The organism is Arthrobacter sp. NPDC097144 (genome assembly GCF_044762205.1).
In the GTDB taxonomy this organism is placed as follows: Bacteria; Actinomycetota; Actinomycetes; order Actinomycetales; family Micrococcaceae; genus Arthrobacter_B.
Map to the genome: position 1 here is coordinate 590,383 of NZ_JBIWDW010000002.1, position 57,227 is coordinate 647,609.

Annotated in this window: 50 protein-coding genes, 1 tRNA gene and 2 pseudogenes (2 of these 53 only partly in view); 39 read left to right on the forward strand and 14 right to left on the reverse strand. The window is 64.9% G+C overall.

Annotation, left to right across the window (positions count from 1 at the left end; translation table 11 throughout):
• Positions 1-390, reverse strand: the 5' portion of a protein-coding gene (locus ACIQXM_RS06345; RefSeq protein WP_400929185.1) for a TetR/AcrR family transcriptional regulator. The gene continues 297 nt to the left of window position 1, outside the view; only the first 390 of its 687 coding nucleotides appear in the window; it begins with the start codon at positions 388-390; the stop codon falls past the left edge of the window.
• Between the two features lie 75 nt (positions 391-465).
• Here ACIQXM_RS06345 and ACIQXM_RS06350 point away from each other — a divergent pair, with 75 nt between their 5' ends.
• From ACIQXM_RS06350 to mmsB, 7 genes are all read left to right on the forward strand, one after another.
• On the forward strand, positions 466-1,803 hold the full coding sequence (locus tag ACIQXM_RS06350; protein ID WP_400929188.1) for an acetyl-CoA C-acetyltransferase: 1,338 nt from the start codon (positions 466-468) through the stop codon (positions 1,801-1,803).
• A gap of 2 nt (positions 1,804-1,805) precedes the next feature.
• Positions 1,806-3,146, forward strand: a complete 1,341-nt coding sequence (locus tag ACIQXM_RS06355) for a 3-oxoacyl-ACP reductase (protein WP_400929190.1) — start codon at positions 1,806-1,808, stop codon at positions 3,144-3,146.
• A complete protein-coding gene (locus tag ACIQXM_RS06360) occupies positions 3,143-4,048 on the forward strand; it encodes a MaoC/PaaZ C-terminal domain-containing protein (RefSeq protein WP_400929193.1) in 906 nt (301 codons plus the stop codon). Before ACIQXM_RS06355 ends, ACIQXM_RS06360 begins: the two co-directional genes overlap by 4 nt.
• 9 nt (positions 4,049-4,057) lie before the next feature.
• Positions 4,058-5,278, forward strand: coding sequence for a kynureninase (locus ACIQXM_RS06365; protein WP_400929196.1), 1,221 nt, complete (start codon positions 4,058-4,060; stop codon positions 5,276-5,278).
• A 185-nt stretch (positions 5,279-5,463) separates the two neighbouring features.
• Positions 5,464-6,591, forward strand: coding sequence for a multiple monosaccharide ABC transporter substrate-binding protein (gene chvE, locus ACIQXM_RS06370; protein WP_400929198.1), 1,128 nt, complete (start codon positions 5,464-5,466; stop codon positions 6,589-6,591).
• 98 nt (positions 6,592-6,689) lie between these two features.
• On the forward strand, positions 6,690-8,231 hold the full coding sequence (gene mmsA / locus ACIQXM_RS06375) for a multiple monosaccharide ABC transporter ATP-binding protein (RefSeq protein ID WP_400929542.1): 1,542 nt from the start codon (positions 6,690-6,692) through the stop codon (positions 8,229-8,231).
• A gap of 59 nt (positions 8,232-8,290) precedes the next feature.
• Positions 8,291-9,472, forward strand: a complete 1,182-nt coding sequence (gene mmsB / locus ACIQXM_RS06380) for a multiple monosaccharide ABC transporter permease (protein WP_400929545.1) — start codon at positions 8,291-8,293, stop codon at positions 9,470-9,472.
• A gap of 110 nt (positions 9,473-9,582) precedes the next feature.
• Here mmsB and ACIQXM_RS06385 read toward each other — a convergent pair whose 3' ends face one another.
• The 4 genes from ACIQXM_RS06385 to ACIQXM_RS06400 all read right to left on the reverse strand — a co-directional run bounded on the left by ACIQXM_RS06385 (position 9,583) and on the right by ACIQXM_RS06400 (position 13,162).
• Positions 9,583-9,987: a universal stress protein gene (locus tag ACIQXM_RS06385; protein ID WP_400929201.1), complete on the reverse strand. Its 405-nt coding sequence runs from the start codon at positions 9,985-9,987 to the stop codon at positions 9,583-9,585.
• Positions 9,988-10,026: 39 nt separating this feature from the next.
• Complete coding sequence (locus ACIQXM_RS06390) at positions 10,027-11,433, reverse strand: APC family permease (protein WP_400929203.1); 1,407 nt, start codon at positions 11,431-11,433, stop codon at positions 10,027-10,029.
• Between the two features lie 167 nt (positions 11,434-11,600).
• A complete protein-coding gene (locus tag ACIQXM_RS06395; protein ID WP_400929206.1) occupies positions 11,601-12,914 on the reverse strand; it encodes a hemolysin family protein in 1,314 nt (437 codons plus the stop codon).
• Between the two features lie 165 nt (positions 12,915-13,079).
• Positions 13,080-13,162 (reverse strand) — tRNA-Leu (locus tag ACIQXM_RS06400).
• A gap of 146 nt (positions 13,163-13,308) precedes the next feature.
• On the opposite strand from ACIQXM_RS06400, the gene ACIQXM_RS06405 reads away from it, so the two are divergent.
• Both ACIQXM_RS06405 and ACIQXM_RS06410 read left to right on the forward strand, forming a co-directional pair.
• The gene (locus ACIQXM_RS06405) at positions 13,309-14,628 is read left to right on the forward strand and encodes a M20/M25/M40 family metallo-hydrolase (RefSeq protein WP_400929209.1); all 1,320 of its coding nucleotides are present in this window, start codon (positions 13,309-13,311) and stop codon (positions 14,626-14,628) included.
• Between the two features lie 35 nt (positions 14,629-14,663).
• A complete protein-coding gene (locus tag ACIQXM_RS06410; protein ID WP_400929212.1) occupies positions 14,664-15,818 on the forward strand; it encodes an acyl-CoA dehydrogenase family protein in 1,155 nt (384 codons plus the stop codon).
• Between the two features lie 24 nt (positions 15,819-15,842).
• Here ACIQXM_RS06410 and ACIQXM_RS06415 read toward each other — a convergent pair whose 3' ends face one another.
• Positions 15,843-16,076 (reverse strand): DUF5703 family protein, encoded by a 234-nt coding sequence (locus tag ACIQXM_RS06415; protein ID WP_400929214.1) that lies wholly within the window; start codon positions 16,074-16,076, stop codon positions 15,843-15,845.
• 41 nt (positions 16,077-16,117) lie between these two features.
• Here ACIQXM_RS06415 and ACIQXM_RS06420 point away from each other — a divergent pair, with 41 nt between their 5' ends.
• The 3 genes from ACIQXM_RS06420 (at position 16,118) to mshC (ending at position 18,603) form a co-directional block, all read left to right on the forward strand.
• A complete protein-coding gene (locus tag ACIQXM_RS06420) occupies positions 16,118-16,399 on the forward strand; it encodes a hypothetical protein (RefSeq protein ID WP_400929217.1) in 282 nt (93 codons plus the stop codon).
• A gap of 78 nt (positions 16,400-16,477) precedes the next feature.
• Positions 16,478-17,302: an undecaprenyl-diphosphate phosphatase gene (locus ACIQXM_RS06425; protein ID WP_400929219.1), complete on the forward strand. Its 825-nt coding sequence runs from the start codon at positions 16,478-16,480 to the stop codon at positions 17,300-17,302.
• 23 nt (positions 17,303-17,325) lie between these two features.
• The gene (gene mshC, locus ACIQXM_RS06430; protein ID WP_400929222.1) at positions 17,326-18,603 is read left to right on the forward strand and encodes a cysteine--1-D-myo-inosityl 2-amino-2-deoxy-alpha-D-glucopyranoside ligase; all 1,278 of its coding nucleotides are present in this window, start codon (positions 17,326-17,328) and stop codon (positions 18,601-18,603) included.
• 10 nt (positions 18,604-18,613) lie between these two features.
• Here the strand turns inward: mshC and ACIQXM_RS06435 are convergent, their stop codons facing one another.
• Positions 18,614-19,492 carry a PAC2 family protein gene (locus ACIQXM_RS06435; protein WP_400929224.1) on the reverse strand — a complete coding sequence of 293 codons (879 nt, stop codon included), beginning with the start codon at positions 19,490-19,492 and terminating at the stop codon, positions 18,614-18,616.
• Between the two features lie 102 nt (positions 19,493-19,594).
• On the opposite strand from ACIQXM_RS06435, the gene ACIQXM_RS06440 reads away from it, so the two are divergent.
• From ACIQXM_RS06440 to ACIQXM_RS06525, 18 genes and pseudogenes are all read left to right on the forward strand, one after another.
• Positions 19,595-20,323 carry an HAD family hydrolase gene (locus ACIQXM_RS06440; RefSeq protein WP_400929227.1) on the forward strand — a complete coding sequence of 243 codons (729 nt, stop codon included), beginning with the start codon at positions 19,595-19,597 and terminating at the stop codon, positions 20,321-20,323.
• The gene (locus ACIQXM_RS06445) at positions 20,320-21,495 is read left to right on the forward strand and encodes a site-2 protease family protein (RefSeq protein ID WP_400929229.1); all 1,176 of its coding nucleotides are present in this window, start codon (positions 20,320-20,322) and stop codon (positions 21,493-21,495) included. Before ACIQXM_RS06440 ends, ACIQXM_RS06445 begins: the two co-directional genes overlap by 4 nt.
• A gap of 103 nt (positions 21,496-21,598) precedes the next feature.
• Complete coding sequence (locus ACIQXM_RS06450) at positions 21,599-22,666, forward strand: tRNA (adenine-N1)-methyltransferase (protein ID WP_400929232.1); 1,068 nt, start codon at positions 21,599-21,601, stop codon at positions 22,664-22,666.
• Between the two features lie 213 nt (positions 22,667-22,879).
• A pseudogene (gene arc, locus ACIQXM_RS06455) lies at positions 22,880-24,553 on the forward strand (proteasome ATPase); the annotation flags it as partial.
• Positions 24,554-24,567: 14 nt separating this feature from the next.
• A complete protein-coding gene (gene dop, locus ACIQXM_RS06460; protein ID WP_400929548.1) occupies positions 24,568-26,160 on the forward strand; it encodes a depupylase/deamidase Dop in 1,593 nt (530 codons plus the stop codon).
• 73 nt (positions 26,161-26,233) lie between these two features.
• On the forward strand, positions 26,234-26,437 hold the full coding sequence (locus ACIQXM_RS06465) for a ubiquitin-like protein Pup (protein WP_400929235.1): 204 nt from the start codon (positions 26,234-26,236) through the stop codon (positions 26,435-26,437).
• A gap of 3 nt (positions 26,438-26,440) precedes the next feature.
• Positions 26,441-27,265, forward strand: coding sequence for a proteasome subunit beta (gene prcB, locus ACIQXM_RS06470; RefSeq protein ID WP_400929237.1), 825 nt, complete (start codon positions 26,441-26,443; stop codon positions 27,263-27,265).
• A gap of 2 nt (positions 27,266-27,267) precedes the next feature.
• The gene (prcA, locus tag ACIQXM_RS06475) at positions 27,268-28,035 is read left to right on the forward strand and encodes a proteasome subunit alpha (protein ID WP_400929240.1); all 768 of its coding nucleotides are present in this window, start codon (positions 27,268-27,270) and stop codon (positions 28,033-28,035) included.
• Entirely contained in the window at positions 28,035-29,396 is a 1,362-nt protein-coding gene (gene pafA, locus ACIQXM_RS06480; RefSeq protein WP_400929243.1) for a Pup--protein ligase, read from the forward strand. Before prcA ends, pafA begins: the two co-directional genes overlap by 1 nt.
• Positions 29,397-29,558: 162 nt before the next feature.
• Complete coding sequence (locus ACIQXM_RS06485) at positions 29,559-30,449, forward strand: FKBP-type peptidyl-prolyl cis-trans isomerase (protein WP_400929246.1); 891 nt, start codon at positions 29,559-29,561, stop codon at positions 30,447-30,449.
• 36 nt (positions 30,450-30,485) lie between these two features.
• Positions 30,486-30,881, forward strand: a complete 396-nt coding sequence (locus ACIQXM_RS06490) for an FKBP-type peptidyl-prolyl cis-trans isomerase (protein WP_400929249.1) — start codon at positions 30,486-30,488, stop codon at positions 30,879-30,881.
• Positions 30,882-31,036: 155 nt separating this feature from the next.
• Positions 31,037-33,073 (forward strand): helix-turn-helix transcriptional regulator, encoded by a 2,037-nt coding sequence (locus ACIQXM_RS06495; protein ID WP_400929252.1) that lies wholly within the window; start codon positions 31,037-31,039, stop codon positions 33,071-33,073.
• 78 nt (positions 33,074-33,151) lie between these two features.
• On the forward strand, positions 33,152-33,487 hold the full coding sequence (locus ACIQXM_RS06500; protein WP_400929255.1) for a hypothetical protein: 336 nt from the start codon (positions 33,152-33,154) through the stop codon (positions 33,485-33,487).
• 32 nt (positions 33,488-33,519) lie between these two features.
• A pseudogene (gene tatA / locus ACIQXM_RS06505) lies at positions 33,520-33,714 on the forward strand (Sec-independent protein translocase subunit TatA); the annotation flags it as partial.
• 197 nt (positions 33,715-33,911) lie between these two features.
• The gene (tatC, locus tag ACIQXM_RS06510; protein WP_400929258.1) at positions 33,912-34,697 is read left to right on the forward strand and encodes a twin-arginine translocase subunit TatC; all 786 of its coding nucleotides are present in this window, start codon (positions 33,912-33,914) and stop codon (positions 34,695-34,697) included.
• A gap of 85 nt (positions 34,698-34,782) precedes the next feature.
• Positions 34,783-37,638 (forward strand): DEAD/DEAH box helicase, encoded by a 2,856-nt coding sequence (locus ACIQXM_RS06515; RefSeq protein ID WP_400929261.1) that lies wholly within the window; start codon positions 34,783-34,785, stop codon positions 37,636-37,638.
• 142 nt (positions 37,639-37,780) lie between these two features.
• Positions 37,781-39,424, forward strand: a complete 1,644-nt coding sequence (locus tag ACIQXM_RS06520; RefSeq protein WP_400929264.1) for an amidohydrolase — start codon at positions 37,781-37,783, stop codon at positions 39,422-39,424.
• A 406-nt stretch (positions 39,425-39,830) separates the two neighbouring features.
• On the forward strand, positions 39,831-40,559 hold the full coding sequence (locus ACIQXM_RS06525; RefSeq protein WP_400929267.1) for a polyprenol monophosphomannose synthase: 729 nt from the start codon (positions 39,831-39,833) through the stop codon (positions 40,557-40,559).
• A gap of 120 nt (positions 40,560-40,679) precedes the next feature.
• Here ACIQXM_RS06525 and ACIQXM_RS06530 read toward each other — a convergent pair whose 3' ends face one another.
• From ACIQXM_RS06530 to ACIQXM_RS06545, 4 genes are all read right to left on the reverse strand, one after another.
• The gene (locus ACIQXM_RS06530; RefSeq protein WP_104054264.1) at positions 40,680-41,033 is read right to left on the reverse strand and encodes an RNA polymerase-binding protein RbpA; all 354 of its coding nucleotides are present in this window, start codon (positions 41,031-41,033) and stop codon (positions 40,680-40,682) included.
• 312 nt (positions 41,034-41,345) lie between these two features.
• The gene (locus ACIQXM_RS06535) at positions 41,346-42,401 is read right to left on the reverse strand and encodes an SPFH domain-containing protein (protein WP_400929271.1); all 1,056 of its coding nucleotides are present in this window, start codon (positions 42,399-42,401) and stop codon (positions 41,346-41,348) included.
• 121 nt (positions 42,402-42,522) lie between these two features.
• Positions 42,523-43,047 carry an NfeD family protein gene (locus tag ACIQXM_RS06540; protein ID WP_400929274.1) on the reverse strand — a complete coding sequence of 175 codons (525 nt, stop codon included), beginning with the start codon at positions 43,045-43,047 and terminating at the stop codon, positions 42,523-42,525.
• 168 nt (positions 43,048-43,215) lie between these two features.
• Entirely contained in the window at positions 43,216-44,091 is an 876-nt protein-coding gene (locus tag ACIQXM_RS06545) for a methyltransferase domain-containing protein (RefSeq protein ID WP_400929277.1), read from the reverse strand.
• Positions 44,092-44,153: 62 nt separating this feature from the next.
• On the opposite strand from ACIQXM_RS06545, the gene ACIQXM_RS06550 reads away from it, so the two are divergent.
• On the forward strand, positions 44,154-46,277 hold the full coding sequence (locus ACIQXM_RS06550) for a prolyl oligopeptidase family serine peptidase (RefSeq protein ID WP_400929279.1): 2,124 nt from the start codon (positions 44,154-44,156) through the stop codon (positions 46,275-46,277).
• On the opposite strand, the gene ACIQXM_RS06555 is transcribed toward ACIQXM_RS06550, so the two are convergent.
• Positions 46,274-46,927 (reverse strand): peptide deformylase, encoded by a 654-nt coding sequence (locus ACIQXM_RS06555; protein ID WP_400929281.1) that lies wholly within the window; start codon positions 46,925-46,927, stop codon positions 46,274-46,276. The two genes, ACIQXM_RS06550 and ACIQXM_RS06555, sit on opposite strands and share 4 nt — an antisense overlap.
• Before the next feature lie 30 nt (positions 46,928-46,957).
• On the opposite strand from ACIQXM_RS06555, the gene ACIQXM_RS06560 reads away from it, so the two are divergent.
• Complete coding sequence (locus ACIQXM_RS06560) at positions 46,958-47,518, forward strand: SOUL family heme-binding protein (protein WP_400929283.1); 561 nt, start codon at positions 46,958-46,960, stop codon at positions 47,516-47,518.
• Positions 47,519-47,597: 79 nt separating this feature from the next.
• On the opposite strand, the gene ACIQXM_RS06565 is transcribed toward ACIQXM_RS06560, so the two are convergent.
• Positions 47,598-47,903 carry a DUF4193 domain-containing protein gene (locus ACIQXM_RS06565; RefSeq protein ID WP_400929285.1) on the reverse strand — a complete coding sequence of 102 codons (306 nt, stop codon included), beginning with the start codon at positions 47,901-47,903 and terminating at the stop codon, positions 47,598-47,600.
• A gap of 750 nt (positions 47,904-48,653) precedes the next feature.
• On the opposite strand from ACIQXM_RS06565, the gene ACIQXM_RS06570 reads away from it, so the two are divergent.
• The 3 genes from ACIQXM_RS06570 to ACIQXM_RS06580 all read left to right on the forward strand — a co-directional run bounded on the left by ACIQXM_RS06570 (position 48,654) and on the right by ACIQXM_RS06580 (position 50,872).
• On the forward strand, positions 48,654-48,992 hold the full coding sequence (locus ACIQXM_RS06570; RefSeq protein WP_400929288.1) for a DUF6596 domain-containing protein: 339 nt from the start codon (positions 48,654-48,656) through the stop codon (positions 48,990-48,992).
• A gap of 107 nt (positions 48,993-49,099) precedes the next feature.
• Complete coding sequence (locus tag ACIQXM_RS06575) at positions 49,100-50,206, forward strand: AAA family ATPase (protein WP_400929291.1); 1,107 nt, start codon at positions 49,100-49,102, stop codon at positions 50,204-50,206.
• A 213-nt stretch (positions 50,207-50,419) separates the two neighbouring features.
• Positions 50,420-50,872, forward strand: coding sequence for a hypothetical protein (locus ACIQXM_RS06580; RefSeq protein WP_400929293.1), 453 nt, complete (start codon positions 50,420-50,422; stop codon positions 50,870-50,872).
• A 6-nt stretch (positions 50,873-50,878) separates the two neighbouring features.
• Here ACIQXM_RS06580 and ACIQXM_RS06585 read toward each other — a convergent pair whose 3' ends face one another.
• Positions 50,879-51,862, reverse strand: coding sequence for a LacI family DNA-binding transcriptional regulator (locus ACIQXM_RS06585; protein WP_400929551.1), 984 nt, complete (start codon positions 51,860-51,862; stop codon positions 50,879-50,881).
• Positions 51,863-52,007: 145 nt separating this feature from the next.
• Here ACIQXM_RS06585 and ACIQXM_RS06590 point away from each other — a divergent pair, with 145 nt between their 5' ends.
• The 4 genes from ACIQXM_RS06590 to ACIQXM_RS06605 form a co-directional block, all read left to right on the forward strand.
• Positions 52,008-52,934, forward strand: coding sequence for a carbohydrate ABC transporter permease (locus ACIQXM_RS06590; RefSeq protein ID WP_400929296.1), 927 nt, complete (start codon positions 52,008-52,010; stop codon positions 52,932-52,934).
• A gap of 2 nt (positions 52,935-52,936) precedes the next feature.
• A complete protein-coding gene (locus ACIQXM_RS06595) occupies positions 52,937-53,869 on the forward strand; it encodes a carbohydrate ABC transporter permease (RefSeq protein ID WP_400929299.1) in 933 nt (310 codons plus the stop codon).
• Between the two features lie 36 nt (positions 53,870-53,905).
• On the forward strand, positions 53,906-55,255 hold the full coding sequence (locus tag ACIQXM_RS06600) for an ABC transporter substrate-binding protein (RefSeq protein WP_400929302.1): 1,350 nt from the start codon (positions 53,906-53,908) through the stop codon (positions 55,253-55,255).
• Positions 55,256-55,395: 140 nt separating this feature from the next.
• Positions 55,396-57,227: the 5' portion of a beta-galactosidase gene (locus ACIQXM_RS06605; RefSeq protein ID WP_400929304.1), read on the forward strand. Its footprint extends 208 nt past the window's final position; 1,832 of the gene's 2,040 nt are visible here — the first part of the coding sequence; the start codon lies at positions 55,396-55,398; its stop codon lies beyond the right edge, outside the window.

Genomic DNA, 57,227 nt, shown 5'->3' on the forward strand with positions numbered 1-57,227 from the left:
GACCCCGGGAAGGCCGGTGACAAAGCCGTACACGTTGGGGGATGTCTGGGCCATCTGGAGATATGCGGACACCATGGCCTGCAGGCCTGCCCGGGGTGACTCCGCAGTGCGGCCGGCGGCCAGGATCTTATCCTGCATCTGGGACAGGACCACTTCACCCATTGCCTGCTGCAGCCCGGCCTTGTCGCCGAAGTATCGGTAGTAGACGGACTTTGACGTGCCGGACGCTGCCGCAATCTCCTCCATGGAGGCCCCGGCGCCCAGGGAATGGACCGCCCGCCGTGCGGCCTTGATCAAGGCACGACGGCGCTCGGCCCGGTGCGTTTCCCATCTCAGGGAACGTCCGTCGGACGGCGCGGAGGCGGAAGGACCTTCTACGGCAGTGTTCACGATACTCAGCGTATCAGGTACGCTGGGTTGCAGTAACTCCCCTCACACTTGCAGCATCTTCCAAGGAGACAACACATGGCTGTCCAGCCCAAGGCCGAGCCCGCCGCCACCGGCGGCAACACCCCTTCCCCCTCCGTCCGGAAAGCAGTCGTCATTGGCGGCAACCGGATCCCGTTCGCCCGCTCGGGCGGCAAGTACACCTACAGTTCCAACCAGGACATGCTCACCGCGGCCCTTGATGGCCTCGTGGCCCGGTTTGGCCTGCAGGGCGAGCGCATCGGCGAAGTGGCCGGCGGCGCTGTCCTGAAGCACTCCCGTGACTTCAACCTGACCCGCGAAGCGGTGCTGGGTTCGGCGCTGTCGCCGGAAACCCCGGCCTATGACGTGCAGCAGGCCTGCGCCACCGGCCTGGAAACGGTCATCAGCCTGGCCAACAAAATCAAGCTGGGCCAGCTGGACTCCGCGATTGCCGGGGGAGTGGACTCCGCCTCCGATGCGCCCATCGCCGTCAGCGAGGGCCTGCGCCGTGCCCTGTTGGATCTCTCCCGCGCCAAGACCGCCAAGCAGAAGCTGGCTGCCGTCGCGAAGATCCGCCCCAAGGACCTGTCCCCGGATGCCCCCTCCACCGGTGAGCCGCGCACGGGACTGTCCATGGGCGAGCACCAGGCCCTGACCACCGCTCAGTGGAAGATCACCCGCGAAGCCCAGGACGAGCTGGCTTTCAATAGCCACCGCAACATGGCCGCCGCTTATGATCGGGGGTTCTTCGATGACCTCGTGACGCCATACCGCGGCCTGGCCAAGGACGCCAACCTGCGTCCGGACACCTCCATGGAGAAGCTCGCCAAGCTGAAGCCCGCCTTCGGCCGCAGCCTGGGCGATGAAGCCACCATGACCGCCGGCAACTCCACCCCGCTGACCGACGGCGCGTCCGTGGTCCTGCTGGGTTCCGAGGACTTCGCCCGCGAGCACGACCTGCCCATGCTGGCCAACATCGTTGACGCCGAGGCCGGCGCCGTGGACTTTGTGCACGGCAAGGACGGACTGCTGATGGCTCCGGCCTTCGCGGTACCCCGCCTGCTGGCCCGCAACGGCCTCACCCTTGACGACTTTGACTTCTTTGAGATCCACGAAGCCTTTGCCGGCACCGTGCTCTCCACCCTGGCTGCCTGGGAGGACGACGAGTTCTGCCGCACCCGGCTGGGCTTGGAAGGACCGCTGGGAACGGTGGACCGCAGCAAGCTCAACGTCAACGGTTCTTCCCTGGCGGCCGGCCACCCGTTCGCAGCCACCGGCGGACGCATCGTCGCCTCGCTGGCCAAGATGCTGCATGAAAAGGGCTCCGGGCGCGGCCTGATTTCCATCTGCGCCGCCGGCGGCCAGGGCCTCGTGGCGATCCTGGAGGCACGCTGATTATGACTGATACCTACCTGAACCTCGTTAACAACGGCATTACCAAGGAACTGGCCAAAAAGCTGGGGCTTCCCCGGCCGAGCATCCTGCGCCGTTTCGACCCCAGCAAGCCGCTGGTCCCCGGACCTGTCCTGGTCCTGGGCAAGGGTGAGGCGGCCGATGAGCTCGCGCAGCTGCTGCTCGGCTGGGACCTGGACGTACGCCGCCATGCCACACCCAAGGAAAAACTGGGAGCAATCCTGCTGGTGCTGGACACCGCAGCCGTCCCCGAAGACCTGGGCGAGGCCACTCTCGCTGCGGGTGCGGCACTGCGCGACCTGGCCGCCGGCGGACGCGTGGTTACCGTGTCCCGTCCCGCGTCCGAGGCGCAGGAACCCGAGGCCGCAGCTGCCCGGCAGGGCGTTGACGGACTGCTGCGCTCCATTGCCCATGAGCTGCGCGGCGGTGCCACCGCCAACGGCATCGTCCTGGCCAACGGGGTGCCCGCCTCGGCCCCCGGCACCGCAGCAGCCCTGCGGTTCCTGCTGTCCGGCCGCAGCGCCTACGTCAGCGGCCAGTTCATCACCGTCGGGTCCGAAGCCGGCACGCTCCCCGCGGATTGGAACGCCCCGCTGGCCGGCAAGATCGCCGTCGTCACCGGCGCAGCGCGCGGCATCGGTGCGGCGATTGCCCGCACCCTGCACCGCGACGGCGCCACGGTCATTGTGGTGGACGTCCCGGCCGCCGGGGAGCAGCTGGCCAAGGTTGCCAATGACATCTCCGGCACCGCACTGCAGGTGGACATCACCCGCGACGACGCCGGCGAGCGCATCCTGGCCCACGCCGCCGAGCGCTACGGACGCCTGGACATTGTCATCCACAACGCCGGAATTACACGCGACAAGCTGCTGGCCAACATGGATGAATCCCGCTGGCAGTCGGTCATTGCCGTGAACATTGCCTCGCAGCTGAAGATGAACCGCACCCTGCTGGCTTCGGACACCTTCAGCCAGGACGGCCGCATTGTTTCGCTGGCTTCCACCAGCGGCATTGCCGGCAACCGGGGCCAGACCAACTACGCAGCCTCCAAGGGCGGCGTGATCGGCATGGTGCGGGCTACGGCGCCGCTGCTGGCCCCCCGCGGAGGATCGATCAACGCCGTCGCGCCCGGTTTCATTGAGACGGACATGACCGCGGCTATTCCGGCCCTTACCCGGCAGGTGGCGCGCCGGCTGAGCAGCCTGCAGCAGGGCGGCCTGCCGATCGACGTGGCGGAAACCATTGCCTTCCTGGCTTCGGACGCCGCTGCCGGAGTCAACGGCCAGGTTGTCCGGGTCTGCGGCCAGAACATGGTGGGCGCATGACCGACACCGAGCTCACCGAGATCCCGGCCCTGGGGAAGCTCTACGTCGGCGCGGTGGGTTCCGCCGCCAGGGCGCGGCTTTCCTCGTCCGCCGCGCCGCAGACGCTTCCCTCCGACCGGCACACCGTCCGGAGTGCACACGTGGAGCTGGAGCGGCTGGCGGACTTTCAGCGCCTGGTGCTGCACAGCGCCTCCGACTACCTGCCGTCAGGCTATGTGCACACCTTCGCGTTTCCGGTGGCCATGAGCCTGATGGCACGCGATGACTTCCCGCTGCCGCTGCTGGGCATGGTCCATCTCAGCAACAGCGTCCGGCACCTCCGGCCGATCCATTACACCGAGCCGCTCACGGTTACCGCCTGGGCCGAAAACCTGAGGGGACACCGCGCCGGGACACAGGTGGACCTGATCGCCGAGGTCCAGTCCGCGGACTCCGGGGAAACAGTGTGGCACGGACGGTCCACTTATCTGGCCAAGGGCGTGTTCCTGCCCCGGTTCGACCGACCGGATTCCCCTGCGGCCAGGCCGGACTTCGTTCCGCCCCAGCCCACGGCCCAATGGCGGCTCGGCGCGGATGCCGGACGCAATTACGCCGCTGTCTCCGGCGACTTCAACCCCATCCACCTCAGCAGCCTTTCCGCAAAGGCGTTGGGCATGAAGAAGTCGCTGGCGCACGGCATGTATCTGGCCTCGCGGGTGGTGGGGGACATCGTGGCGAGCCGCCCGGAGCCGTACGAGTGGACCATCGACTTTGACTCCCCGGTGTTCCTCCCGGCAACGGTCTCCCTGTCGATCTCGGATACGGACACGGCGGACGGGTATGCCGGCTCCACCTTTGTGGGCTGGAACGGCCGTTCCCGCCGCCGGCACTTTGCCGGTACGGTGCAGCCCCTGGCCTGCTAGTGTGCCCTCATGACTGAACCGGAGCTGCTCGTTGCCGCCAAGGACCTGGATGCGGCGGATCCGCTGGCTGACTTCCAGGACCTTTTCCTGGAAGCCGAGGGCGTGTTGTCCTATCTGGACGGCAACTCGCTGGGGCGGCCGCTGCGGGCCACTGCGGAACACCTCCAGGAATTTGTCCGGGAGCAGTGGGGCAGCCGCCTCATCCGCGGCTGGGACGAATCCTGGCTGGAACTGCCCCAGCGCATCGGCGATGCGCTGGGTGCCGCGGCACTGGGCGCCGCGGCAGGCCAGTGCATAGTCGCTGACTCCACCACCGTCCTGCTCTACAAGCTCGCCCGCGCCGCTGTTGCCGCGCGGCCGGAACGCACGGAGATTGTCCTGGACGCGGACAACTTCCCCACGGACCGGTATGTCATGGAGGGCATCGCGCGGGAATGCGGGCTCACCCTGCGCTGGGTTCCCGCGCAGTACGACGGCGGCGTCACGGCAGAGGCGGTAGCCGACGCCGTGGGGCCGCAGACGGCCCTGGCGGTCTTCAGCCACGTCGCTTACCGGTCGGGGTATCTTGCGGACGCGGAAGCCGTCACAAGGGTGGTCCACGCCGCCGGCGGGCTGGTCCTGTGGGATCTGTGCCATTCGGCGGGGGCCGTCCCCGCACAGCTGGATGCCTGGAACGTGGACTATGCCGTGGGCTGCAGCTACAAGTACCTCAACGGCGGTCCGGGCGCTCCGGCATGGGCCTACGTGGCATCCCGGCACCAACAGGATTTCGCCCAGCCCATCCAGGGCTGGCTCGGCAGCGCGGACCCGTTTGGCATGGCACAGGGCTACAGCCCGGCCCCCGGCATCCGCCGGGTGGTCTCCGGCACACCTCCGGTGCTGGGCATGCTGCCCATGCAGGACATGATCAGCCTGATCGCCGAGGCGGGAATCGACGCCGTGCGGACAAAATCGGTGGCTTTGACGGAGTACGCGCTCACCGCCGCGGATGCCCTGCTGGCACCGTACGGCGTCGTCGTCGCCTCTCCGCGGGACCCGGCCCGGCGCGGCAGCCACATCACCATTGACCACCCGTCCTTCAGGGCGGTCACGGCGGCCCTGTGGGAGCAGGGCATCATTCCGGACTACCGCAATCCCTCGGGAATCCGGCTTGGCCTTTCGCCGCTGTCCACGTCGTTTGAAGAAACGTTCAGGGGAATCGACGCCATCCTGACGCAGCTCCGAAGCTAGATTTTTCGCCCCCCGGGGACCCAAATTGACAATGGTGCCCCGCCGGGAGCCATAATGTTAGCGCTCACACAGATTTGTGATCCACTTCTCATTCGGCCAGATGGGTCCGCGCAGAGAAGCTATTGCCGCTTCGAAGATCCGGCAACTCCCCGTTAGACAGAGACGTCCATCGAAAGGGCTCCCTCGTGAAAAACCGTAAACTCCTCCTCAGCCTGACGGCAGGAATCCTCGCCGTCTCAGTAGCAGGCTGCGGCGGTTCCGGCCGTGGCGGCGCTGATGCCGGTGCCGAGGATTCCGGCGACAATGCCGGTTCCCTCGTGGGCATCGCCATGCCCACCAAGACTTCCGAACGCTGGATCAAGGACGGCGACGCCATCAAGGCCTCGCTCGAAGACCTCGGCTACGAAACGACGCTTGAATACGCCGACGACGACATCCCCACCCAGGTGCAGCAGGTTTCCAACATGATCACCAAGGGCGCCAAGGTCCTGGTGGTTGCTGCCATCGACGGCACCGCCCTGAGCGACCAGCTGGACAACGCAGCAGCCGCCGGCATCGAGGTCATTGCCTACGACCGCCTGATCACGGGCAACGAGAACGTGGATTACTACACCACGTTCGACAATTACACCGTGGGCGTTCAGCAGGCCACCTCGCTGCTGACCGGCCTGGGAATCCTCGATGCCGAGGGCAAGGACACCGGAGCTGCAGAGCCGAAGAACATTGAACTGTTCGCCGGCAGCCCGGATGACAACAACGCCAACTTCTTCTACGACGGCGCCATGGACACCCTGAAGCCGTACATCGACAAGGGCACCCTGGTGGTCAAGAGCGGCCAGACCGGCTTCACGCAGATTGCAACCCTGCGCTGGGATCCGGCCACCGCCCAGAAGCGCATGCAGGACCTCATCGCCAGCACCTACTCCGGCGGCGAAAAGATTGACGGCGTGCTCTCCCCGTACGACGGCATCTCGCTGGGCATCATCTCGGCCCTGACCGGATCCGGCTACGCGGCCGATGCCCTGCCCGTCATCACCGGCCAGGACGCTGAAGAAGCTTCGGTGAAGTCGATTATGGGAAACCAGCAGTACTCCACCATCTTCAAGGACACCCGCAAGCTCGGCGAGCGCGCCGTGTCCATGGTCGATGACATCCTCAATGACAAGGATCCGGAGGTCAACGACACGGAGACCTACGACAACAAGGTCAAGATTGTTCCGACCTACCTGCTGGATCCGGTAGTGGTCACCAAGGACAACTACGAGGAAGTCCTCGTTGAAAGCGGCTACTACGAAGCCGCAGACCTGAAGTAACTCCGACCACCGCGGTGTGTTCCGGGGCGGCAGCCAGTGCTGCTGCCCCGGGACACACCGCCGGTAAGGACACGAACGTGAACGAAAATATTCTTTCCATGCGGGGAATCACCAAGACGTTCCCCGGGGTCAAGGCGCTTCAGGATGTCTCCCTGGACGTCCAGCAGGGGCATGTGCATGCCATCTGCGGCGAAAACGGTGCCGGCAAATCAACGCTGATGAAGGTCCTCTCCGGGGTCTACCCCGCAGGAAGCTATGAAGGCGAAATCCTGCTGGAGGGTGAACTGCAGGAATACCGGGACATCAAGGATTCCGAATCCGCCGGCGTGGTGATCATTCACCAGGAACTTGCGCTGAGTCCTTACCTGTCCATCGCGGAAAACATCTACCTTGGCAACGAACAGTCCAAGGGCGGTTTCATCGACTGGCACCGCACCAATCTGGAAGCCGCCAAGCTCCTGGAACGGGTAGGTCTTCCCGAGAACCCTGCAACCCGTATCCAGGACATCGGAGTGGGCAAGCAGCAGCTGGTGGAGATTGCCAAGGCGCTCTCCAAGCGCGTGAAGCTCCTGATCCTGGATGAGCCCACCGCGGCGTTGAACGACGAGGACTCCGAGCACCTGCTGGGCCTGATCAAGGACCTGCGCCGGGACGGAATCACCTGCATCATCATCAGCCACAAGCTCAACGAGATTAAGGCCATCGCAGACGCCGTCACGATCATCCGTGACGGCCGCACCATCGAAACACTCGACATGCACGCCGACGAGGTGTCCGAAGAGCGCATCATTCGCGGCATGGTTGGCCGGGACCTGGACAGCAGGTACCCCGAGCACACCTCCGTGATCGGCGAGGAGGTCCTGCGGATCGAGGACTGGACCGTGCACCACCCGCTGGACCGCTCCCGCCGGGTCGTCTCGGAGGCAAACCTCTACGTCCGGGCCGGGGAAATCGTTGGCATCGCCGGGCTGATGGGCGCCGGGCGCACCGAGCTGGCCATGAGCGTTTTCGGCCGCAGCTACGGCCACGACATCAGCGGGCGCGTGTACAAAAACGGCCGCGAAGTCACCATGAACAACGTAGGCCAGGCCATCCAGCACGGATTGGCCTACGCCACGGAAGACCGCAAGCGGTACGGACTGAACCTGATTGAGGACATCAAGCGCAATATCTCGATGTCCGGGCTCGGCAAGCTGTCCGTCCGCGGCTGGGTGGATCCCTACCGGGAGCACATCACCGCTGAGAAGTACCGCACCAGCATGAACATCAAGGCACCTTCGGTAACCGCGCTGACCGGGAAGCTCTCGGGCGGAAACCAGCAAAAGGTGGTGCTCTCCAAATGGATCCACACCAATCCGGACGTCCTGATCCTCGATGAGCCCACCCGCGGCATCGATGTAGGCGCCAAGTACGAAATTTATACGATCATCAACGAGCTGGCAGACCAGGGCAAGGCGGTCATCGTCATTTCCTCGGAGCTGCCCGAACTGCTCGGAATCTGCGACCGCATCTACACCCTCGCGGAGGGACGCATCACTGCCGATGTCCCGCGTGAAATGGCGAGCGCCGAATACCTGATGCAGTACATGACCCGCGATGCCAGGACTCCTGCCTCCGCGACAGACAAGGAAAGCCAATGAGCACTCTCACCGACCAGGGATCGTCCACGGGCGCTCCCGCGCCGAACCGCCCGCAAGGGATGCTGGGCTCGGCCCTGAACTACCTGACCGGGCAGCTTCGCCAGGTGGGGCTGTTTATCGCGCTCATCGCGATCATCATCTTCTTCCAGATCACCACCCACGGGATCACCCTGGCCCCGATCAACGTCTCCAACCTGATCATCCAGAACAGCTACATCCTGATCCTCGCCGTGGGCATGGTGCTCGTCATTATCGCCGGCCACATTGACCTCTCCGTGGGCTCGGTGGTCGCTTTCACCGGAGCCGCTGCGGGCGTGATGATTACCCAGTGGGGCCTGCCCTGGTGGCTGGCAGCCGTCCTGTGCCTGGTGCTCGGCGCCATTGTGGGGGCCTGGCAGGGCTTCTGGGTCGCGTACTTCGGCATCCCGGCGTTCATCGTGACGCTGGCCGGCATGCTCACCTTCCGCGGCCTGACGCAGATTGTCCTGCAGAACAAGCAGATCTCCCCGTTCCCGGAGCAGTTCCGGGACCTGGGCAGCGGGTTCCTGCCCGACCTGGGCGGCGGAACAAGCTTCCTGGAACCGCTGACAGTCATCATCGGGGTGCTCTCGGCCGCCGCACTGGTGGGCTCGGGCATCCGCCAGCGGATGATCCGCCGACGCCACCAGCTGGTTGATGAGCCGATGCCCTGGTTTGCCGTCAAGCTGGTCCTGACCGCTGCACTGGTTCTGTACATCACCTACCTGCTGGCCAGCTACCGCGGCATGCCCATTGTGCTGGTCATCCTGGGGCTGCTGACGGTGGGCTACTCGGCCGTCATGAACCGCAGCGTCTGGGGCCGCCACATCTATGCGATGGGTGGCAACCTGCACGCAGCGGAGCTCTCCGGCATCAACACCAAGCGGACCACGTTCACCGTGTTCATCAACATGGGTGTTCTCGCCGCACTGGCCGGCCTGGTCTTCACTGCCCAGCTGAACCTTGCCAGCCCCAAGGCGGGCGAAGGGTTCGAGCTGGATGCCATCGCCGCCGTCTTCATCGGCGGTGCGGCTGTCACCGGCGGTATCGGCCGTGTCACCGGCGCCATCATCGGTGGCCTGATCATCGGCATCCTGAACAACGGCATGTCCATCATGGGTGTTGGCACCGAGTACCAGCAGCTCATCAAGGGCATGGTGCTTTTGGCTGCCGTCGCCTTTGACGTCTTCAACAAGCGCCGCGGATCCACTTCCATTACGTAAGCGCTGCACCCCTGACATGACTGTGGCCGGCACCCGATGCTTCGGGTGCCGGCCACAGTCATATGCGAAGGAGTTCCCGGCGGAGCTTGATCCGCGCGGGGCGACGAAAACTAGGAGTTGGCCTTTACGGCCAGGACCGGGCAGTCAGCCTGCAGCAGCACCCGCTGCGCTGTGCTGCCCAGCAGCATTTTGCCCACGGGGGTGCGGCGGCGCAGCCCGAGGACAATCAGCTGGACCCGGGGGTCCTGCGAGGCGGCAAGGATTTCTTCTGCGGGATCATAATCGCCCTCCGGGTGGACCAGCCGGTAATCGGTACCGGACGCCTGCAGCTCCATTTCGAGAGCCTGCAGGGCGGCGTTGTTTGCTTCCTCCTGCTCCTGGTGGTGCAGCCCGTGGTGCGTGGAGGCCACATTGACGATGACCAGTGAAGTGGACAGTACGGCTGCCTCCCGGCGTGCGGCCGCCAGGGCGGCGCTGCCCTCCGGAGTGGGCAGAAAACCAACGACGATGCTCATGATGCTCCTGACATGGGAAAGGGAAACGGGAGGAAGGGGTTAGCCCCGGAGCTCTTCGGCATCCGAGAACCGGGTCCGCTTGGCGCGGACGGCGCGGTTCCAGAACCAGGTCAGGGCCCACAGCAGCAGGCCGAGGACCAGGAGCAGGCCGGCAATCTGGTATTCGATCGGGTCCTGCGCCCAGGGTCCCAGGAGGAAAGCACAGCTGAACACGCCAACGTAGGGAAGGAATCCGGGTGACCGGAAGTACTTGCCCTTGTGCGGAGTACGGCGCAGGACCAGGCAGGCTATGTTCACCACGGTAAACACAGCCAGCAGCAGCAGGGCAGTGGTGCCGCCAAGCGCCGTGACGGTTTCCTTGCCCATGAAGTTGGTGACGAGCGTAATCAGTCCCAGTGCAATCACGGTGGTGAACAGGATGGAGGCCCACGGGGTGCGGCGGCCGGGAAGCACCTTGGACAGGGAGCGGGGGAGCACATCCTGCTTGGCCATGCCGTAGAGCAGGCGGCTCGCCATCAGCATGTTGATGAGCGCCGTGTTGGCCACGGCAAAGATTGACAGGAACGGGTAGATGACATCCACGGGGAGGTTGGGAGCGCCGGCGCGGACAACTTCCAGCAGTGGGGTTGCGCTTGCGGAGAGCTGGCCCACCGGGACGATTGCCACGGCGGCGATGGAAACCAGCAGGTACACGAGCAGGGTGATGCTCAGCCCGGTCAGCATTACCTTGGGGAAAATCTTCGCGGGATCCCGGGTTTCCTCCGCCATATTGACCGAGTCCTCAAAACCGACCATGGAAAAGAACGCCAGGGACGTGGTTGCGGTCAGTGCGAGGAAGATGCTCTTATTGCCCTCGGTCTCGAAGACCATGACGCGGGAGAAATCAACGTTTCCCTGGCCCATGGCCCAAAAGCCGATCAGGATAACGATCAAAAGACCGGTGAGTTCGATAATCGTCAGCACCACGTTGAACTTGATGCTTTCCCCGACCCCGCGCAAATTGATCACAGCCAGGATGAGCATGAAGATCACAGCCACCCAGGTAACCCCGGTCTGGCCCCATTCCAGGTTAAACCCAACAATGAAGTTCTCGGCGAGGAACTTGGCAGCCGTCGACGCGGACGTGATGCCCGAGCACAGCACGGCAAAGGTCACGAGGAAGGTGACGAAGTGGATTCCAAAGGCTTTGTGGGCATAAAGCGCGGCGCCCGCGGCCTGAGGGAACTTCGTGACGAGTTCCAGGTAGGACAGTGCGGTGATGGTGGCGACGACGAACGCCAGGAGGATGGGTGCCCAGGCGGCGCCGCCAATCTCGCCGGCCACCTGACCGGTAAGGGCATAGACACCGGTTCCCAGAATGTCGCCGACAATGAAAAGCAACAGGAGCTTGGTCCCCATCACCCGCTTGAGTTCTGGCTCTTCCGAGCTGGTCTTCGTCTCGCTCATGGCGGCTTTCCTGCTTTCTGGTATCCACAAAGGCGGCATGGTCCGGGTTCCGTGAACAAGGGTTCCGCTCCGTGCCCGGTATTGTCTTCTCTGCCCAACGGCAAATCAATGGTACGGGATCTGTGGCTTTGACGGTCCTGCGAATGCCGCCGCTGCCTTGGGCCGGCTCAGTGCGGTTCCCCGGTTCCGCGTATTACCCGTACCGAAACAATGCGGCGGCGCTGCACGGTGAGTACTTCCAGCCGGCAGCCTGGAGCCTGGACAATATCACCGGGCCGGGCAATCCGGCCCAGTCTTTCCATAATGTATCCGCCCACCGTTTCGTATTGTCCTTCCGGAAGGGCAGTACCGGTCAACCGCGCAAACTCCTGCAGGATCAGCGCCCCGTCAACCACCAGGTCTCCGCTTACGCGGCGGTGCCGGTCTTCGGGGTCCCTCGCGGTGTCGTACTCGTCATAAATCTCTCCGACAAGTTCCTCCACCAGGTCCTCCAACGTGACTATGCCGTCCGTTCCGCCGTATTCATCGGCAACCACCGCAATGTGGCTGCCGTCCCGGCGCATGCGGGACAGCGAGGGAACCACCGCGGCCGTGCCCGGCAGAAAGAGAATGGGGCGGGCAATGTCGCCGAGGGTCCGTGCCCGTCCGCCACGGCCGCCGTCGTCATTCCGCTCCCGCAGCAGGTCCCGGACATGGACAAAACCGACGACGTCGTCGGGGGAGTCTCCGATCACCGGATACCGGGAGTACGGAAGCAGGTGCACTGCTGTCCGGGCCTGTGCCACGGTCAGGTCCGCGCTAAGGAACTGCACCTCCGGCCGTGGGCGCATTACTTCCTGCAGCAGGCGGCTGCCCGCACCGAAAACGTCGGAAAGGATCCGGCGGCTGTCTTCGGCCAGGACCGGGCTGGCCGCGACCATGTCCCAGAGCTCCTGGGAAGTCACCGGCGGCGTTTTGACCGACGGGTCTCCGCCCAGCAGCCGCACCACGGCATCCGTGGAGGCGGACAGCAGTTTGATCACCGGCCGCATGACGACGGCGAAGGCATTCAGCGACGGCGCGAGGAGGCGGGTGAAGCGTTCGGCGTTCTGCATGGCCAGCCGCTTGGGCACCAACTCACCCAGGACAAGGGAAAGGTAAGCCACGGCAAGGGTCAGGAAGATAAACGCCGTGGCATCAGCGGCGGCTGGGGACAGACCGAGGCCGCGCAGCAGGGGAGCCACTGCCGGTGCCAGGGCGGAGGCGCCGTACGCGGCGGAGAAAAACCCTGAAAGCGTCACTCCTATTTGAATGGACGAAAGGAACAGGTTGGGGTTCCTGGCCAGGGCCGCAATCTTCGCTCCGCCGGTGCCGGACGCCTCGATGGAGCTGATCTGGCTCTCCCGCAGTGAAACCAGGGCCATTTCCGTCCCGGCAAACACTCCGCCCAGCAAAACAAAGAACACGACAAGCAACACATTAAAGAGCGTTCCGCCGTCCATAGGCCGAGGGTACCGGCGCAGCGCCTGCTCTGACAGAGAGGGGAAGGCCGCGAGAAGGAGGCGGCCGAATTTACTGTAAGCAAGGTCACATATTTCCTTCGCTTCCGCGGCGGCGACCGGGACAACAAAAAACCCCGGAATCCAATGGATTCCGGGGTTTCATTGTGCGCGGAGGGGGACTTGAACCCCCACCCTCGTTAGAGGACTAGCACCTCAAGCTAGCGCGTCTGCCATTCCGCCACCCGCGCTTGGGTGTTTGCCGCAAGCTCTTCAGTCGTTCAAAAGCTGCGGAAGCAACGGGAAAAACTCTAACACGGTTTTGGCTGCAACCGTAAATCGGCGCTGGTCAGCCCTCCGGTGGCTAGGCTGTCAGCAATAACTTCGAAGGAGAAACATGTCGGATTCCACTGCCCGCACGGTAACTGCCGAAGATGAAGTCACCCGGATCTGCCAGGAGCTCATCCGCTTTGACACCTCCAACTTCGGGGACGGCTCCGGTCCGGGGGAGCGGGCTGCCGCGGAGTACACGGCAGGACTGATCGAGGAAGCCGGCCTGCAGGCGGACCTCTTCGAGTCCGCCCCGGGCCGCGCGTCGGTGGTGACCCGGATGGAAGGCAGCGATTCCTCCCTGCCCGCACTCGTGGTCCACGGCCATTTGGACGTGGTCCCTGCCCAGAAGCAGGACTGGTCCGTTGATCCGTTCAGCGGAGAAGAACGCGACGGCCTGATTTGGGGTCGCGGCGCCGTGGACATGAAGGACATGGACGCCATGATCCTGTCGGTCATGCGGGACATGGCCCGCTCGGGCGCCAAACCCCGCCGCGACCTCATTTTTGCCTTCTTTGCCGATGAGGAGGCAGGCGGCGAGTACGGTGCAAGCTGGGCGGTGGAGAACCGCCGTGAGCTGTTCGACGGCGCCACGGAGGCGATCTCGGAGGTGGGCGGCTTCTCCGCCACCATCGGAGGACAACGCACGTACCTGCTGCAGACCGCTGAAAAGGGCATCTCCTGGCTGCGTCTCGTGGCCCACGGCCGCGCCGGCCACGGCTCGCAGATCAATACCGACAACGCCGTCACCCGGCTTGCCCGCGCCGTCGCCACCATCGGCGAACACCCGTGGCCCATTGAACTCACCGACACCACCCGGGCCTTCCTGGACGGCGTCACGGAGCTCACCGGTGTGGAGTTTGATCCGCAGAACCCCGAGCGGCTGCTGGCGGAACTGGGGACGGTGGCCCGTTTTGTGGGCGCCACGCTGCAGAACACCTCCAATCCTTCGTTGCTCAAGGCCGGCTACAAGCACAACGTCATCCCCGGCACCGCCGAGGCGCTGATTGACGTCCGGACCCTTCCGGGGCAGGAAGAGCAGGTGCTGGCCATGATCCAGAAGCTGGCCGGGCCGAGCATCGATGTCAGCTACGAGCACAAGGACGTGTCCCTGGAGGTTCCCTTCAAGGGCAACCTGGTGGATTCCATGGTCGGCGCGCTGCAGGCCGAGGACCCCGGTGCTCCGGTCCTGCCCTACACGCTCTCCGGCGGCACTGACAACAAGTCCCTGAGCCGCCTGGGCATCACCGGATACGGCTTTGCACCGCTGCGGCTTCCCGAGGACCTGGACTTCACCGGCATGTTCCACGGTGTGGATGAGCGGGTGCCGGTGGATTCCCTGAAGTTCGGAACCCGGGTCCTCTCCAGGCTGCTGACCGGTTACTGAGCCACCAACCTCCCGAGCCCGGAAAGGCACCCCGCATGAATGTTTCCGATGTCCTGACCCCCGCCCTGCTGGAGCGCCTGCGCAGCCGGGCGGCCGGCTACGACCGGGACAACAGGTTCTTTGCCGAAGACCTTGAGGACCTGCGCAGTGCCGGTTACCTGGCGCTGTTCACCCCGGCGGATGCGGGCGGGGCCGGATTTACCATCCCGCAGGTGGTCCGGAGCCAGCGCCTGCTGGCCACCGCCGCGCCGGCCACCGCTCTGGCCATCAACATGCACCAGGTGTGGTGCGGGGTGGCTCACCTGCTGGCGCTGCGCGGTGACCACAGCCTGGATTTCATCCTCGACGACGCAGCCGGGGGCGAGCTGTATGCCTTCGGAATTTCCGAGCCCGGCAATTCCGCCGTCCTCTTCGATTCCAACACCACGGCGCAGCCGCTGGGGAACGGCTCGTACGCTTTCACCGGGACCAAAATCTTCACCAGCCTCTCCCCGGCGTGGACCAGGCTGGGGATCTTCGGCCGCGACGACTCCGCTCCGGAGGAGCCGCGCCTGATCTTTGGCTTCGCTCCGCGCGGAACCGCGGGTATCACTGTCAGCGATGACTGGAACACCATGGGCATGCGGGCCAGCCAGTCCTGCACCACCGTCCTGGACCATGCGGTCCTCGAGGCCGGCCAGCTGGTCCGCAGCACTCCGGTGGGGCCGCACGGCGATGCCTTTGTGTTCGGCATCTTCGCACTCTTCGAAACCCTGCTCTCGGCCGTGTACACCGGAATTGGGGACCGCGCCGTCGAACTCGCCGTGGAGGCGGCGCAGCAGCGGACGACGGCGGCCGGCAGCGGCGGGGCGCAGGATCCCCACACCCGGTGGAAGGTGGCGGACGCGGCTATCCGGATGGACGGGATCCATCCCCAGCTCGAAGCTATGGCCCGTGATCTGGAAGAGGGCGCCGACCACGGAAACCTGTGGTTCCCCCGCCTGTCCTCGCTGAAGTACCGGGCCACTGAAACCGCGCGTTCAGTGGTGGAAACTGCGGTCCGCGTGGCCGGGGGCAGGAGCTACTCACGCGGTGCGGAGCTGGAACGCCTCTACCGCGATGTCCTTGCCGGAATGTTCCATCCCTCCAGCGAAGACTCGGTGCACGCTTCTGTGGCCAACGCGTGGCTGGGGCCGGTGACGGACGGCTAGGCCGGGCCGGCGGGGTCCGCCCGGCTAGACGGTGCGGTGCACCCGCATGATCCGCCTGCGCAGCCAGAAACGCCGGGCGCCGCCGCGGTAGAGGCGGCTGCGGTGCAGCTCCCACTTTCCGTATTCAGCATGTTCCCTGATGATCCTGCGGGCCTCGGCGACCGGATCTCCGGGGTTCACGGACACCACCAGGTACTCGTAGTCCCGGGTGTTATCGTCTGGCCGACGTATGCCCGGCCGAAGAATTTGTTCGCGCATGTCCCTCCAATTTTGCTCACTTTACCGCTAACGTCTAGGGCATGAGCATAGATCCGCATGTGGCGCTCCAATCCCTGATGGCTGCGCTCGAAGAGCACCTGACGGCAGCGGCGCAACGCCGCGGGGATAAGGATCCGGCGGTGGAAGCGGCCTATCTGGCCGTCGCGGACGCCTTTGAGGTCTATGAAGAGGTCCTGTACGACGCCTACGGCGAAGTCACGCCGCTGGAAATCTACGAGGACGACGACGAGTTCGACGACGGGTTCGAGGGGCCGGCACAGGGTGCAGGGGAGCGCTCCTCCGAAGTGCAGCCCGGGCAGTAGCGGCAAACGCTGATTCCCTGCCTCCGCCCCTGCGGCGGTGCACGATGAGTCTTGGCCCGTGGCCTAGAGTATTTCCTTGTGAATTGGTTTGAAGCACTTTTCCTCGGCCTTATTCAGGGTCTGACCGAATTTCTCCCTATCTCCTCCAGCGCCCATCTGCGTATTGTCGGTGAGCTGCTGCCCGGTGCCCAGGACCCGGGAGCGGCCTTTACTGCCATAACGCAGCTCGGCACCGAAACGGCTGTGGCCGTCTATTTCTGGAAGGACATAGTCCGAATCATCAAGGCGTGGTTTGCGTCCCTGGCCGGCCGGATTCCGCGCAATGATCCTGATGCCCGCATGGGCTGGCTGATCATTATCGGCACCCTGCCGATCGTCATTCTCGGCCTGCTCTTCCAGGACCAGATTGAGAGCACGCTGCGCAGCCTCTGGATTGTGGCGACCATGCTGATCGTCTTCGGCATCATCCTCGCTGTTGCAGACAGGATCGGCAAACAGCAGCGCAGCCTGGACCAGCTCACCTACAAACACGGCATCCTGTACGGCTTCGCCCAGGCGCTGGCGCTGATCCCCGGTGTCAGCCGCTCCGGCGGAACAATCACCGCCGGCCTGTTCATGGGGTACACCCGCGAGGCCGCGGCCCGCTACGCCTTCCTGCTGGCCATCCCTGCCGTCTTCGGCAGCGGCCTGTTCCAGCTGGTGAAGTCGCTGGATGAGCCGATGGTTTACGGCGGCCTGGAAACCGCCGGCGCCACCCTGGTCGCCTTTATTGTGGGATTCATCATCATCGGATGGTTCCTGCGTTACGTCTCCAGCCGCAGCTACAGCCTGTTTGTTTGGTACCGCATCCTTCTCGGCGTCGTGATTTACGTGCTGCTGGGCATGGGCGTGCTGGAAGCCTAGGAACGGAAAGTAGAGTTGAACCTGTGATTGCGTGGAAAAACTCCCCCCTGCCCGTCCTGCCCGGAGAATCTCCGGAACTGGTCCTCTTCGACACGGCGCTGCAGAGCACCGTTCCGGTTCGCCCCGGCGGGGAGGCGAGCCTCTACGTCTGCGGCATCACCCCATACGACGCCACCCACATGGGGCACGCGGCCACCTACGTGGCCTTTGACCTGCTGAACCGTCAGTGGCGGGACTCCGGCAACACTGTTCGCTACGTGCAGAATGTGACGGACATCGACGACCCGCTGCTGGAACGCGCCAACGCCCGGGGACTGGACTGGCGGGCCCTGGCCCTGGAGCAGACCCAGCTGTTCCGCGATGACATGGAAGCCCTCAACGTCCTCGCCCCGGACAACTACGTCGGTGCCGTGGAAGCCATCGAATGGATTGTTCCCGTGGTGGAGGACCTGCTGCGCCGCGGGCTGGCGTACCGCGTCCCCGGCGAGGGAGCAGAGCCCGACGGCGACGTCTACTTCTCCGTGGATGCCGCCTACCGGCTGGACCCGGAAGACCCCCACGCCTGGCGCCTGGGCAGCGTCTCCGGCCTAACCGCCGACCAGATGCTTCCCGTCTTCGCCGAACGTGGCGGCGACCCCCGGCGCCCCGGCAAGCGCAACGCCCTGGACCCGCTGCTGTGGCGCGTGCAGCGCGCCGGCGAGCCTTTTTGGGACGGCGCCTCGCTGGGGGCAGGCCGCCCGGGATGGCATATCGAATGTTCAGTGATTGCCCAGCGCTTCCTGCCCGCACCCTTCACCGTGCAGGCCGGTGGTTCCGACCTCGTCTTCCCGCACCACGAAATGAGCGCCGGACACGCCTACGCCTGCTCCGGAAGCCCGCTGGCACGGCACTATGCACACGCCGGCATGGTGGGCCTGGACGGCGAGAAGATGAGCAAGTCGCTGGGCAACCTTGTCCTGGTGTCCGAACTCCGCAGCCGGGGCACTGATCCCGCAGCCGTCCGCGCCGTCCTGCTCAGCCACCACTACCGCACCGACTGGTTCTGGACCGCCGAGCAGCTGACCGCCGCCGAAGAGCGTCTCGCGCGCTGGCGCCGGGCACTTCCCCTGACCAGCCGGGCGCAGGCCGAGCAGCTGCTCGCTGCCGCCCGGACGGCCCTGGCCAATGACCTCGACGCACCGGCCGCCCTGGCCGCAGCAGATGCCTGGGCGCTCTCAGCTGCTGAACAGCGGGGCGAAGACGCCGACGGCGGCGACCTGGCTGCAGCTGCACTGGATGCCCTGCTGGGCATCAGGCTCTAGCCGCGAGGCTCTAGTCGCGCCGGCGGCGTTTCAAGTAACGCTCAAACTCACGGGCAATTGATTCGCCGCTGGCCTCGGGCAGCTCCGCTGTGTCCTTGGCTTCTTCAAGCTGGCGCACATAGGCTGCGATCTCCGGATCTTCCGTGGCCAGCTCATCGACGCCGCGCTCCCACGCATCGGCTTCATCAGTGAGCAGCGCGGTGTCCAGCGGAGCCTGCAGCAGCTCCTCAATCCGGTGGAGCAGGGACAACTGCGCCTTGGGCGAGGGGGAGTGGCCCACATAGTGCGGCACGGCTGCCCACAGGGAGACCGAAGGAATGTCGGCCAGGCTGGCCATCTCGGCCAGCACTCCCACAATCCCGATCGGCCCCTCATAGGTTGAGGACTCCACCCTCAGTTCCTCCCGCAGGTCGCTGTCCTCACAGGTAACCGTCACGGGAATGGGGCGGGTGTGCGGAACATCCGCAAGCAGGGCCCCGGCCAGGACAATGCAATCCACGTCCAGCTCCTTGGCCAGAGCAATCAGCTCCGCGGTGTAGGCGCGCCACTTATAGGACGGTTCCACTCCGGACACGAAGATCACGTCCAAGTTGCTGTTGGGGACCTCCGCCCGGGAGATCCGGGTGGTGGGCCACTTGATCCTTTTTTCCCCCGTGGCCAGCCGCTCAATGACGGGCCGGGTGAACTGGAAATCGTAATACTCGTCGGCGTTGAGGCTGGCGATTTTTTCGCTTTCCCAGAACAGATCCAGGAATTTGACGGCATCGCTGGCCGCCTCACCGGCGTCGTTCCAGCCTTCAAAGGCCGCCAGCATGACAGTTGTGCGCTCCGTTGAGCCGCCAAAATAATCCTGGAGGCCCACGGGCGGGGTTTCGTCGGAATCGCTCACATCCTCACCCTATGTCCAGCACGCGGCGTTGTCAGGACCGAGCAGAGCCCTTCGCCAAGAGCAAAACAAACCCGGCCGCCGCCGCCCAGTAGACTGAGAGGCATGTCTTCTTCTGTCCCCAGTGCCCTGCAGGTCCCTTCCGCATCCGGCCCGCTCCAAGCCGTCCTGTGGGATATGGACGGAACCATCGTGGACACGGAACCCTATTGGATCCAGGCGGAGAAGGACCTGGTCCACAGCTACGGGGGTTCCTGGACCGATTCGGATGCTGAGGCCATGGTGGGCCAGGCGCTGGCCTTTGGCGCCGGCCTGCTGCAGAACGCAGGCGTACCACTGACTGTCCGGGAAATTATTGACCGCCTTATCGGTGAAGTAACAGTGAAGGTCAGGAAGCAGGTGCCCTGGCGGCCCGGTGCACGCGAACTGCTGTCCGAACTCAAGGAGGAGGGCATTCCCTGCGTCATGGTCACCATGTCCGAGCCCATCCTCGCCAACGAAGTCTGCAGCCAGCTTCCCGCCGGAACGTTCTCCTTTGTTGTTACCGGGGACATGGTCAGCCGGGGCAAGCCCCACCCCGAACCCTATGAGCTGGCCTTCGACCGGCTCTCCGGACTGGTACCGGATCTGTCCAAAGAGCGGGTCGTCGCCATTGAGGACTCCCTGCCCGGAGTCACTTCGGCCCGTGCCGCCGGGCTGGTTACCCTCGGCGTTCCGCACTTCCTCCCGCTGCCTCCGGATGACGGCCGGCATGAGTGGGACACGCTGGGCGGACGGACCGCGGCAGATTTGGCGTCCCTGGTTTCCGGGGCGACAGCCGGAGCCTCGCGTTGAGCGGTGGACCGGGCGCCGGGGCACCGGCACCGGCACCGGCCCGTGACGGGATTCCCCTGGGACGGATCGCCGGAGTACCCATTTACCTGGCGTACTCGTGGTTCATCATTGCCGCCTTCATCATTGTGGTTTTCGGGCCGCTGGTACGCCGCAGCTTCCCCTACCTTGGTGCAGGTGCCTATGGCGTCGCCCTGGGCTACGCGCTCCTGCTCCTGGTCTCCGTCCTGGTGCACGAGCTGGCCCACGCCCTGCTGGCCAGGGCATACCGCTGGCCCACGGCAAAAATCGTCCTGACGCTCTGGGGCGGCCACACGCAGTTCGGCAACGTCCGTTCCACTCCCGGCCGGTCCCTGCTGGTGGCACTGGCCGGACCGGCAGCAAACTTTTTGCTCGCCGGAGCGGGCTGGCTTTTCCTGACCGCCCTGCCGTTGAGCCCGGTGGCCACACTGCTGGCGGAAATCTTTGTCTGGGCCAACCTGCTGGTGGCAATCTTCAACGTCCTGCCCGGGCTGCCGCTTGACGGCGGCCGAATCGTGGAATCCGCCGTCTGGAAAGCCACCGGCTCCCAGGACCGCGGCACCGTAGCCGCCGGATACGCCGGACGCATCATCGCCGTCGGCCTCGCAGCCGCCGTCCTGGTGCCCCCGTACCTCAGGGGAGATTCCCCTGACCTGCAGACGGTACTGCTGACCGCCGTGATCTCCGGATTCCTGTGGATGGGAGCCGGGGCGAGCATCCAAAATGCCCGCCTCCGCCTCCGGCTCCCGGAGGTTAAGGCCGGTACCCTCATGCGGCCGGCCGTCTCCGTTCCCTCCGGCTCACCGGTGTCCCGCGCACGGGAGCAAGTGGGGACGCACGCGGACGCAGCCCTCGTCATCACCGCACCCACCGGCCAGCCGTGGGCCATAGCGGACGCAGGTGCCCTGGCGCTGGTCCCGGACCACCTTGCCGATACCACCGCAGTGGACGCCGCAGCCCGCGCGCTGGCGCCCGGAGCCTACGTTCCGGCCGAAGCTGCGGGTTCAGAATTGGTGGAGTACCTCGCTAAACTTCAGGGCAGTGAGTACGCCGTGATTGACCGTAACGGTGCCGTGGTGGGAATCCTGACCCGGGATGCTGTCCTGAACGCCATCTCCGCCCGGCCGGCCCGGCGCCGGCCAACCGCTCCGTGACCCGCCCCTGACCCTTTCCTTTCCCCACGCGCCGCGGACACCGCAGTCCGGGCGCCGGCTTCATCCACTCCAGACCAGCACCACACGATCCAAAGGAATACCCATGAACTCGGAGACTCCGGGCCAGACTGCAGCTCCCGCTCCCCACGGAGCCGAACACCGCCGCGGGCCGCTGCGCCCGGGGGAGCGCGTGCAGCTCACTGACGAAAAAGGCCGCCGCAACACCATCACCCTGACCGAAGGCGGCGCCTTCCACACCCACCGCGGATTCCTCCCGCATGAAACCATCATCGGCATGCCCGAGGGCACGATCGTTTCCAACACCACGGGCCACCAGTACCAGGTGCTCCGGCCCCTGCTCTCCGATTTTGTGCTGTCCATGCCCCGCGGTGCGGCCGTCGTCTACCCGAAGGACGCCGGCCAGATTGTCACCATGGCGGACATCTACCCCGGCGCCCGCGTGGTCGAAGCCGGCGTCGGCTCGGGGGCACTGAGCATCTCGCTGCTGCGCGCCGTCGGAGACCAGGGATCCCTGCATTCCTTTGAGCGCCGCGAAGAATTCGCTGACATTGCCCGCGGCAACGTTGAGACGTTCTTTGGCGGTCCGCACCCCGCATGGAACATCAGCATCGGAGACTTCCAGGAAGAAGTGGTCCGCACCGAAGAGCCCGGCAGCGTGGACCGGGTGGTCCTGGACATGCTCGCACCCTGGGAGTGCACCGACGCCGTCGCCACCGTCCTGGCACCGGGAGGCGTGTGGATTTCCTACGTGGCCACCGTCACCCAGCTCTCGCGCACTGCTGAAGCCATCCGTGCCGACGGCCGCTTCACGGAACCGGACGGCTGGGAATCCATGGTCCGCGGCTGGCACCTCGAGGGCCTGGCCGTGCGTCCGGACCACCGCATGGTGGCCCACACCGGATTCCTGCTGACCGCCCGGCGCCTGGCCGAAGGCGCTACCGGACTGGTTCCCAAGCGCCGCGCATCCAAGACCAACTTCAGCGAAGAGGACCTCAACGCCTGGACGCCGGCAGCCGTGGGGGAACGCGAAGTGTCCGCCCACAAGCTCCGCCGGGCCGCCCGCGACGCCAGTTCCAAGGTTCAGCGCGGGGCATTGGAAAACGCTGAAAAGTACAACGCGGACCGGGACGTTACGCCGGAAAACCCCTAGCCGCAATCGGGTTGGTGAATCTTTGCCGGCCGGAGAAAGACAAGAGGTTGCAACCGGTGTGTTGCCTGCGTCGCTGGGTTATCGTCAAACCTAGAGACCCTGCGCAACGTGAAGGTGGTCGCAACCATGTCCGAAGAGAACACCTCCAATTCAGGGGCCGAGGAGACGCACGGATACTTCCGTGACTCCGCTGCCCCGGGTGCGGATTCCCCCCAGGTCAGCGTGCTGCGTGACAAGCTGCGGAACGTGGACCGGCAGCTGGCGGCCCTGACCCATAACAACGCCCGGCTGGTGGCGATGCTGGAGACGGCGAAGGCGGAGATCATCCGCCTGAAAGACGCCCTCGACAAAGAGGGCGCCACGCCCTTCAGCTTCGCCACCGTGATCTCCGTGAACCACCGGGTTCCGGCCAGCAGGGGCAGGACAACAACGGCAGCGGTCCAGGACAGCCTGGACATTATCCAGTCCGGCCGGAAGCTGCGGGTTTCCGTCAGCCCGCTGCTGGACATGCATGAGATTGTCCCCGGCCAGGAAGTGCTCCTGAACGAGTCGCTGGTGGCCGTTGCCTCGCTCGGTTTCGAGCGCAGCGGCGAACTGTTTACTGTCAAGGAGCTCCTGGGCAGCGACCGCTGCCTGGTGATCGGACGGGCCGACGACGAACGCGTGGTCCGGCTCAACGGTCCGCTGGAGTCGGAGAAGGTCCGGGTGGGCGATGCGCTCACCGTGGACACGCGCATCGGCTACGCGCTGGAAAAGATTCCGCGCAGCGAAGTGGAAAACCTCGTCCTCGAGGAAGTTCCGGACATCGCCTACTCGGACATCGGCGGCCTCGGCCCCCAGATCGAACAGATCCGGGATGCCGTGGAACTGCCCTTCCTGCACCCGGACCTGTACCGGGAACACGGGCTCAAGGCGCCCAAGGGAATCCTGCTGTACGGCCCTCCCGGCTGCGGCAAGACGCTCATTGCCAAGGCGGTGGCCCACTCGCTGGCGGCCCGCGTCATGGAGCAGACCGGATCCCTGGGCACCCGCAGCTACTTCCTGAACATCAAGGGACCCGAGCTGCTGGACAAGTACGTGGGGGAGACGGAGCGGCATATCCGGCTGATCTTCGCCCGCGCCCGGGAGAAGGCCTCGGGCGGCAGCCCCGTGGTGGTGTTCTTCGACGAGATGGATTCCCTCTTCCGCACCCGCGGCACGGGCATCTCCTCCGATGTGGAAACCACCATTGTTCCGCAGCTGCTTTCCGAGATCGACGGCGTCGAAAAGCTGGAAAACGTGATCGTCATCGGTGCTTCCAACCGTGAGGACATGATTGACCCGGCAATCCTGCGGCCGGGCCGGCTGGACGTGAAAATCAAGATCCTGCGCCCGGACGCCGAGGGGGCGGCGGAGATCTTCGCCAAGTACCTCACCCCGGACCTGCCCCTGCACCGGGACGACCTCGCCGAGAACGGTTATGACCCGCACACGACGGTTCGGGAAATGATCCGCCGGACGGTGGAGAAGATGTACGCCGAGGACAAGTCCAACGAGTACCTGGAGGTCACCTATGCCAACGGTGACACGGAGATGCTCTATTTCAAGGACTTCAACTCCGGCGCCGTCATCCAGAACGTGGTGGACCGGGCCAAGAAGTACGCCATCAAGGATCTGCTCACGCTGCAGCAGCGGGGCCTGCGGATTGACCACCTGATGCGTGCGGTGGTGGATGAATTCCGCGAGCACGAGGACATGCCCAACACCACCAACCCGGATGACTGGGCACGCATTTCCGGAAAGAAAGGCGAGCGCATCACCTACATCCGCACCATCGTCCAGGGCAAAGCCGGGCAGGAACCCGGACGCACCATCGAAACAGCCGCCAACCCCGGGCAGTATCTGTGAGCGTGCGCCGTGTCATGGGCACGGAGACCGAATACGGAGTCCTCGCGCCCGGCCTGCCCGCAGCCAACGCAACCGTCCTGTCCAGCCAAATCGTCAATGCCTATGCCGCCTCGAGGAGAAGCGGCATGGGCAACTTCGGCGGCACCAGGTGGGACTACACGGACGAAGCCCCGCTGAATGACGCCCGGGGCTTCGCCGTGCCGCGCACGGCAGCCGATCCGACCCAGCTGACTGATGCGCCGCCGGTGCTGGATGCGGAACAGATTGCCATGGAGGGGGGAGGACCTGCCGCCCTCTACGGCGAACAGACCTCGGACAATCCCGTGCTGATGAACATGGTGCTTGCCAACGGCGCCCGGCTCTACGTGGACCACGCCCATCCTGAGTACTCATCCCCGGAAGTGACTACGCCGCGCGATGCCGTGCTGTGGGACAAAGCCGGGGACGCCGTCGTACTGGCCGCGATCCGGCACATTGCTGCGGCACCGGGCTTTTCTCCGGTAAACCTCTACAAGAACAACACCGACAGCAAGGGTTCGTCCTACGGATCCCACGAGAATTACCTGGTGCCCCGCAGCGTCCCGTTCCCGGACCTGGTCCGGGGACTGGTTCCGTTTTTCGTCAGCCGGCAGGTCATTGTGGGCTCCGGGCGGGTGGGGATCGGCACCAACAATCAGCGCCAGGGCTACCAGCTGAGCCAGCGCGCCGACTTCTTTGAAGCTGAAGTGGGGCTGGAAACAACCATCCGCCGTCCCATCGTCAACACTCGCGATGAGCCCCACGCGGTGGCCGAAAAATACCGGAGGCTGCACGTCATCATTGGGGACGCGAACCTCAGCGAGGTGTCGGCCCTGCTGAAGGTGGGCACCACCTCCATTGTGCTGTCCATGATCGAGGAGGGGACGGCCCCAGAGGTGGAGCTGCGGGATCCCGTGGGTTCGCTGCAGGCCATCAGCCACGATCCGAGCCTGCAGCAGCTGGTGGAGCTGAAGGACGGCCGCAGGGTCTCCGGGCTGGACCTGCAGGAGATTTACCTGGAAGCCGCGGCGAAACACTGCCGAAGCCGGGGATCGGACGCGGAAACCGAGGACATCCTCACGCGCTGGACCTCGCTGGTGGGTACGCTCAAGCGCGACCCGCTGGAAGCCGCGGCCTCCGTGGACTGGGTTGCCAAGCTGAAGCTGATGCAGGCGTATCGGGAGCGCGATTCCCTGTCCTGGTCCGACGCCCGGCTTCACCTGGTGGACCTGCAGTATTCGGACATGCGCCCTGAGAAGGGGCTCTACTACCGGCTGGCGGCACGGGGACAAATGGAACGGATATTGACGGACGCGGAAATAGCACGGGCCGTCACCGAACCTCCGGACGACACCCGTGCCTACTTCCGCGGCAAGTGCGTCAGCCGCTTCCCCCACCAGGTGGTGGGGGCGAGCTGGGATTCGATCATCTTTGAACTGCCCTCACGCCGGCGCCTGCAGCGGATTCCCACCCGGGAACCGCTGAAGGGAACCAGGGCACTCACCGAAGAGTTATTCGCTGTATCCGAAGACGCAGAAGACTTTGTCACTCGACTCCTGTCCGGTCCCGAACATAGCGTGGCACCATAGGCACTAGCAGTTCGGGTCATAACGTGTCAGGACCCGTCACAGGGCCGAACGCCGGCCAAGGAAGGCAGACATCATGGCAACCCAGGACCGCAGGAATACCGGAGCCCGCACCGAAGAAGAGGAGCTGGAAGAGACGCCTCCGCCCGAAGCCGATGCCGGTGCGGGTGCTTCTGCCCAGACGGAGGGCGTGGACGACCTCCTGGATGAAATTGACGGCGTCCTGGAAAACAACGCCGAAGAATTTGTCCGGGGCTTTATCCAAAAGGGCGGACAGTAGCGGATGGCCCGTTGGGATCCCGCAGCAGCGGTTAACGGGGCGGCTCCGCCGTCCTTCAGCGACCACCTTGCCCGTCACCATCCAGGGCTTCTGCCCTCAGCCCGGCATCTGGGGACCGCCCCGGCGGGATCCGCGTCCGCCGCGGCACCGCAGGCCACCACCATTGTTGCCCTCACCTACGCGGGCGGCGTCCTCATGGCCGGAGACAGGCGGGCAACCATGGGCAACATGATTGCCAGCCGCCATATCAAGAAGGTGTTCCCGGCGGACACGTATTCCGTGGTGGGCATTGCCGGCACCGCTGGACTGGCCCTGGACATGATCCGGCTGTTCCAGGTGGAGCTGGAGCATTACGACAAGATCGAGGGAACACCCATGAGCCTGGACGGCAAGTCCAACCGGCTTGCCGCCATGGTGCGTTCCAACCTTCCGCTCGCCCTGCAGGGACTGGCCGTGGTGCCGCTCTTTGCCGGGTATGACACCGAACGCCACATTGGCCGCCTCTTTTCCTATGACGTGACCGGAGGCCGCTACGAGGAATACGAACACCACAGTGTGGGGTCCGGATCCGTATTTGCCCGCGGAGCACTCAAGAAGCTCTGGACGCCGGGCCTGGACGAGGAACAGGCAGTGGCCGTTGCCGTGGAGGCGCTCTACGACGCGGCCGACGACGACTCCGCCACCGGGGGCCCGGACCTGGTGCGGCAGCTGTGGCCGGTGGTCTACGTGGTCAACAGCGCCGGCAACCGCGAAATCCCGGAAAGAGAACTGCACACCGTGGCCCAGGAACTGGTTAACCGCCGTTCCGCTGCTGGACTGGAGGGCTGATTATGACGCAGCAGTTCTATGTATCGCCCGAACAGCTGATGAAGGACCGGGCGGATTTTGCCCGGAAAGGCATAGCGCGCGGCCGTTCCGTGGTGGTGCTCACCTGCCGAGAGGGGATCGCGCTGGTAGCGGAAAACCCCTCGCCGTCGCTGCATAAGCTCGGCGAGATCTATGACCGGATTGGCTTCGCAGCGGTGGGCAAGTACAACGAGTTCGAGAGCCTGCGCCAGGCCGGAGTCCGGTATGCCGATGTCCGGGGATATTCATATTCGCGTGAAGACGTCTCGGCCCGGGGACTGGCCAGCGTCTATGCCCAGAGCCTCGGCTCGGTGTTCACCACTGAAGGAAAACCCTTTGAGGTGGAACTGGCCGTGGCCGAGGTGGGTGCGGAACCATACGGCGACCATTTGTACCGGCTCACCTTTGACGGTTCAATCGCCGATGAAAGCAACTACGTGGTGATGGGCGGCCAGGCCGACGTGGTCAATGAAGCCCTGGCCCGGACCTGGAACCAGGACACCGGATTCCCCGACGCCATCCGCACCGCGGTTGCCGCACTCTCCGCCACCCGCACCGCACCTGCGGGCTCCAACGGCTACGGCAATGCCGGCGACGCCGTGGGGGAGGAACCGGAGCGGCTGGGAGCCGGGCTGCTTGAAGTGGCAGTCCTGGACCGCAGCCCGCTGTCATCCCGGGGCACGGTGCGCGCGTTCCGACGAATCAACACGGTGGAGCTGGACCGTTTGCTGTCCGGCCCGGAGGGAGACTGATGGACCGCAGGATCTTCGGTATCGAGACAGAATTTGGAATTGCCTACTCCGGTCCCGATTCACGGCCGCTTTCGCCCGAGGAAGTGGCCCGCTACCTGTTCCGCAAGGTCGTCAGCTGGGGGCGCTCTTCCAACGTCTTCCTGACCAACGGTTCGCGCCTTTACCTTGACGTCGGTTCCCATCCGGAATATGCCACGGCGGAATGCGACGACCTGGCCCAGCTGGTGGCCCATGACCGGGCCGGGGAACTGATCCTTGACGACCTCATCGACGAGGCCGAGGACAGGCTGCGGGCGGAGGGCTTCAACGGCAGCGTGTACCTGTTCAAGAACAACACCGATTCGGCGGGCAACTCCTACGGGAGCCACGAAAACTACCTCATTCCGCGCCGGCTGGAATTCTCCCGCCTGGCGGACATCCTGATCCCGTTCCTCGTCACCCGGCAGCTGCTGGTTGGCGCGGGCAAGGTGCTCAAGACCCAGTCCGGATCCCTGTACGCCTTCTCCCAGCGCGCGGACCACATCTGGGAAGGGGTCTCCTCCGCCACCACGCGTTCCCGCCCCATCATCAACACCCGCGACGAGCCGCACGCCGACGCCGAACACTACCGCCGGCTGCATGTCATTGCCGGGGACTCCAACATGTCCGAGACCACCACCATGCTCAAGGTCGGTTCCGTGGATTTGATGCTCCGCGTCATTGAAGCGGGAGCCATCCTCAGGGATCTGCGGCTGGAGAATCCCATCCGGAGCATCCGTGAGATCTCCCACGACCTCACCGGATCCATGCCGTTGAAACTCGCCAACGGTTCCACCATGACCGCACTCGAGCTGCAGGGCGTGTACCTGGACCGGGTCAAGGCCTTTGTGTCCGCGAACGGCGCCCACAACCGCCACGTCCCACGGGTGCTGGACCTTTGGGAGCGCACGCTCACGGCGATTGAGTCCCAGGACACCTCAGGCATCGACACCGAAATTGACTGGGCCATCAAGAAGAAACTGGTGGACCGCTACGCGGAGAGGAACTCGCTGGACATGGCCTCTCCCCGCCTGGCACAGCTGGATTTGACCTATCACGACATTTCCCGCCGCCGCGGGCTGTTCTATCTGCTCCAGTCCCGCGGGGAAACGGCCCGGCTGGTGGAGGACAGCGACATCAAAGAGGCCGTGGATGTTCCGCCGCAGAGCACACGGGCCAAGCTCAGGGGAGACTTTGTCCGCCGGGCCAAGGCCGCCAACCGCGACTTCACCGTGGACTGGGTGCACCTGAAACTCAATGACCGTGCGCAGCAGACGGTCCTGTGCAAGGATCCCTTTGCGGCAGTGGACGAGCGGGTCGAAGCCCTTTTGGCCACCCTGTAGCGGGACGGCCGGCCGGAAGCCGCTGGCCGCCTTCCCCGCGCCCTGAACTGCGCTAAGGCGGCACACAGGCAGAAACGCTACGCTGGTATGGAACGTCCGCGCCCTAGACGGCTCCGCCGGTGGATAGCGCGGACCCGACTGTCCACCACTGAAAGAAGTAGTGTGCGAAAAGTACTAGCCATAAGTTTGTCCGCCCTGGTTTTCCTGTCGGCCTGCTCCAGCGACGCCGGCAACGACAACAACGGACCTTTGTCCTCGGTCAAGATCGAACGCGGTGAGGAAGGGACTGCCCCCACCATTGGGTTCGATAAGCCCCTGACAGCGGATGAGCCCGAACTGGAGCGAATCAACGACGGCGACGGCGAAGAAGTGGCCGAAGGCCAGACCGCCTCCATCCGCCTCGCCGCAGTGGACCCGGAAAAGGGTGACACCCTCCAGGAGACGTACACCGCCGAGCAGGGCGAAGACCTGGTTGTTGATGAGACCCTCAAGCAGGGCAACGAACAGATGTACAGCGCCCTGCTGGGCGCACCTGTAGGATCCGACTTTGCCTTCTTTGTGCCTGCCAATGAAGAGGCCGGCACCACCGGACAGTTCATTGTCTTCACCGTCACGGACGTGCGGGACGTTCCGACCCGCGCCTGGGGCTCCGATGTAGCCCCCGTTGAAGGCTCACCGTCGGTCACGCTGGATGACGACGGCAAGCCCACCATCACGGTTCCGAAGACGGATGCCCCCACTGAACTGGTGGTCCAGGACCTCAAGAAGGGCGACGGAAAGGTCGTCGAGGCTGATGACAGCGTTACCGTGCAGTATGAGGGCGTTAAGTGGTCAGACGGATCCACCTTCGACTCCAGCTGGAGCCGCGGCACCCCTGCTTCCTTCGGACTGGACCAGGTCATCCCCGCGTGGACTGACGGACTGGCGGGCAAGACTGTCGGTTCCCAGGTGCTGATTGTGGCCCCGCCGGCCACCGCTTACGGCACCACTGACGGCCACGAGCTGCAGAACGAGACGCTCGTCTTTGTCGTCGACATTCTTGACGCAAAGTAAGATTGCATAAAGTAAGTCCACTGATTTAGGAGAACCATGTCATTTGGTAAGCGCGAATATGACCGCCAGAAGCCGGAGATCGACTTTCCGGACCACGAGGCCCCCACTGATCTCCTGATTGAAGACATCGTGGTGGGTGACGGACGCGAGGCCAAGGCCGGGGATACCGTTTCCACACATTACGTCGGAGTTGCCTTCTCCACGGGTGAAGAGTTTGACGCATCCTGGAACCGCGGCACCCCGCTGGACTTCAAGGTGGGAGTCGGTCAGGTCATCCAGGGCTGGGACCAGGGCCTGCTGGGCATGAAGGTCGGCGGCCGCCGCCGGCTCGAGATCCCCGCCCACATGGCGTACGGCGACCGCGGTGCCGGTTCCGCCGTTGCCCCCGGAGAATCCCTCATCTTCGTGGTTGATCTGTTGGGCGTCCGCTAACCCGGATCCGTGACCAAAGGCGGGCCGTTCATCTGCACAGCAGCTGAACGGCCCGCCTTTTCCATGTCCTGTTGGTGCTCCGTTTGAGCGGTCCGGGACAGAAGAGGTGCCGCACCGGCCGGTCGGCAGCGCCCGGGCGCGGTAGATTGGCTTCCGTGCCCGCCAACAGAACCGAACGCCTCCTGAATCTCGTGATTGCGCTGCTGTCCACCCGCAGGGGCTTCACGAAGCACGAACTCTTTGACGAGATTGAGCTGTACGGCGAGGCGCCCTCAACTGCTGCCCGGGAAAAGCTCTTTGACCGGGATAAGGCCTTCCTGCGGGAACAGGGCATCCCCGTGGAGTCCTACAGCGAGGAAACCCTCTACGACCAGGACAACACGGTCCGCCGCTACCGGATCCGGGCGGATCAGTACCGGCTGCCGGCGGTCCGGTTCACGCCGGAAGAGTCCGCCGTCCTGGCACTGGCCGCGAGCATGTGGGAGCAGGCCTCCCTCGGATCCGCAGCTGCGCGGGCACTGCGCAAACTGCAGGCGCGGGGCGTGGCAGCCGAAGACGCCGCCTCCATGCCGCTGCAGCCGCGGATCCGGACCAATGACCCCAACTTTGAGACAGTATGGAAAGCCACGACCACCCGTACACCCATCTCTTTCGGCTACCGTCCGGCAGGCCGTTCATCGGGTAAAGCAGCAGACCCGGGAAAGGCAGCCCCACGGAGGCGCAGCACGGTGCGGCATCTGCAGCCATGGGGGATGGGCAGCAGGTTTGGCCACTGGTACGTCGTCGGCTGGGATGTGGACCGCGGCGCGGAGCGGTTCTTCCGGCTCTCCCGTATGACCACACCCGTCAGCTTGGACGAGGGCAGCTATGAGGTGCCCGCCGGCTTCACCATTGATGCCTCCCTCGCCTCCCTGGACCGGGTCTTCGCCCCGGTAACGGCCGTGGTCCGGGTACAGGAGGGGGCGGCAGCGGAGCTGCGGCTGCGGGCCGACGCAGCGCCGGTACCGTCCGGGCAGCCCGGCTGGGAAGAATTGACACTCACAGTTCCGGATCTGGACGCACTTGCTGCGGACACGGCCGCACTGGGCTCCCGTGCGGAAGCCGTCCACCCGCCCCAATTCCGGGCCGCCGTCGCCGATCTGCTTCGGCTGGCCCTTGCGGCACAGGACAGACCAGTGCCCGCATTCACCCTCGTTCCGCGCGGACCTGCCCCTGCCGCCAGCTCCACCGCAGCCCAGAGCCACCTGACCCGCCTGCTGGACCTGGTGCCGTACGTCCTGGGGAGCCAGGGAGCAGACCTTGAACAGACGGCCCGCCGCTTTGGCGTGACTCCCGCCCAGCTGGCCGATGACCTGAACCTGCTCTTCGTGAGCGGCCCGCGGCACTACCCCAACGGCCTGATGGACGTGAACTTTGAAAACGGCCAAATCTTCATCGACAACGCCGAGGACCTCTCCGAGCCGGTGCGGCTGGGCATGGATGAGGCAGCAGCCCTGATCGTAGGGCTGGAAACCCTCTCATCCCTTCCCGGCGTGGGCACTGCGCCGGGACTGGCCAGCGCCCTGGCGAAGCTCAGCGAAGCGGCAGGAGAATCCGGACGGGTGGGCACCGCCGTCGCCGCCAGGCTCGCGGAACCAGCGGCCGGCGCCGGTGTCCTGGACACGCTGCAGCGTGCCATTGCCGGCCGCCGCCAGCTGAACCTCCGGTACCTGGTGCCGAGCCGCGACGAAGTGACCGACCGCACGGTGGACCCGCGCCGGGTTTTTTCCGTGAACGACCTCTGGTACCTGGAAGCTTGGTGCCACCGGTCCGAAGGCGTGCGCAACTTCCGGGTGGACCGGATCCACAGCGTCGCAGATTCCGGACCCGCTTCGTGGCAGGGCCCCGATCCCGATGCCGCCTTCCCTTCCGGGCTGTTCCGCCCCAGTGATGAGGATCTCCTGGTCACGCTAATCCTTGAGCCCTCCGCCAGCTGGGTGGAAGGAGCGTACGACGCCGTCCGCCGCGCAGATCTGTCACGCGGGCGAAGTGCCGCGGAACTGCGCGTGGGAAATACGCGCTGGATTCCCGGCTTCATTGCCCGGCTGGGCGGCGGCGCCGCCGTCGCCGCACCGCAGGAGCTGCGCCGCGAAACGCAGACCTGGCTGCGGGAAGCACTGGCCAACTATCCTGCCGGGCAGGCGGACCGCTGACTTCCGGCGCGGAATGCCTGTTCCGCCTGCGGGCGGTGCGATGCCGGTCCAAGGTGTCCCCGGCACTATGCTTGGACTATGCCTTGGTGGTCCTGGATTTTGATATGGGCGGCGCTTGTTGTCGCCGCCGCGGCGTTCTACGCCCTGATTGGCTGGCGGATTTTCCGCAAGTTCATGAGTACACTTCGTGAAGCCGAGAGCGCTGTTTCAGCGCTGGCTGTTTCCGTTCCCGCCGCCGCGGCGCCTCCGGCAACGCCGCACCGGGAACTGGGAATCTTCGAGGACCCCATCCTCGAGAGGGCCCGCTACGAAGAAGGCAAAGAGGCCCGAAAGCTCCGTCGCAGGGAGCGCCGGGTGAGCCGGCGCATATCGAATAACCAGCCCCGCGCACTGCGGGACTTCCCAGATCTCTGACATACAATGTCTGCAAACGAAAGGACACCGGCATGAATATTCAAGGCTGGCAAATCGCAATTCTGGTCATTCTGGCCCTCCTGCTCTTCGGCGCACCCAAGCTCCCCGGGCTGGCCCGCAGCGTGGGACAGTCGCTGCGCATCTTTAAGTCAGAGGTCCGCCAGATGCAGGACGAGAACAAGCCGGCAGCTTCTGCCGAAGAGCCGGTGGAAGGACGAATCGTCAATACTCCGCCCGCAGCCGGCACTCCGTCCGCCCCGGTTCCCCCCACTGCCTCCGTTCCGCCCACGGTCCCGGTTCCGCCGGCAGCACCCGGCAATGCAGCCGCTCCCGGCACGGATCAGCGCCCCGCGGGTAACCCGCCCACCAGCCTGTAACGGCCGTGGCGCTGACCCAAGGGCGCAAATCCAACCCTGAAGGGCGGATGGCCCTTAAGGAACACCTGAAAGAAGCCCGCAACCGGCTGTTCAAGGCCGGCATCGCCATGCTGCTTGGCACCGTGGCGGGCTTCTTTCTCTACACGCCTGTTTTTGCCGCGCTGACCCGCCCGGTTATCGACGTCGGGAATGAGGACGGCCGGCTGGCCACCATCAACTTCGAAGGTGTGGCAACACCCTTCGACCAGATGATCCAAGTCTCCATCTTCATTGGGCTCCTGGTGTCCTGCCCGGTGTGGCTCTACCAGCTGTGGGCTTTCATTACCCCCGGACTGAAGACGAAAGAACGCCGCATCGCCCTGGGCTTCCTGGCGGCGTCGGTGCCGCTGTTCCTGGGCGGCGTCACGCTGGCCTGGATCCTGCTGCCCAGCGCCATCAAGGTCCTTACGGGCTTCACGCCCGAGGGCAGCGCCAACGTCATCACGGCCAGTGTCTATCTGGCCTTCGTGCTTCGGCTCATGCTCGCCTTTGGTATTGCCTTCCTGATTCCGGTGGTGCTGGTGGGCTTGAACATGACCGGTATTCTGCCGGGCAAGGTCATCATCAAATACTGGCGGATCACCCTCTTTTTGATCTGTGTGCTTGCTGCCATGGCCGCCCCCGGCGGTGACGCCCTGAGCATGTTCTATATGGCTGCCCCGCTGCTGCTGCTGTTCGGCCTGGCCGTGGCAATCTGTCTCCTCAATGACAAGCGCCGTGCCCGCCGGCGTGCTGAGCGCGAAGCCGAAATCGACGAGAGCGCCAATACGGCCACACCGCTGGAAAACCTGTAAGACTTCCGGGGCCCCGGGTTCAGCCCAAGGCGGAGCAGCACCTTCAAAGGCGCGTTCGGGGCCCGGCAGAGTCTAGGCTGGGAACATGACTTCCCCGTCGGAGCGGTACCTGGCCGCGAAAGAACGAGCCGAGCACTCCAAGACCCACCTGGCCGTCTTTGAGCAGCAACTGGGCTTTGACCTTGATCCCTTCCAAGCGGAGGCCTGCCGTTCGGTCGAATCCGGCCGAGGTGTCCTCGTGGCTGCCCCCACCGGCGCCGGCAAGACGGTGGTGGGGGAGTTCGCCGTCTACATGGCCCTGGAACGCGGCCTCAAGGCGTTCTACACCACCCCCATCAAAGCGCTGAGCAACCAGAAGTACCTTGAGCTTTCGGCCTCCTACGGCTCAGACCGGGTGGGGCTGCTCACCGGAGACACGAGCATCAACCCGGACGCAGACGTCGTCGTCATGACCACCGAAGTCCTGCGCAACATGCTGTATTCCAACTCCTCCACCCTGGATGACCTGGGGTACGTGGTGATGGACGAGGTGCACTACCTGGCCGACCGGTTCCGCGGAGCCGTCTGGGAAGAAGTCATCATCCACCTGCGCTCCGACGTGCAGCTCGTCTCCCTCAGCGCCACCGTCTCCAACGCGGAGGAGTTCGGCGCCTGGCTGGATACGGTGCGCGGCGATACCGACGTCGTAGTGTCCGAACACCGGCCCGTGCCGCTCTGGCAGCACGTCATGGTGGGCCGCGACATCATGGACCTTTTCGAGGCCGACGTCTCCTTCGACGAAGCGGCGGAACCGGCGCAGCAGGCCGGCGTCCAGGAACGCTACCGGGTGAACCCCGAGCTGCTCGAGCTAGCCCGGGCCGAGTCCCGGATCAACCAGCGCGGCCACGGCGGGCATTGGGGCGGCTCCCGCGGATCCTCGCACAGCAGCCGGCGCGACACTTCCCGCCGCGGGTCCTCGGGGGCGCCCATCAGCCGGATCCCCAGGGCATCGCGCCCTGCCGTCATCGCCCAGCTGGACAAACGCGGCCTGCTGCCTGCCATCACCTTCATCTTCTCCCGCAACGGCTGTGAGGGGGCCGTGCGCCAGTGTGTGGACTCGGGCCTATGGCTCACCAGCGAGTCCGAACGCACGGCGATTGCCCGCATGGTGGACGAAGCCAGCCAGGACATTCCCGAAGATGACCTTGAAGTACTGGGCTTCTGGACCTGGCGCGAGGGGCTGATCCGCGGGTTTGCCGCCCACCACGCCGGCATGCTGCCGACCTTCAAGGAAGTGGTGGAACGCCTGTTCACCGCCGGCCTGGTCCGGGCCGTCTTCGCCACCGAAACCCTGGCCCTTGGCATCAACATGCCGGCCCGCACCGTGGTGCTGGAAAAGCTGGATAAGTTCAACGGAGAAGCCCACGTGGACATCACAGCGGGGGAGTACACCCAGCTCACCGGCCGTGCGGGACGGCGCGGCATCGACGTCGAAGGCCACGCCGTGGTCCTCTGGCAGCCAGGTACGGACCCCGCCGCCGTTGCCGGCCTGGCTTCCCGCCGGACCTACCCGCTGAACTCCAGCTTCCGTCCCACCTACAACATGAGCATCAACCTGATGGCCCAGTTTGGCCGCGAGCGGTCACGCGAAATCCTGGAGTCATCCTTTGCCCAGTTCCAGGCGGACCGCTCGGTGGTGGGATTGGCGAAGCAGGTCCGGTCCAGGGAGGAGTCCCTGGCCGGGTACGAAAAGGCCATGACCTGCCATCTGGGAGACTTCACCGAGTACGCCGGGCTGCGGCGCCAGTTGTCGGACTTGGAGGCACAGGCTTCGAAGACCCACGCACGGGACCGCCGCTCCGCCGTCGCCGCCTCTTTGGACGGACTGGTGCAGGGAGACGTGATCCTCATCCCCGGGGGCCGGAATTCCGGCTACGCCGTGGTGCTGCCGCAGGAAGCCCAGCCGGGCCGGGAGGCCCGTACCACGGTGCTGACCGAAGACAAGCAGATCCGCCGCATCACCGCCTCTGAACTGAACGGTCCGGTGGAGATGGTCTCCCATATCCGCGTTCCCAAGTCCTTCAACTCCCGGGCAGCGAAAGACCGCCGTGACCTGGCCTCCTCCGTCCGGAACGCCCTGCATGACCACCGGCCTCCGCGTAAGTCCGGGGCCCGCGGCGGGGATCTGCACGTGGGCGGCAGCAACCGCCAGGAACAGGCAATCGCGGAGCTGCGACGGAAGATGCGGGCCCATCCCTGCCACGGCTGCAGCGACCGGGAAAACCATGCACGCTGGGCGGAGCGGTGGTGGAAACTGCGCCGCGAGACGGACAACCTGGCCGCGCAGATCCGCGGCCGCACCAACACCATTGCCAAGACGTTCGACCGGGTGTGCGACGTGCTGGGCCGCTATGGTTATGTGGCTCCGGACGAGGACGGCCGCGTGGTGGTAACCGCTGCGGGCCAGAAGCTGCGCCGCATTTACGGTGAAAAGGACCTCCTGACCGCCCTGTCACTGCAAAAGGGAGCCTTTAACGACGTCGACGCCGCTGAACTGGCAGCGCTGGCCACTGCCCTGGTTTACCAGGCCAAACGCGAAGAGCGCGGGGTGCGTCCCAAACTGCCCAGCGTGTCCCTTGAAGTGGCCATGGACATCATCATCCGGCAGTGGTCCGAGCTCACCGACCTTGAAGAGTCCGAACGGCTTCCGCAGACCGGTGAGCCCGAGCTGGGACTGGTCTGGCCCATGTACAAGTGGGCGAAGGGCAAGCACCTTCAGCTGGCGCTGAACGGCACCGAATTGGCGGCCGGAGACTTTGTGCGCTGGACCAAGCAGGTCATCGACCTGCTGGACCAGCTGGCCAAGGTTCCCGACCTGCCCGGGGGACTGCGCCGGCGGTGCATCGAGGCCATCGGCCTGATCCGCCGCGGCGTTGTTGCCTATTCCGCCGTGGGTGAGTAGCCCCGGAACCTCGAACACCTTGACCCGCCGGCCTGCGCGGCCGGCAAACCCCGCATGCCCGTGTTTCCCGCCGGCACGCATTTTTTGATCAGTACGACCCAACAGCATTACACCAACAGCACTACAGAAAACAGGTGAGTCCTTGAACGCCAACCCCGCTCCGAGCAGCTCCAAGCTGACGCTCTACCGCAACGGATCCGTGTACAGCGCGGCTGATCCGTTTGCCACGGCAATGCTGGTGGACGGGGACACCATCGCATGGGTTGGCTCCGAGCATGCAGCCACGTCGCTGCAGGATGACCGAATGACTGTTGTTGACCTGCAGGGTGCGCTCATTACCCCCGGGTTCGTGGACTCGCATGCGCACATTACGGAAACCGGCGCTGCACTGTCCTCCCTGGATCTGACCGGTGCTTCCTCCCTCGCCGAACTTCTGGACCTGGTGGCCGAGGCAGCAGCGAAAACAGACGGCCTGATTGCCGGTTACGGATGGGACGAGTCCTCCTGGCCGGAGCGCAGGGTGCCGACTGCTGCCGAGCTGGATGCGGCGTCGGGATCCCGTCCGGTCTACCTGGCACGCACCGACGTGCACTGCGCCGTCGTCTCCGGAACCCTGGCCGCCGGGCTCAAGCTGGCGGAATACGACGGCTGGGACAACGGCTTTGTGGTTCGGGCTGCGCACACCGTGGCGCGGACGGCGTCCCGGTCCCTGGATTTGGCCCAGCGCTCCCGCTACCAGCAGGCGGCCCTCAAGCACGCAGCCGGGCAGGGCATCATCGCGGTCACCGAAATGGCTGCGCCGCACATTTCCCCGGTCGAGGATCTGCGCCAGCTGATGGGCCTGGAAGGCTCCCTGGGCTCAGACCCGCTGCCGGAGGTGCTTCCTTACTGGGGGCAGCTCGCCCAGACCGAGGCGGAACTGGAAGAGATTACGGCGCCGTTTGAGGGCCGCCTGCGCGGACTGGCCGGAGACCTGAACATGGACGGGTCCATCGGTGCCCGGACAGCCGCCCTCAGGGCACCCTACACGGATGCGCCGGAAACCTCTGGGACCCTGTACCTGACCGCCGAGCAGGCCGGACGGCATCTGGAACTGGCCACCCGCGCCGGGCTGCAGGGCGGTTTCCACGTCATCGGCGACGCCGGCCTGGACACTGTTGTGGCGGGCCTCCGGCTCGCCGCCGAGGCCGTGGGCGAGGACCGCATCCGTGCCTCCCACCACCGGCTGGAACATGTCGAGATGGCCGACGACGCCGCCATCGCCGAGCTGGTGCGTTACGGTGCGATCGCCAGCATGCAGCCGGGCTTCGACGCCGCCTGGGGCGGAACCGGTGAACTCTACGAGCAGCGGCTGGGCGAACGCAGCCGCTCAATGAACCGCCTGGCATCCCTGCTTTCCGCCGGCGTCATGGTGGCGATGGGATCCGATTCTCCTGTTTTGCCGCTGGATCCGTGGTCCGCCGTGCGCGCCGCGGTCTCGCTCTCCAACCCCGAGGAGCGCATTTCCGCCCGTGCAGCCTTCATTGGCCACACCCGGGCGGGATGGCGGGCCGCGGGTTCGGGGAACTTCATGCTGGGCCAGCTGGCACCCGGGGCGCCGGCGTCGTATGCAGTATGGGACGTAGAAGAACTTATGGTGCAGACGCCGGATGCCAAAGGTGCCGCCTGGAGCACCGATCCGCGGGCCGGTACTCCGCTGCTTCCTGCGCTGGACACCGCCCATCAGCCGCGCTGCCTGCTGACGGTCCACAACGGAACCGAACTCTACCGATCAGTAGGTCTTTAACGGCGCTGTTTCGGCCATCAGCCCCGCCTGACCTGCACTGACGCGTAAACGTCCTAGTCAGAGGCTTGTTGACACAGCAGAGACAGCACGTAGGCTAGGGGAATCGCGGAGGAGCCCGGCACAATTAGGGCTTTCCGCGGCCGGATAAATCCCGCACTGCTTGACATGTGCACACTAGGGGCGGGTCCCATCGTCAGTAGAAAACAGTTCCGGCGGAAGCTTGTTCTGGCCCGAAGGCGAAGGGACCTGCCCCGATCTGTACCCGGAGATATCCGAGGTGTGACCGGCATGGCACCGGGCGCTGCACGGGGCGGCAGCCAGCTCCCATATACTGGAAAGTCGTGTTGGGGTAACACCCCCACTGGCTGCGTTCCACGCAGCCTGTCCCCAATGAAAGGCAACCTGCGTGCGCGTCCTGACCATCATCCCGACTTACAACGAAATCGAGTCCCTCCCCAAAACGCTCCAGCGGCTGCGGCTGGCGGTACCGGATTCGGACGTGCTGATCGCGGACGATAACAGCCCGGACGGCACCGGTGCCTATGCAGACGAGATCGCTGCCAAGGATCCCCGGGTCCATGTGCTGCACCGCAAGGGAAAAGAAGGACTCGGAGCGGCCTACATTGCCGGTTTCCGCTGGGGCCTGGAACGCGGGTACGACATTCTCGTGGAAATGGACGCAGACGGCTCCCACAAGCCCGAGCAGCTGCCGCTGCTGCTGGAAGCTGCGGAGAAGGGTGCCGACCTGGTCATCGGATCACGCTGGGTCCCGGGCGGCTCCGTGGTCAACTGGCCCCTGCACCGCAAGATCCTCTCCCGCGGCGGAAGCACCTACTCACGCCTCATGCTGGGCATTGGGGTCCGTGACATCACCGCAGGGTTCCGGGCTTTCCGGCGCTCCACCCTGGAAGCGCTGGACCTCAGTGCCGTTGAGTCGGTTGGCTATGGCTTCCAGGTGGACATGACCTTCCGCGTTGCCCGTATGGGCCTGCGCATCCAGGAGGTGCCGATCACTTTTGTTGAGCGGGAATTCGGTGCTTCCAAGATGAGCGGGAACATTGTCTTCGAAGCCATCGCCAACGTGACCAAATGGGGCTTGAGCGCCCGTTGGAACAAGCTGACCCACCGGAGCTAGACTCCCGCCCCCGGACATCGTGGATCCGGGCACATAGAAAGGGAGGGCAGCTGCCGTACGGCAGCCGCCCTCCCTTTCTATGTGCTGTTCGGGCGCGAAGACCCGGACGAAGCTTTTCCGCTACTTCGAGGCTGAAGTGCGCTCTCCGCGGCGCTCACGCAGGATGGTCAGGCGGTCCTGGAGGATCGTCTCCAGCTCCTCGATGCTGCGTCGCTCCAGCAGCATGTCCCAGTGGGTACGGACCGGCTTGTCGTTGCTGGTGTCCGGCTTCTCGCCGTCGACCAGGAGCGCTTCCTTGCCGGTCTTGGATACCCATACCGGAGGAACATCGGCCTCGGCAGCGAACGTCACGAATACCCGTTCGCCGTCCTCGCAGCGGTATTCCACCCGCTGGCGGGGAGCCGGCTCAACGCCGGACTCAGTCTCCATGCTCTGCGCGCCAAGGCGCATACCCCGCAGGCTGCGATCGCTCATCTTTTCTCCCTCTTCAGTCCGAAGGATCCCGGAGGACCCGTCTGTAGTGCTGGTTGGTACCGTTCGGCCCCGGTACCCTCAAGTTTGTGCCGCCCGACCGGACACGCAGTCCGCATCCGATTTACGGTGCCGTCCGGCAAGCGCTCCACAGTCTTCAACGCGGCTTCGGCGCCGAATGTTCCGGCACGGAGCTGCGTTCGGCAGGCGGGCGCCTGGTGACAGACCCCGGCAAACAACCAATTATACCGGGCGGTGGCCGGTCGTGGTAACCGCGGACCGGGGCCCGCGGCTACCAGCACCGGAAGCGGGCCCCTATAGGGCTGCGTCGGGGGAGTCCGCGAGGGTCGGGGAGGCAGGTGCCGAAGCCGCTGCCGCAGCACCGTCAGCAGCGGGCACCGATGCCTTGCCTGACGCCTTGCCCGATGCCTTGCCTGACGGAGCAGGAGACGTACCGTTGGCAGTGCCGTTGGGGGAGAGGGCGTCGGGAACAAAGTTTCCCAGTGCACTGCCCACACCCTTGAGTGCTTCACCAAGCTCGCTGGGAATGATCCACAGCTTGTTCGAGGTGCCCTCCGCCAGCTTGGGCAGCGTCTGCAGATACTGGTAGGCCAGCAGCTTCTGGTCGGGGTTGCCCTTGTGGATGGCCTCGAACACCTTGGCAATTGCCTGGGATTCGCCGTCAGCCCGGAGGATGTCAGCTTTGGCATCACCTTCGGCGGCCAGGATGGCTGCCTGCCGGCGGCCTTCGGCGTTCAGGATCTGCGCCTGCTTGGTACCTTCAGCGGTAAGAATGGTGGCGCGGCGCTCACGCTCGGCACGCATCTGCTTTTCCATGGAATCCTGGATGGACAGGGGCGGTTCGATGGCCTTGAGCTCAACGCGGGAAACACGGATGCCCCAGCGGCCGGTGGCCTCATCCAGCACACCGCGCAGCTGGCCGTTGATGCGGTCACGCGAGGTGAGCGCTTCTTCGAGGTTCAGTCCGCCGACGACGTTGCGCAGCGTTGTGGTGGTCAATTGCTCCACCGCGTGGATGTAGTTGGCAATTTCATAGGTGGCAGCGCGCGGGTCGGTGACCTGAAAGTACACGACCGTGTCGATCGAGACCACCAGGCTGTCTTCGGTAATAACCTGCTGCGGCGGGAAGGAAACGACCTGCTCGCGGAGGTCCAGCAGCGGCAGCAGCCGGTCCACAAACGGAATCAGGATGGTCAGGCCCGGGTTCAGGGTCCGCTGGTACTTGCCCAGGCGTTCGACGACGCCCGCGCGTGCCTGTGGAATGATCTTGACCGATTTCACCAGGATGACCAGGACAAAAATTATCAGGACAGCCAGAATGACGACGAGGCCCGTTGTTCCGGAACTCATATTCCCCCTTCAAGGTTTGGCCGGCCCGTTCCGGGCCCGCCTTTCTGTGTCCGGCGGCGTCTGCCGCCGGGCGGCGCTGCGGGAATCCGCGGCGCCGGTAAAGTTCAGTGCCCGCCGCACCCTACCGCTGGGAGCCGGGGTCTTCGGAAGATTCTCCTTCTGATCCGGCCTCCGCGGCGTGGGCACCGGCCGGAGCGGGCAGGACGACGGCGGTGGCCCCCTCAATCCGCGTTACCAGCACGGGTGCCCCGGCCGTGAGGCTGGAACCGTCCGCCGTCCGCGCCGTCCAGATGTCTCCGCCGATCTTGACGGTTCCTGCGGAAGCGGAAACGGCTTCCAGGGCTACGGCGGATGCGCCGATCAGCCGGTCTATGTTGGAACGCTGGTCCCGCGGTCCGCGTTCAAGGTGTTTCATGGCAACCGGACGGACCAGGAAAATCATCAGCAGCGACACGATGCAGAAAACCACTACCTGGAGGAATACCGGCGCCCCCAGGATTGCTGCCAGCATGGCGCCCAGGGCACCGACGGACAGCATGGCAAAGAAAAGGTCCAGCGTGAGTGTTTCGATGGCGGCCAGCGCCAGGAAAAGCACCAGCCAAACGGCCCAGCCGTAGTCAAGCAGCCATTGGTTTACTTCCTGCATGTCGCTCCCTTCAGCTCCGCCGCGGCTGATCCGCAGCGGTTGGTGTACGGGCGGTGCTGCCCATTCTGCCTCAAACGGGTCCGGTTTAGTCCGGTGACACCGGTGATAGCTATAACGTTTGGGTGGCGCTTTCGGTGTCCGGTGTCATAGTTCTCGGACCGGCGGCGCTCAGGCGGCGCGAAACAGCTGAAGAGTGAAGGAAGCGGTCACCGGGATCGTGTCCGGCAGCCCGGCCAGGTTCTCCTGAAGCGAGTCGCGGTCCAGGTGCCGCGCGGACGGACCCATCAGGGCCACGTTGCGGATGTCCGCGGGGCGCAGGTTCATGAGGTATTCGCAGTGCCGGGTTTCTGCCGGGCGGAAATGCGCCTCCACCGCGGCGGCTACGCGGGTTTCCTTCTCCGCGCCGATGTCCAGCATGCCGGCCAGTGCCCGGATTTCCTGCAGGTGCGCGGGCTGCGGAGTTACCACGGCCAGGACTCCGCCCGGGCGCAGTATGCGGCGGAATTCCGGAACGTTGCGCGGGGCGAAGACGTTGAGCACCGCATCAACGGCGCCGTCGGCCACCGGGAGCGGACGCCAAACATCCCACACCAGGCAGTGCGCTGCCGGCAGCGCCCGGGCGGCACGCCGCAGGGCAAACTTGGAGATGTCCAGGGCCACTGCATCCGCGCCGGGCAGCGCGTGGCTGACCACGCCCAGGTAGTAGCCGGTCCCGGCTCCGGCGTCGAGCACCAGCCGCGCGTCGGGAACCGCGGAGGCCACCAGCCCGGCCAGGTCATCGGCCATGCGGCTGTAATGTCCGGCGGCGAGGAAGTCCACGCGGGCCTGCACCATTTCAGCGGTGTCGGCAGCAAATTTGGTTCCGCTGCCCGTGAGCAGGTTGTAGTACCCCTGGCGCGCGGCGTCGAACCGGTGCCCCCGCGGGCAGACGAGGCTGGGCGTGGGAGCAGTTTCGCCGCTGGGGATTCCCGGCAGGTTTCCGGGAGCCGGGAACGGCTCACGGCAGACAGGGCACAGCAGCAGGGACAGGGGAGCGGAGGGCATCATTCCATCTTAGGCGCGCCGCTGGGGAGGGCGGGAACCACAGCAGTAGTAGGCTCGGGCGGGTGAAACCATGTGACTTGGATCTCCTGAATTCCGTTTCTGAACCTACTATCCATCCCGACGGCACCCGTGCGGTGGTGTCCGTGACACGGCCCGATTTCGCGGCCGATGCCTACGTTGGCCAGCTCTGGTCCGTCCCGCTGCCCGGAAGCAGCGACTCCTCCGGCGGCGGTTCCTTCAATAGCGGCGGTCCGCGGCGGATCACGCTGGGATTCTCCGACTCCCAGCCGCGATTCTCGCCCGACGGCGAAGTCCTCGCCTTTGTGCGGTCCCTGCCCGGCCAAAAACCGCAGCTCTTCGCGGTTCCCGCTGCAGGCGGCGAACCGGTCCAGCTCACCGACTCCGCCCTGGGGGTTGGCTGGTTCCGTTTCTCCCCTAACTCCGCCCAGATAGCGTTCACCTCCCGCGTTCCCGCGCCGGGACGGTACGGGACTGTCGACGGCGTTGGTGCCGGCGCCGAAGATCCCCGCCTGATCAGCAGCTACAAATACCGCGCCAACGGCGCCGGCTACACAGCGGACAAGCGGGTGCAGGCCTTCCTGCTGGATCTGCCGGCCCTCGATGCTGAACCGTGGATTGAGCCGGTGGGCCGGGCCAAGGAGGCCCTGAGCCGTACCTCGGATCAGAATGCCGGCGAATCCGCAGGCGGCGCAGCCGAAACCGGTGCGGGCGCCTTTCCGCCGGTCCGGCAGCTCACCTCCGCCGACGCCGATGCCTCCGCCCCCGTGTTTTCAGCCGACGGCAAGCGCATCCTGTTCACTGCTTCCCTTCATGAGCGGGCCGATGAGGACCTCGTCTCCGATCTCTACTCCCTGGACCTCTCCGGAGGGGAACCCGAGCGCCTGACGAACGCGGAACCCCTGGCCGGCTCACTGCTGGGCGCCGATCTGCCGACTCCCAGCGAGGACGGGGAATGGCTGTTTTTCCTGGCATCCGAACTTTCCGGCTCAGGCACCGACTTCGTGGCCCGCAGCACCTCGCTGTACGTCATGCCCTCAGATGCTTCGGCGCCGCCCCGGCGCCTGACCGATCCTGACACCATTGATCTGGCGGAGGGCGGCATAGTTCCCGCCGGGAACTCCGCGGTCCTGGTGTTTAACCGTTCCCGCGGCACCGTCGAACTGCTGAAGGTGGACGCGGCGGGCGAGAGCGAAGTTCTGGTCTCCGGGCCGCGCGTGGTGCAGGCCGCAGCGGCAGCTGCGGGCGCCGTCGTCGTCAGCTATGCGGACGCCGGAACCATGGGGGACGCCGCGCTGGTGGAGGCGGGCGGATTGCGTCCGCTGACGGACTTTTCCGCGGCACTCCGGCTTCAGGCGGCACCGGCACCGGGCAGCGAGGAGATCCATCCGTCGCGTGACGGCTACCCCGTGCACGGATGGGTGTTCCTGCCTGAGGGACCCGGCCCGCATCCGGTGCTGCTCAATATCCACGGCGGACCTTTTGCGCAGTTCGACTGTGCCTACTTCGATGAGGCGCAGGCCTACGCCGCCGCCGGTTATGCCGTGGTGCAGTGCAATCCCCGCGGCTCTGCCGGGTACGGCCAGGAGCACGGGCGCGCCATCAAGGAGGCCATGGGAACCAAGGACCTTGACGACGTCCTGTCCTTCCTCGAAGGCGTGCTGGGCACCCATCCGGAGCTCGACGGCGAACGTCTGGGTGTGATGGGCGGTTCCTACGGCGGGTACCTGAGCGCGTGGACCATCGCCAACGATCACAGGTTTACGGCCGCGATCGTGGAGCGCGGCTTCCTTGATCCCCTGTCCTTCATTGGATCAGCGGACATTGGCTGGTTCTTCAGCGCCGCGTACACCGGTCAGGACCCGGACAAGGTGCTGGCCCAGAGCCCCATGGCACGGGTGGGTGATGTGCGGACCCCCACCCTGGTGGTGCATTCCGAAGAGGACCTGCGCTGCCCGGTGGAACAGGCGCAGCGCTACTACACGGCGTTGAAGCAGCGCGGGGTTTCCACTGAAATGCTGCTGTTCCCGGGCGAAAACCATGAGCTGTCCCGGGCCGGAACACCCTGGCACCGGCGTCAGCGCTTCGAGCACATCCTGCAGTGGTGGGCCAAATGGCTGCCGACGCCGGTTAACCCGGGAGAGCGTGAGGTCGCGGCAGGCGCCTAGAAGCCCAGTTCCCGCTGGGCCTCGTCGATGGACGGCGAGGCCCAGCGGCGCAGGTATTCGCTGTTGCTGCACAGGGACCGGGTGAGGACCTTGTCCACATAGACGGTGCCGTTGAGGTGGTCTGTTTCGTGCTGGACGATCCTCGCCTGCCAGCCTTCGAAGCTGCGCTGCTGCGAGGCTCCGGCGGGATCGGTGAACTGCAGTGTCACGGAACGGAACCGGGGGACCACGCCCTGATATCCGTTGAAGGAAAGGCAGCCCTCGAAGAACTCTGCCATCTCGGGGCTGGCGGGCCGGTACTCGGGGTTAAGGGCAGCGAAGAACTGCAGGGGATGGCGTTCCCGAATGTCCGTCAGGTCCGGATCTTCGAAATGGTCCTCCAGGACGGCGAGCTGCAGGGGAACGCCCAGCTGGGGAGCTGCCAGGCCAACTCCGGGGGCAGCATGCATGACCCGGCGCATCAGCGCAATGAAGGCAGCCAGCTCGCCGTCGTCCAGCTGTCCGTTATAGGGGAGCGCAGGCTGCCGAAGGGCGGGGTGACCCAATTGGACGATCGGCGGCATGTCCGTTTCCAGCAGTGGAAGGACCAGATCACGGATATAAGCAGTTTCTGAAGGCACGGCCCCATCATAGTTGCCCCTGCTTCTCATGCCCGCGCCGGGGCGTTAGGCTCAGCCGTCATGACAGAGCAACAGCCGTACGAAGTGCTGGCAGTCCTGCCCGGATTTGAGCTGCGGAACTACCCTGCCCATGTGGTGGCCCAGGTAACCGTCCATTCGGATTTCGAGTCGGCGGGAAATACTGCCTTCCGCTACTTGTTCGGCTATATCAGCGGAAACAACAGGGGAGGGCCTGCCCGCCTGAAGGTGTCAGCCGATCAGGGAGAGGTCCGGTTTCCACAGCAGATTCCCATGACGGCGCCGGTGCTGCTGCAGCCTGAGGACTCCGCAGGCGTATTCACCGTGGCCTTTGTCCTGCCCGAGGCATTTTCCGCCGAGACGGCGCCGGATCCTGAGGATCCCGCCGTGTCCATTGTGGCGGTGCCGGAGAGCAGGGCGGCTGCGGCTGCTTTTTCAGGGCGCTGGACAGTGAAGAACTACCTGGATCACGCCGGCGCGCTGGGAGAGACGGTGGAGGCCGCCGGTTTCACGGCACTGGGCCTGCCCCGGTTTGCCCGGTTCGATCCGCCCTACACACCCTGGTTCCTGCGCCGCAATGAGGTCATCCAGACGGTGGAATAGCGACAAAGGGCAAAAAAATAACCGGCTTGGGTGCCACGGACATGCCGTGGGCACCCAAAACCGGGGGAGAGCGGGGGAATTAGCCCTCGCAGTCCATGCAGTACTTGTCGCCGTTCTTTTCCTTGGCGATCTGCGAACGGTGGCGCACCAGGAAGCAGGACATGCAGGTGAACTCGTCAGCCTGAGCCGGGACAACCTTGATGAGCAGCTCTTCGCCGGACAGATCGGCACCGGGAAGTTCGAAACCGTCAATGGCGTCCGTTTCGTCAGCGACGTCCCGAACAGCCGTCATTGCGCCGCCGCGCTGCTGGGCCTTCAGGCCCTCGAGGGAGTCGCTGGGGCGGTCTTCTTCCTTGACGCGGGGAGCATCATAATCAGTAGCCATGTGAAGTGCTTATCTCCTGAAATTTTGGGGGGTTGAGCGTAGATCATATAGCCGGAGACCCCTTTTTTCCCAACTGGAGACGCAAGTGCAAATCTTAGGCCCTGTTCTGCTCTGGGGGAAGTGATCGACGTCCTATTTTTTCGGTCGTTTTTCCGTCTGGAGGGCAGGGTCGAGATCGGCAGAGGACAGCTGCGCGCCGGTTATGTCAGGCCGCTGCGGCTGCAGTTCACTGCCGCTGGGCGTTATGACAAGCTGGCCGACCGCGGCTGTCGGTGTCCGGGCGTTATGACAAGCTGGCACGGATAAGATCCAGAACGGCCCGCTGTTATGACAAGCTGCCTGGATTCGCCGGGGCCCTGGACTGCGGGGCAACACGTTATGTCAATACAATCTGGTTGCCGCCACTCACCCTGCCGCTCGCTGGGGGACGTTATGTCAACTCATCCGGGGGCGGGGCGGAGAGGCGGATGTTTCCGGAATCCGGGAACCTAGGTGAGCATTTCGGGTGGGGCGCCAGCCGCCGGTCCCGGGCTGCCGGAAATCACCGGGCGGAATTCTGCTGAGAGCCGGGGCGCAAGAGCTTGGTGACGGCCGAAAAAACAGGGGATTGACGCATATTGGCAGCTGGTAGGAATCTGGCTTCAAGCCCCTCTCGGATACCACCCTTACAACGCCGATAATCCACATTATGTCAACTAGCGTGGAGAAGGAGTCCCCCGCGGCGGACATGCGGCCCTTTGGGCGGGCCGCATGCGTCGTCGGGTCCTGGCGGGCGAAGCACTGCGGCTGGGCCGGTTCCTGGTGCAGCTGGTGCCGCAGGACCCGGAGTTACATTCACTTGTTGCGCTGATGGAATTCCAGGCCTCCAGGTTTGCTGCCCGCATCCGTAGCGACGGCACGCCGGTCCTGCTGGCAGAACAGGGCTGGACGCTTTGGGGCCGGGGCCAGATTGAACGCGGACACGCAGCGCTGGCACGGGCGGATGCTCTCGCCCGCGGGCGGGGCAGCTATGGACTGCAGGCAGTCATTGCCGAGTCACTGCAGTGCCGGAAAGGCGGAGGATACGGATTGCGGATCGCCTCCTCGTGAACTGCCGGTTCTCCCCTGCCGGCTCCATGGTCAGACTCACCAAACTCACATAAACTCACATCACGATGGAAACTCACAAGACACACAAGCACTCACAGGAGCCCGTGATGGAGAATCCCTTCCGCCCGTCAGCCGGTGCAACACCGCCGCAAATCCTGGGCCGGGCGGGCGTGCTCGATGAGTTCGAGTACGGGCTTCGCCTCGGATCCGGGGCCCCCGGACTGCTGACAATCTTCACCGGCGCCCGCGGGATCGGCAAAACGGTCATGCTGGGCGCCGCCCACGACATCGCCCGGGAAAAAGGCTGGGCAGTCATTTCCGAGACCGCCACGGCAGGCTTCATGGGCCGTATCGGAGAATCCATGCGGGGCATCGCCGAGGAACTGGGACCAGGTCCGGCCAACCGCCGCATCACGGCAATCGCGGCCGCCGGCTTCAGCATCACCACGCAGCTTCCGCCGGAACGCCAGGTGGCCTGGCGGACACTGGGCGAGGAACTCCTCAGGCTCCTGGATGAACGAGGCAACGGGCTCATCATTACAGTCGATGAGATCCATGCCGCGGACCGCAGCGAACTTGCCCAGCTGGCCGCCAGCGTCCAGCACTTCATCCAGGACCGTCTTCCCATCGGTTTGGTCTTCGCCGGCTTGCCGGCGGCAGTTTCCGACCTGCTGAACGAGGGAGTAGCCACCTTCCTTCGGCGGGCGGACAAAATCGATCTCCACGCGGCCGCCATACGCGAAGTTGAAGAGTCGTTTGCGGCCACCTTTTCCACTGCAGGCTTCCGGGTCTCCCCCGACCTCCTGCAGCGGGCAGCCGAAGCCACCGGCGGATATCCCTTCCTCATTCAACTGGTGGGTTATTTCCTTTGGCGTGAGGCTGAAAACAGCAACGGCGACCTCACTCCGGAAACTGTTGACCGCGCCATCGAGGCAGCAAACCGCCGCAATGCACGTACGGTCATCGAAGCAGCGCTTGCCGCTGCCTCCCCCAAAGATGTGGACTTCCTTTCTGCCATGGCCGAAGACGACGGACCCTCCGTAGCCGGCGAAATAGGCCGGCGCATTGGGGCACGGACAAATCTCGTAGCAAATTACCGTTCCAGGCTGCTGGCGGCCGGGCTCATCCAGTCCGCCGGCCACGGCAGGGTCGACTTTGCGATACCCGGCCTGCGGCAGTATCTTCGCAACCGGCCCGGACGCTCGAACCACTGAGACGCTCGAACCACTGAGACGCTCGAACCATTGAAGGGGCTCCGGCCGCGGACAATTACTCGTGCTCTTTGCTGGAAACATGAGAATGTCACCCCCATGAATTCCCATCATTTCGCGGGTCTTTTCGCAGGGGACAAAAACGTCCTGCCCGGATTCATCCGCCCATTCCGACGGGCGGCGGTGCTCGCCTTGACCTGCCTGTTGGCTGGGTCAGTGCCGCTCATGAATGTGAAGGGTCCGCTGATTACCGGTGCGGCCGACGTGTGCACGGTACAGCCTCCGCGCGGCATGGCGGCAATAGGACATATTGTGCACAACACCGGCCCAGCTGCCCTGACCCTCACGGATGTATCGCTCATAGGAGCGGAAAACCTGAATCTCAGGGCTGCTTATGTGCTGCCCATCAGCGACCAGACGTCATACATATTGGGAACGGGAACAAGCGAACCCGAACAGGAGGAAGCCATAGCTGCCTGGGACAGCATGACGGCGGCGGAATCGTTTAACCTGGCCGCCGGAAGCTCGGCAAATATTGTCGTTGTCCTGGACACGGGTCAAGCGCAGGAAGGCACCTCCCGGGGTCTGCGCATTGTCTATGAGCAAAACCGCACTGAGTTTGCGTCAAACGCTTCATCCGCCATGACAGTGGCCGGCAGGTGCTTTTAGCAAACGCTACTTTGGGACTTCGGCCGTGCTGCTGCGCACCACCAGCCGTGTGGGCACCAGCTCGCAGCCCGGCTGGGTGGAGTTTTCCGTCATCTGCTTCAGTACCTTGTCGACGCACCGCCGGCCCAGCTCCGTAAAGTCCTGGTGCACGGTGGTGAGGGGCGGACTGAAGGAACTGCTGTCCGGAATATCGTCGAAACCCACAATGCTCACGTCCTGCGGCACCCGGATCCCCTTTTCGTGGAATGCCCGCAGAACCCCCAGCGCCATCTGGTCGTTGGCGACAAACACCGCGGTGCAGCCGGACGAAGCAAGGGACAACCCGGCCTCATATCCTGAATCCGCGGACCAGTCCCCCCGCAGCAGTGGAGGTTCCGCGCAGCCCCGAGCGGCCAGTGTGGCGCGCCAGGCGCCCACGCGCCGCTCGGAAGCGAAGGAAACAGAGGGTCCGGCAACGTGCCACACCGTGGAGTGCCCCAGGTCCAGGAGATGCTCCACGGCCTTCCGGGTGCCGTCCGCCTGATCCGTGTCGATCACGCTGTAGCCCTCACTGGCCTCGGAATCCACCACGACGGCGTGCGTGCCGGCCGGCAGGGAAACTGTTGAGTAGTCGAGCAGGTGGACTTCCATGATGACGATGACTGCGTCCACCGCGAGCTCATTCAACCGTGAGAAAGCGCCCTGCACGCCGGCCTGGGTTGGCGCAGCTACGGGAATCAGTGTGACGGCGTAGTCCTCTTCCGCAGCCCGTGCCGCGATGGCTTCCAGGGTGCGGACGTTGCCGGTGGTGGCCAGCGTGAAGAGGATGACTCCAATGGTCCGGAAACTCCCCCGCTTCAGCGCCCGCGCGGCACTGTTGGGCCGGTAGCCCAGCTCGCGCATGGCGGCGATGACCTGCTCGCGCGTAGCTTCCACCACACCGGGGCTGCCGTTCGATACCCGGGACACCGTCTGGGCTGATACCCCTGCCAGCCGGGCGACGTCCCGCATGGACACGGGCCGACTTTCCCGGGCGGAATGTTGACTAGATGGAGGAGGCATGTGATTATCCTAACAATAAAAATGTTTACGTAAACATTTGCGTGAGTATCTACCCGTGCGGCCTAGGCCGGTATCAGTTCACAGAGGAACCACCATGACGACGGCGTCACCTCCACCCGCCCTGCTCGGCACACAGCCGATGCCCGCCAGACGCGCCCGGAGACGGTCCTGGTCCGGCTGGCTGTTCATCGGCCCCTTCATGGCTGTCTTCGCGATTGTCTTCATGGCGCCGATCGCCTACTCGATTTGGCTCAGCTTTTTCCGCAACCAGCTCGTAGGCGGCAACAGGTTTGTCGGCCTGGCCAACTACAGCCAAGCCCTGCAGGATTCACAGTTCTGGTCCGCACTGCTGCGGGTGTCGCTGTTCCTGGCCGTGCAGGTGCCGGTCATGCTGCTCATCGCACTCCTGGTGGCCCTGGCGCTGGACAGCGGCAGGCTCTACGGCAAGTCCTTCTTCCGGATCTCCATTTTCCTTCCGTATGCGGTTCCTGCCGTAGTCGCCAGCCTGATGTGGGGCTTCATGTACGGCACCCGGTTCGGGCTGGTCGGCAACATCAACAGTGCCCTGGGCATCAACCTGCCGAATCCGCTCTCCCCCGACCTCATCCTGGCGTCCATCGGGAACATCGTCACGTGGGAATTCATCGGCTACAACATGCTGATTTTTTACTCGGCCCTCAGCGTGATTCCGAAGTCAATCTACGAAGCCGCTGAAATCGACGGCGCCAGCCAGTTCCGGCTCATCACCGCCATCAAGGTTCCCGCCATCCGCGGAGCGCTGGTGGTGGCCACCATTTTCTCGGTAATCGGAAGCTTCCAGCTCTTCAACGAGCCAAGCATCCTGCAGAGCCTCGCACCGAACTCAATCTCCACCTACTTCACTCCGAACCTTTACGCCTACTCGCTGAGCTTCTCCGGCCAGCAGTACAACTACTCCGCCACCGTGGCCATCATCATGGGCGTCATCACCATGGTCATCGCCTATGCAGTGCAGCTGCGCGGAATGCGGAAGGAAAGCTGACCATGAGCGTCGCCGTCGACCCCGTCCGAGCCCGGAACCAGAAATCCCGGAGCGCCAATATCCGCATGAAGAGTACGCGCCGCGGCGTGGACAATCCCAAACGCAACGTGCTGCTGACCGTCCTCACCGGCATCGTCCTCATTTACAGCCTTGTCCCGCTGCTTTGGCTGGTGATCAATTCCTCCAAGACCCAGGCCGATCTCTTCGACTCATTCGGCCTGTGGTTCAGCGGTGATTTTGCCCTGTTCAGCAACGTCGCAGACACCCTCACCTATGACGACGGCATCTTTGTCCGCTGGCTGCTCAACACCGTGCTTTACGTGGTGCTGGGCGCCGGCGGGGCCACCTTCCTCGCGGTCCTCGGCGGATACGCCCTCGCGAAGTTCGCCTTCCCCGGGAAAAAGGCCGTCTTCGCCGTGATTATCGGCGCCGTCGCCGTTCCCGGCACCGCCCTGGCCGTCCCCACCTTCCTGATGTTCAGCGAGATCGGCCTCACCAACACCCCGTGGGCGGTCATCATCCCGTCGCTCATCTCGCCCTTCGGCCTGTACCTGATGTGGACCTTCGCCACCGAGGCCATCCCCACCGAACTGCTGGAATCGGCGCGGATGGACGGCGCCGGAGAGTTCCGCACCTTCTTCCAGATCTGCCTGCCGCTGCTGGGGCCGGGCATCGTCACGGTGCTGCTGTTCACCATGGTGGCCACCTGGAACAACTACTTCCTGCCGCTGATCATGCTCAAGAACCCCGACTGGTATCCGCTGACCCTGGGCCTGAATGCCTGGAACGGCCAGGCCTCCACCGCCGGCGGCGAGGCGATCTTCAACCTCGTCATCACCGGTTCGCTCCTCACCATTCTTCCGCTGATAGCAGCGTTCCTGCTGCTGCAGCGCTACTGGCAGTCCGGCCTCAGCGCCGGCGCCGTCAAAGAATAAACCCCTTCCGGAAACAATGACGTGAAAAGGAACACCATGAAGAGCAAAATCTCCCTGGCAGTGCTGCGCGGCTCCGCAGTTGCCCTTACCGCTGCCCTCGCCCTCACAGCCTGCGGCGGCGGAGACAGTGACAACTCGGGCACTGCAGCTGAAGAAGTCAGCGCCGAGGACGTCCAGGCTGCCCTCGAGGAGGGTGGAGACATCACCATCTGGTCCTGGGAACCCACGCTGGATGAGGTTGTCGAGGACTTCGAAGCAGAACACCCGAACGTCAACGTGGATCTGGTGAATGCCGGCACCGGCAATGACCATTACGTGGCACTGCAAAATGCCATCGCCGCCGGCTCGGGAGTTCCGGACATCGCGCAGCTGGAGTACTTCTCGCTCCCCCAGTTTGCGCTGGCGGATTCCGTCAGGGACCTCAGCGGCTACGGTGCAGCAGACCTGCAGGACACCTACAACCCCGGCCCCTGGAACTCGGTCCAGGCCAACGGAGGCATCTACGGCCTTCCGATGGACTCCGGGCCCATGGCACTGTACTACAACAAGGAAATCTTCGACAAGTACGGTGTGGAGGTTCCCACCACCTGGGATGAGTACGTCGACGCCGCACGTGCCCTGCACAAGGCCGATCCCAGTGTCTACATCGCCAATGACACCGGAGACGCAGGTCTTTCCACCAGCCTCATCTGGCAGGCAGGCGGCCAGCCGTACAAGGTCGACGGGACAGACGTCACCGTGAATTTCTCCGACGAGGGCTCCACCAAGTTCACCGAAACCTGGCAGCAGCTCCTGGATGAAGATCTCCTGGCCCCCATCACTTCCTGGGGCGACGAGTGGTACCAGGGACTCGGAAACGGCACCATCGCCACGCTTGCGACCGGCGCCTGGATGCCGGCAACCTTCTCCTCCGGCGTTGCAGCCACGGCCGGCAAATGGCGGGTCGCTCCCCTGCCCCAGTGGGAAGAGGGTGGAACAGCAAGTGCCGAAAACGGCGGCAGTGCCCTGAGTATCACTTCAGCCAGCAAGAAGGGTGCCCTGGCGTACGCCTTCCTCGAGTACGCCAACGTAGGCGACGGCGTCCAGACCCGCGTGGACAACGGTGCGTTCCCGGCCACTGCAGCCACCCTGGAATCAGAGGACTTCCTGTCCGACGAGTTCGAGTACTTCGGCGGGCAGAAGGCCAATGAAGTCTTTGCGGAGTCTGCAAAGAACGTCCCGGAAGGCTGGTCCTACCTGCCCTTCCAGGCCTATGCCAACGGCATTTACAACGACACCGCCGGGCAGGCCTACGTATCCGACACCACACTGAAGGACGGATTAAAGAACTGGCAGGACGCCAGCATCAAGTACGGCAATGAGCAGGGCTTTACCGTCTCGGAATAGCCCGCGCACGAACGAACGCATCACCGGATCCGGGCCGGCCGGGGCTCTCGTATCCCCGTCCGGCCCGGATCTGCATTCCGGGCGTCCGCACCCGGCACACGAACATCCCGCACTTCCACACACCTTCAAGGAGTTTTACCGTGGCAACCCCCACCACCCACCGCTGGCTGCGCTGGCCCACCGATCCCCACCGCCGTCGCATGGCATACGGCGCCGACTACAACCCGGAGCAGTGGCCGCGGGAGACGTGGGACGAGGATGTGCGGCTCATGCGCGAGGCCGGCGTCAATGTGGTGTCACTGGCGATCTTCTCCTGGGCACGGCTGCAGCCCGCCCGCGACACCTGGGACTTTGCCTGGCTGGACGAAGTCATCAACCTCCTGCACGAAAACGGTATTGCCGTGGACCTGGCCACCGCCACCGCCTCCCCGCCGCCGTGGCTGGCCACCGAGCATCCGGAAATCCTGCCTGTCACCGCCGACGGCGGGATCCTGTCACCCGGAGCCCGGCAGCACTGGCGTCCCACCAGTCCGGTCTTCCGGGAGCACGCGCTGAAACTCGTGACCGCAATGGCCGAGCGCTATAAGGACCACCCGGCAGTCTGTGCCTGGCACATTTCCAACGAGCTTGGCTGCCACAACATTTACGACTACTCCGACGACGCCGCCCGTGCGTTCCGCGTCTGGCTCACGGAGCGCTACGGAAGCATCGACGTTCTCAACGACGCCTGGGGCACTGACTTCTGGTCCCAGCGCTACACGGGTTTTGAGCAGATCCTGCCTCCCCGCCAGGCCGCTTCACATCCGAACCCCACCCAGCAGCTGGATTTCAAGCGGTTCTCCTCGGATGCGCTCAAGCAGTACCTGCGGGAAGAGCGAGACATCCTCAACGCCATCACTCCCGACATTCCCGTCACCACGAACTTCATGGTGATGGGTGAAACCAAGGGAATGGACTACGCGGACTGGGCTCCCGAAGTGGACTTCGTCGCCAATGACCATTACTTTGTTCCCGGTCCGCAGGCTGTGGATGAGCTGTCCTTCTCGGCGAATCTCACCGGCAATATCGCCGGCGGCAAACCCTGGTTCCTGATGGAGCACTCCACCAGCGCCGTAAACTGGCAGCCGATCAACACCCCCAAAAAGCCGGGAGCGCTGCGCCGCGACTCACTCACCCATGTTGCCCACGGGGCGGACGCCGTCTGCTTCTTCCAGTGGCGGCAGTCCAAGGCCGGCGCCGAGAAATTCCACTCCGCCATGGTTCCGCACGCCGGGGCGGACAGCCCGATCTTCCGCAGCGTGGTCAGCCTGGGCCGGGAGCTGGAGTCCCTGTCCGGTGTTGTGGGTTCGCACCGCGGCCAGGCTCCGGCAGCCATCCTCTTCGACTGGAACTCGTGGTGGGCCTCGGAGCAGGACTCGCATCCCTCGGACCGCCTGCGCTACAAGCAGGAGGCCCTCGACTGGTACTCGGCGTTCCTGGCCCTGGGCATCCGGGTTGACGTGGTTCCCTCCGCCGCTGAACTGGACGGGTACGGGCTTGTTGTCGCACCCGTCCTGCATGCTGTTCCGGCGGCCCTGAAAACCCGGCTCGAGGAATACGTCCACGGCGGGGGGCATTTGGTTACCGGGTACTTCAGCGGCATCACGGACGAGAATGACCACATCTGGCTCGGCGGTTATCCCGGCGCCCTCGCAGATCTGCTGGGTGTGCGCATCGATGAGTTCGGCCCGCTGCTGGACGGCGAGACGGTTCAGCTGGACAACGGGACCGCAGCCGCCCTCTGGGCCGACCGAGTGAAGCCGTCCGCCGGCGACGTCGAAATCCTCGCCCGGTACACCAGCGGGGAGCACTCCGGCGATGCTGCAGTCACGCGCCGCACCGTCGGCACGGGAAGCGCCGCCTATGTGGGCGCCCGCCTGGGCGCGGCCGGGCTCGAACCGATCCTCGCGGTTCTCGCGGCGAGCGCCGGGGT

Coding starts and splice junctions, on each gene's coding strand:
- ACIQXM_RS06530 (WP_104054264.1), bottom strand. CDS start 41,033: ATGAGCGATCGCAGCCTGCGGGGTATGCGCCTTGGCGCGCAGAGCATG.
- ACIQXM_RS06555 (WP_400929281.1), bottom strand. CDS start 46,927: ATGAGAAGCAGGGGCAACTATGATGGGGCCGTGCCTTCAGAAACTGCT.
- ACIQXM_RS06395 (WP_400929206.1), bottom strand. CDS start 12,914: ATGGACGGCGGAACGCTCTTTAATGTGTTGCTTGTCGTGTTCTTTGTT.
- ACIQXM_RS06410 (WP_400929212.1), top strand. CDS start 14,664: ATGAATGTTTCCGATGTCCTGACCCCCGCCCTGCTGGAGCGCCTGCGC.
- mmsA (WP_400929542.1), top strand. CDS start 6,690: ATGCGGGGAATCACCAAGACGTTCCCCGGGGTCAAGGCGCTTCAGGAT.
- ACIQXM_RS06350 (WP_400929188.1), top strand. CDS start 466: ATGGCTGTCCAGCCCAAGGCCGAGCCCGCCGCCACCGGCGGCAACACC.
- ACIQXM_RS06390 (WP_400929203.1), bottom strand. CDS start 11,433: ATGAGCGAGACGAAGACCAGCTCGGAAGAGCCAGAACTCAAGCGGGTG.
- ACIQXM_RS06440 (WP_400929227.1), top strand. CDS start 19,595: ATGTCTTCTTCTGTCCCCAGTGCCCTGCAGGTCCCTTCCGCATCCGGC.
- ACIQXM_RS06365 (WP_400929196.1), top strand. CDS start 4,058: ATGACTGAACCGGAGCTGCTCGTTGCCGCCAAGGACCTGGATGCGGCG.
- ACIQXM_RS06450 (WP_400929232.1), top strand. CDS start 21,599: ATGAACTCGGAGACTCCGGGCCAGACTGCAGCTCCCGCTCCCCACGGA.
- ACIQXM_RS06515 (WP_400929261.1), top strand. CDS start 34,783: ATGACTTCCCCGTCGGAGCGGTACCTGGCCGCGAAAGAACGAGCCGAG.
- dop (WP_400929548.1), top strand. CDS start 24,568: ATGGGCACGGAGACCGAATACGGAGTCCTCGCGCCCGGCCTGCCCGCA.
- ACIQXM_RS06385 (WP_400929201.1), bottom strand. CDS start 9,987: ATGAGCATCGTCGTTGGTTTTCTGCCCACTCCGGAGGGCAGCGCCGCC.
- ACIQXM_RS06565 (WP_400929285.1), bottom strand. CDS start 47,903: ATGGCTACTGATTATGATGCTCCCCGCGTCAAGGAAGAAGACCGCCCC.
- ACIQXM_RS06585 (WP_400929551.1), bottom strand. CDS start 51,862: ATGCGGGACGTCGCCCGGCTGGCAGGGGTATCAGCCCAGACGGTGTCC.
- ACIQXM_RS06360 (WP_400929193.1), top strand. CDS start 3,143: ATGACCGACACCGAGCTCACCGAGATCCCGGCCCTGGGGAAGCTCTAC.
- ACIQXM_RS06575 (WP_400929291.1), top strand. CDS start 49,100: ATGGAGAATCCCTTCCGCCCGTCAGCCGGTGCAACACCGCCGCAAATC.
- ACIQXM_RS06490 (WP_400929249.1), top strand. CDS start 30,486: ATGTCATTTGGTAAGCGCGAATATGACCGCCAGAAGCCGGAGATCGAC.
- prcA (WP_400929240.1), top strand. CDS start 27,268: ATGACGCAGCAGTTCTATGTATCGCCCGAACAGCTGATGAAGGACCGG.
- ACIQXM_RS06420 (WP_400929217.1), top strand. CDS start 16,118: ATGAGCATAGATCCGCATGTGGCGCTCCAATCCCTGATGGCTGCGCTC.
- tatC (WP_400929258.1), top strand. CDS start 33,912: ATGGCCCTTAAGGAACACCTGAAAGAAGCCCGCAACCGGCTGTTCAAG.
- ACIQXM_RS06415 (WP_400929214.1), bottom strand. CDS start 16,076: ATGCGCGAACAAATTCTTCGGCCGGGCATACGTCGGCCAGACGATAAC.
- ACIQXM_RS06465 (WP_400929235.1), top strand. CDS start 26,234: ATGGCAACCCAGGACCGCAGGAATACCGGAGCCCGCACCGAAGAAGAG.
- ACIQXM_RS06355 (WP_400929190.1), top strand. CDS start 1,806: ATGACTGATACCTACCTGAACCTCGTTAACAACGGCATTACCAAGGAA.
- ACIQXM_RS06595 (WP_400929299.1), top strand. CDS start 52,937: ATGAGCGTCGCCGTCGACCCCGTCCGAGCCCGGAACCAGAAATCCCGG.
- ACIQXM_RS06570 (WP_400929288.1), top strand. CDS start 48,654: ATGCGTCGTCGGGTCCTGGCGGGCGAAGCACTGCGGCTGGGCCGGTTC.
- mmsB (WP_400929545.1), top strand. CDS start 8,291: ATGCTGGGCTCGGCCCTGAACTACCTGACCGGGCAGCTTCGCCAGGTG.
- ACIQXM_RS06540 (WP_400929274.1), bottom strand. CDS start 43,047: ATGCAGGAAGTAAACCAATGGCTGCTTGACTACGGCTGGGCCGTTTGG.
- ACIQXM_RS06560 (WP_400929283.1), top strand. CDS start 46,958: ATGACAGAGCAACAGCCGTACGAAGTGCTGGCAGTCCTGCCCGGATTT.
- pafA (WP_400929243.1), top strand. CDS start 28,035: ATGGACCGCAGGATCTTCGGTATCGAGACAGAATTTGGAATTGCCTAC.
- ACIQXM_RS06600 (WP_400929302.1), top strand. CDS start 53,906: ATGAAGAGCAAAATCTCCCTGGCAGTGCTGCGCGGCTCCGCAGTTGCC.
- prcB (WP_400929237.1), top strand. CDS start 26,441: ATGGCCCGTTGGGATCCCGCAGCAGCGGTTAACGGGGCGGCTCCGCCG.
- ACIQXM_RS06545 (WP_400929277.1), bottom strand. CDS start 44,091: ATGCCCTCCGCTCCCCTGTCCCTGCTGCTGTGCCCTGTCTGCCGTGAG.
- ACIQXM_RS06535 (WP_400929271.1), bottom strand. CDS start 42,401: ATGAGTTCCGGAACAACGGGCCTCGTCGTCATTCTGGCTGTCCTGATA.
- ACIQXM_RS06405 (WP_400929209.1), top strand. CDS start 13,309: ATGTCGGATTCCACTGCCCGCACGGTAACTGCCGAAGATGAAGTCACC.
- ACIQXM_RS06500 (WP_400929255.1), top strand. CDS start 33,152: ATGCCTTGGTGGTCCTGGATTTTGATATGGGCGGCGCTTGTTGTCGCC.
- ACIQXM_RS06590 (WP_400929296.1), top strand. CDS start 52,008: ATGACGACGGCGTCACCTCCACCCGCCCTGCTCGGCACACAGCCGATG.